Here is a 57,671-nt window from a genome sequence, read left to right on the forward strand (position 1 = left end):
GACAGGTATCGGGCTGGAGGCGTCATGGCTCAAAGCTTAGCAAGGATATACTTAGGCCTCTAGACTGATCAAGCTCAACAATTGTTATGTCGTTTAATTATAAGCCGGATGAGCTTGCTGAGAAGAGGTGAAGGCAGTAGGGCAGTTCAGCCCAATCATTGGAGAAAGCCCCTCGACAGTCATATCGCTGCTTAAAGTTTTGGTTTTGCCTCTAACACTTCTTAACTTATCGCTCACGTTTCACAGGACGCGGCGAACACAATGATTCTGCTTGATTGCACCGCTAGCCTCAAAGCACAACGTTTGGACTGTTCCTCACATCACTTGTACTTTTTTGTCAATCACCCTCTTTTAAGCTTGCAAAAACCAGCGCTGTGCCCAAGTTTCGGGCGGGCCAGACACATACGGGCGCAGGTGAACAAGTTGGTTGGGCCGCAACTGGGCCGCCAACGGCAAGTCTTCGGGATGGATGACAGCGGGCTTGTGGTAGCCCCCGATGCGCCCCCGGTCGGCCAACAGCAAAATGGGTTGCCCAGCAGGAGTGACCTGCACCGCGCCGTGCGGTGTGGCCTCGCTGATCACTTGGCCGCCCGGAACCTCTGGCCCCGACAGGCGAATGCCCATGCGGTCGCCGCTGCTGACCCGGAACGGCGCACTAGCCAAAGCCACCAGCGCGGCAAAACTGGCCTGCGGGCCGGGCAACAGGCGCAGCGTGGCTTCACTGGGCAGGGAGGGCGGTGGGGGAGAGGAGAGGGCTTCAATCCTACCGGGTGGCAGAGTTCGAACGTCGCCCACCCCGCTACCGCTCAAGCCCAGCACATCGCCCGCTTGTAGGGGCCGCCCAATTCGCCCGGTGCGGTCTACGCTACTGCTGCCCAGAAACGGCTGGGTTTCTAGGCCGCCCGCCACCGCGAGATAACTGCGTGCGCCCTGATCGGTAGGCTTAAAGTCCAGCGTTTGGCCTGCACGCAGCAAAAAGCGGGCCTGTGCTGCTGTTGCTTGCCCATTGACTCGCGGAACCATGCCGTAGCCCGCCACCGCCAACGTCACGTCTTGCAGGGCTAGAAGTTTGGGGCCGAGCAAAGTCAGTTCTAGCAGTGGCGTACCGGGCAGATTTCCGGCCAAGCGGTTGGCAAGGTCTGCAGATCGCGCATCTAGTGGGCCGCTACGGGCCAAGCCGTAGTGCGCCTGCCGGAAACGGCCTGCGTCTACCAGCACGTCCAGCAAACCGGGCTTGACGACCCTCAGAGCAGGGTGGTGGGACGCGGCAGGCCACAGGGGGCGCACTTCGGGCAGGGGCGGCGAAGCGCCGTAAGCGGGTACAAAGCGCACCGAATCGCCCGGCGAAATCAGAAACGGCTGCGGGCGGTTGGGGTCATAGATGGTGGTCAGGGCCGTGCCCAGCAGGTGCCAGCCCCCCGGCGACGGCAACACGTACACGCAACTTTGCGCGGCGGCAATGGCAACGGCATTGAAGGGCACGCCTGCACGCGGCGTACTGCGGCGGGGCAAGCGCAAGCTAGGCGTCACCTCGCCCAAAAACGGAAATCCGGGCGTAAAACCCACCGCGTATACGTGATAAGCGGGAGCCGAATGCAGCCGCACCACTTCGGCGGCGCTCAGGCCTGTGTGGGCGGCCACTTCCTCTAAATCTTCACCGTCGTAGCGCACAGGAATCTCTAGGCTGCGGCCCGGTACATCGGTGGTCAGCTCTCGCTCTGGCATGGCCTTCAGGTGATGGGTAACCCAGCCGCGTACCGTTTCCCGGTCAAGCACGGCAGCGTCGAACTCTACGTACAGATTCACGTAGCCCGGATACAAGTCGGTGATGCCCTCTATCAAATCTTGCTGCAGACGGCGGTGCAGAGCGTGTAGACGCACGTTTTGTCGTCTATCCAGTTCGGTACAGAACTGCACGTAGAAGCCTTTCAACCGCTGCATGACCGTCACTCTCCCAGTAGGCTGGTGCTCATGCCTGCGCTTCCGGCAGGGCAAACGCTTTAATCGTGATTCCTTCTTGCTCCAGCGCGGCGCGGATAGCCCCCGCGATCTGCACAGCTGCCGGGTTATCTCCGTGAATACACAGGCTGTCTGCCGTAAATTCAAAGAATCCACCGTCCAGCGCCTCTATGCGGCCTTCTGTGACCATCATCACGGCGCGGCGGGCGGCCTCCTGCGGGTCATGAATGCTCGATCCCGGCAAAGAGCGCGGCGCGAGGCGGCCATCTTGCAGATAAGCACGTTCAGGAAAGGTTTCGAGGACGACTGGCACGCCAAGGGCGCGGGCTTCGGTTTCCAGCAGGGTGGCGGGCAACACCAGCAGGGGCAGCGCGGGGTCGGTGTCGCGGGTGGCCTGTGCAATGGCGGCGGCGGTGGGAGCATGCGTCCAAGCGCGGGTGGAGAGTGCGCCGTGAGCCTTGACGTGGCGCAGAGGGACGCCCGCCGCCCGGCACATGCCGCCCAGCGCCGAAATTTGGTACAGCACATCGGCATACACCTGATCGGGCGTGGCCTCCAAGACGCGCCGCCCGAAACCCGCCAAGTCGGGATAGCCCGGATGTGCGCCGATGCCGAGCCCATACCGCCCCGCCCGCGCAACAGTTGCCTGCATGGTCAGGGGGTCTCCAGCATGAAAGCCACACGCAATATTTACGCTGCTGAGGAGGGGAAACAGCGCCTCGTCGTCGCCCATCTGCCACGCGCTGAACGACTCGCCCGCGTCGGCATTCAGGTCGATGGTGCGCTGGCTCTCAACTCGGCTTACCGGGTGGCTCATAGGGTATTCAAGATACCGCGTTGATAAATGAACGCCCGCACACTGCCCCAATACCTCAGAATTCTTCTTCTTCCCCTAAAATTTTGCACCGCTCTCGGTGGTCGTCTAGACCAATTTAGCTATTGCGGACTTGTGGAATTGGGCGTTCTTGCTATTGCGGACTTGTGGAATTGGCCGTTCTTGCTATTGCGGACTTGTGGAGTTGAGGGGGCCTACCCTATTGCGGACTTGTGGAATTGGCCAATTTAGCTGTTGCGGACTTGTGGAGTTTGGGTCATTGCCCTATTGCGGACTTGTGGAACTGCTATTGCGGACTTGTGGAGTTCTGGGCAGGGGGTATTGCGGACTTGTGGAGTTTTGGGGCGTTTGCTATTGCGGACTTGTGGAGTTGCTATTGCGGACTTGTGGAGTTGGGGTTTCAAACTGCGTCCCACACGGCGAAAAAACTGCCGCCTTGATGATTGATCATTCAATTTTTTAAACAATCTTTTAAATCTTTTATCAGTAAGAAGTAAAAAGATTGATCAACAACAAAGCGCGAAAAATCGCTCAATGAGTCTTCGGCCGGCCTCTTGGGTTCTCCAGCAGACCTGTGGGCCAAAACAACATTCAGCCGTTACCATGAGGCGTGCCACGTAAAGCCGCTTTACCAAAGCAGGCCATTCAGGAAACCGTTCTGTCCAGCTCCAGCAGTGAAGAACGCAACCTGAACAGGCTTTCTCTGGTGCTGGCCGCCTCCCGCGTTCCGGACACGCTGACCTCGTGGACACGCTCTTGGTCTTCGGCAGACCATTTGGGCATCACGGTGCATGTCAGTTGCCTCGCCAGTGCCAACGACGTTGTTCCGCACGGCATCGACAACGACATCCTGTTCGGCTTGACCAATGCCTACATCGGCGCGGGATTGCCCTCAGACAACACGTTCCGGGTCACGGCCTATCAGCTGTTGGTCTACGCAGCCTTGCCCATCGGCGGTCACAGTTACGCCGTCGTCAAGCCCAGTCTGACTCGCCTGAGAAACAGCACTTTTACCATCACAGACAGTTGGTATGACCGCAAAGAGGAGACCTACCAGTCGCTGAGCACCAGCTTGGTGCAAAACTGGAAAGTGATCGAGCGGCGGCGTGCGCCTTCCAGTTTTGGGGATGAATCCGTGAATGCCGAGGCGCTGTTTCAGGTGACGCTCGACCCTGATTTGGCCCGCAGCATCCGGCTGGGCTACATCCGGCCCGTCGACCTGAACATTTTACGGAATTTGACCCAACCGCTGACGCGTACGCTGTACCGCAAGCTCGAGGACGAGAAAAACCCAGTAGACCGACCAGAGCAACTGGCCTACCAGACGGCGCTGCTGCCTTGGGCCGAGCGCCTCGGCATCAATGGCCGTCCGGACACCATCCGGCGGGCGCTGCAAACGCCCCACCAGCAACTGATCGAATGCGGGTTTTTGGCCGACGTGGGCTACATCGGACGCGGCAAAGATCAAGATATCCAGTACGTGTTTGCACGCACGTTGCAGCCGCCTGCGCGTCCAGAAGCTGTGGCAGCCCTCACCAGCCGCCGAATCACTCAGGGGGCCGCCCTCAAATACGCTGCCGAGTACGGCCTAGAAGCCGTGATGGAGGCTGTAAAACGCTACGACGCCCTTTTGGTGGCGGGCTATCAGGCCAAAAGCCTCAGCGGGTTGTTGGTCGATATTTTGCGAAATCCACTCAAGTACCAGCTCATCGAAGATGTTCCGAATGTGACTCAGGCGCTCCCCAGCCGGGTGCAGCCCGAACCCGAGCTGGATGAGCAGGAAGAACGCTCCGTTCACACTGCCGCATTCATGCTGAAAAAAGTGACGTTGCCCGAAAACCTCAAGGATACGGTTGCTGAACTGTACCTGCACGGCTTGGTTTCGGCCCAAGAGTTGGCGGGCCTCAAGCACGAAGCCGAGCCTGCCAAAACGGTGTTGCTGTGGAGCGCACGGGGAGCGGGTCTTCTTCCAACTGTCACCACAAGCGATTAGTGCATCTGAAATTGATTTCTGCTGAAGCCTCGCCACGTCCTATCTTGAGCGTATGACCCCAATCGCCCTCCCAGACGCCGCTCCGGGTCGCTGGTCGGCGCTGACATGGCTCGCCAGCGCCGTTTTCCTCTCCATGTCACCTTGGTTTTCTGCGGCGGCTGTTTTGCCTCACTTTCGGGCGCTCTGGATGCTCACAGCCGGCGCGGCGGCGTGGCTCACGCTGGCTGTGCAGCTGGGATTTGTGGTGGGAGCTGTCCTCAGTGCGGCGTTCAATTTGGCGGATCGGATCACTCCTCAGCGGCTGATACTGATTGGGGCGCTGTTGGCTGGGGCAGCCAATTTGGGATTGTTGGTGACCGGGACGCCCACGCTCGCCATGCTGCTGCGGGCGCTGACCGGTGCGGCGCTGGCGTTGGTCTACCCTCCAGCTTTGAAGGCCATGTCGGGTTGGTTCCGCACAGGCCGGGGGTTGGCTCTGGGCGTCATGGTGGGCGCGTTGACCCTCGGCTCGGCCTTGCCCCACTTGGTCAACGGGTTGAGCGTCAATAGTGTGGGTGGAGCCAACTGGCAGGCCGTGATCGTCGCCACAAGCCTGCTGGCGGTGCTGGGTGGAGTGATCGCCTCACAAGTTCGCAGCGGCCCGTTCGCGGCTTCTGCGGCCCCCCTCCAGCCCGCGCAGGCATGGCGTCTGCTGACTGGGCCAAACCTGAGCCGGGTTACCCTCGGTTATCTAGGTCACATGTGGGAGCTGTACGCCCTGTGGGCTTGGTATGCGACGTTTTTTAGTCAACTGCTGGCAAGCCGCGATTGGCCTGATCCTCTGCGGGGTGCGGCCTTCGCTACCTTCGCCGTTGTGGGCGTTGGAGCGATTGGCTGCGGTGTGGGCGGCATTCTGGGAGACCGCTGGGGCCGCCCCCGGCTCACGGTCTTGTCAATGACGTTGTCGGGCGGTTGCGCCCTGGTACTGGCCGCACTGGTGTGGGCCGGAGCAGGAACGCCGCTGCTGTTGGCCGTCAGCTTGGTGTGGGGCTTTTGGATCATCGCCGATTCGGCGCAGTTTTCTACGTTGGCCAGTGAACTGGCCGACCCCGCCTACGTGGGCACGGCCCTCACGGCGCAACTGGCTCTTGGATTCTCCCTGACTGCCGCGAGCATTGCCCTAGTCCCGGTGTTGGTGGGTGCATGGGGCTGGCCCGCAGCCTTCATCATGTTGGCCGTAGGGCCGCTTCTGGGGGCCGTAGCCATGCGCCCACTCCTGCACCCGGCTCGGAGTCCATAGACTGTCTCCAAAGCCTGCTAAGAGGCTTACAGAAGCTTTTCCATAGCGTTGTCGCTTCAGCGCGACTTAGCTCGTCACTCCGCGTCGTGCAGGCGGTAATCAATTTCCACTTGGCCCCGGAGCGCCCGCGTGTAGGCGCAGATTTCAGCTCCCCGGTCTACCAGATGTTGAGCCTGTTCGCGGCTGAGGCCCGGCAGGGTGATGTCCAGTGCCACCGTCAAGTCGTGCGCGTCCCCGTTGGCCGAGAGCCCTACCGTCGCCATCACCTGCATCACGCCAAATTCTTCGTAGGATTCGGTGCGGGCGACTGTGCCCATCGCGCTTTCGAACGAGGCGGCCAGTGCCCCCGCAAACAACTGCTCCGGGTTGGTGCCCACGCCGCCCTTGCCGCCCAAGGCTTGAGGAACACTCAGGCGAACGTTGAGTTGCTGGTCTTCACTGTCTACGTGTCCTGCACGTCCTCCGTGGGCCGAGGCAGTCGCTTGGTACACCGAGTTGGAAGTGGTCATGGCTCACAAATTGCCTTCCACTGAGACAGGCAACGGTAGGATTGACCACTGTTGCAGGACAGTCTGAAGATCAGATCAATGAAAAGACAGGTGTTGTATCAAGGCGGAATCTGGTCGTACGTGCAATCAGTCCACCGCCAAAGTATCGGCATGCTGGGTCAGAATTGGGCATAGTAGGCGGGAGATGTTTGAGAATTCCTTCCCCTCCCGTTGCCCCTCTTGTTGCCGCAGCCATGATGCTCGGTAGGTCTTGGATTGACCTCGGCGCGAGACTTGCCTTGCCGCAGTGGGGCAAGCGTGGCTAGAGGTCTGCAACTGCCTGCGCTCGTGGAGCTTCCCCGAAATGCCCGCAACTCTATTTTGATGGAGCCGCTGTGGGCCGTGTTCGGCACCGTCGTGCTCTATTACGCGCCGCTGTACATGCGGAGTGTGGGGCTGTCCAGCACGCAAATCGGGCTACTGGGTTCCGTCACATTGGCCCTCTCGTTTTTGTTTCAATCGGTGGCCGCGCCCATTACCAACCGGGTAGGCCGCAAACGCACTACCCTGATCGGTGACCTGATTTCTTGGACGATTCCCATGTTCGTGTGGGCCACCGCGCACAGCTTTGCCGCCTTTGCTGTGGCCGCTGCCCTGAGCGCCAGTGGGCGGGTCGTGGCGGTGTCGTGGAGTCTGCTGCTGATCGAAGATGTAGAGGAACGTCAGCGGGCGCGGGTGTTTGGCATCATCAACCTGATCGTGACCGTGTGCGGGTTGCTGACTCCCCTGGTAGGGCTGGCGATCTCGCGGTACGGCGTCACCGACACTATGCGGGGCTTTTACGCTTTGGGCGGCGTCGGCATGACCATTATGTTTCTGTGGCGCAACGCCATCACCGAGGAGACCAAGAGCGGCGTAGCGGCCATGCAGCAGCACCGCGACTTGGGTCTGGTGGACAGCTTGCGGCACGCCCTGACGATGGTGAGGGGCCTGCGGGGGCATCCCGGCCTGCTCGGAATGACTGCCTTTTACCTGCTGACCGTGTTCATCGAGCAACTCAGCTTATTTCAAATCCTGTTTTTGCAAGAGACGCTGCACTTCTCGCCCAACACGCTTTCGTTCGTGCCGTTCGTCGGGGCGTTGGTAACGGTGCTGCTGTACTGGGTCGGCCTGCCGAGGTTATCGGGCCTGCCCATTGCCCGCACGCTGGTGGTGACGCGCACGCTGGGATTGGTGGGCGCGGCGCTGCTGTTGCTGGTTCCAGCGGGCAATGTGGCGGTTATGTTGGCGGTGGTGGGCCTTTTGGTCGGAAGCACATTCCTGACGCAAACGTACCGCGACGCTGCCCTGTTTGGCCGCCTGCCCAAAGACGGAACCGCTGACCTGTTTTCCGCCGTGCAAACGCTGACCTTGCTGTGTTCTATTCCGGCTGCGGCCATCGCTGGGGCTATTTTTGCCGTGTCGCCGCACAGCCTGTTCGTGCTGATTGCCGTTCTGTGCGTGCTGCTGCTCTGGCTGGCGGTCTGGTTGGCCCGGCGCGAAACTGGGGCGCAAGTGGCTGCCGGAGGCTAACGCTGGCCGTCAACGCTCGTTTTGCCATGGCTGCCTTGATTTCGAGGTCTTGGTTGGCGTGGTAAGCCTTCGCTTCTCCTTCACTCCGCCCCATCTCTTGGCTCAACCCAGTTTCTTCCTGCCCCTGTTGTTCTTGGTGGGTTTCGGTGCTGCAACAGACGATGGGAATTGGTATTTCCCGCACCCCATTTAACTTTATCCCCCTCCCTGTGAAGCCCCCCCGTTTCTCTCTAATTCATCATCCATTTGCTGCCGTGCCCGCACTCTACAGTGGCCCTGTGCCCCCCGTCCACGCGCCCTTGCAGGTGGTTTGGTTCAAAAAAGACCTGCGCGTTCACGATCATCTGCCCCTCCTTGAAGCGGCGGCGCGTGGCCCGGTGTTGCCGCTGTACATCTACGAACCCGAGCAGCTTCAGCACCCCGAATTCGGCGGCCATCACCTTCAGTACCTCAACGACTGCCTGACTGAACTTGGCGGCGCTTTGCAGGCGTTGGGAACACCTCTGGTCTGCCGCGCGGGAGAAGCAGTGGAGGTGCTGAGCGCGCTGCACGCCGAGACTGGGATTGCAGCACTCTGGGCGCATGAGGAGACCGGAAACGGCGTCAGCTACGCCCGTGATCGCCGCGTCCGTGCATGGTGCCGCGCTGGGGGCATTCCCTTCACCGAGTTGCCGCAAAACGGAGTGGTTCGCCGCCTGCACAGCCGAGACGGGTGGGCCGCGCTGTGGGAAGAACGAATGGGCGCTTCTCCTCTCAAACCCCCTGTGCAGCTTCCGGCGGTCTCCGTGCCTTCTGTTGGTTTGTTAGAGCCTGCCGACGCACGGGTGGCCCCCAATCACAAATCCTTGCCTCCCGGTGGACGGCCCGCCGCCAAGCGCACCCTCGACAGCTTTTTGGCTGTTCGCGGTGTGGACTACATGCGCGAAATGAGCAGTCCCCTGACCGCCGAGGCGAGTTGCTCGCGGCTGAGTGCACCCCTCGCGTTCGGAACGGTCAGTTTGCGCGAGGTGGTGCAGGCGACTCGGCAACGGCTGGCGGCAGTCAAGGGCGATCCAGAGGCTGACCCGAGCTGGGTGCGGTCTCTGCGCTCCTTCGAGAGCCGCCTGCATTGGCACTGTCATTTTATGCAGCGCCTAGAGACTGAACCGGACATGGAATTTCGCAACCTCAACCGGGCTTTCGATGACCTGCGTCCGCAGGGGGCTCGGGACTCGTTTGACCGCTGGGCCGCCGGACAGACCGGGTATCCTCTGCAAGACGCCTGCATGCGGATGCTGAATGAAACGGGCTGGCTGAACTTCCGGATGCGGGCCATGACCATCTCGTTTTCCAGCCAACTGCTGTGGCTGCACTGGCGCGTGCCGGGCGAATATTTGGCCCACCACTGGCTCGACAACGAACCGGGCATCCACTGGGCACAGGTACAGATGCAGAGCAGCACGGTGGGGATCAATCAGGTGCGAATTTATAACCCCACCAAGCAGGCCCGCGATCAAGACCCCACTGGGGAATTTATCCGGCGCTGGGTACCGGAACTGGCAGAAGTGCCCACTGACTTCATTCACGCGCCGTGGACGTGGAGTGGCGCGGGCCGCCTGAAGTACCCGGCCCCCATCGTAGACGCCGAGCGGGCCATGCGGGCAGCCAAAGCCAAGATCATGGCGGCGCGCCAAACGGGGTTTTTTCAGGAAGAAGCCCGGCGCGTGTACGAGTTGCACGGCAGCCGCAAAAAGGCGGTGATGCGGGCCGAACGGCGGGCAAACGGGCTGCCGGAGAAGCCAGTTCGGCGCACGCAGGCGGTGCTGGACATGGCCGGACAACCCAGCTTGTTCGGGGGGAAAACGGCCACTGCACCTCCCATCGTGCCCGCCGGTTTGCCGGAGTCTTGGCGGGAAGCCCTCGCCCCCGAGTTCGCTGCGCCCTCGTTTCACCAGCTCAAGGACTTCTTGATAGAGGAGCGCCGCACGCACCGGGTCTATCCGCCCGCCCCGGACGTGTTCAATGCCCTGCGCTGGACGCCGCTGGAACAGGTCAAGGTCTTGATTCTGGGGCAAGACCCCTATCACGGAGCCGGACAAGCGCACGGATTGTCGTTCAGCGTGCAGCCCGGAGTACGGATTCCGCCCAGCCTGCACAATATTTTTAAGGAGTTGCACACCGATGTGCCGGACGTTCTTCCGCCTCAGCACGGAGACCTGAGTGCTTGGGCGCAGCAGGGCGTCTTGCTGCTCAACGCGGTGCTGACGGTGCGGGCAGGGCAACCGAACAGCCATGCCGGAATGGGCTGGGAACCGCTCACTGACGCAGTCATCCGGGTGGTGAATGCCAAGCCGGAGCGGGTAGTATTCGTCCTGTGGGGCGCGTATGCCCGCAAAAAGGCGCGGCTGATCACCGGGCCGCAGCATGTGACTATTCAGTCCGGGCATCCCTCGCCGCTGAGCGTGGCCCACTTTACCGGCACGCGGCCCTTCTCTAGGGTGAATGCGGCGCTGGAAGAAGTGAACATTGCGCCCATAGATTGGCAGTTGCCTGCGGGCCTGTGATCTCAAAAGGGCTTCAACGAAGGTCAAAAACGTGTTCAGCTCGCCTGAGTCTCTTGAGGATGGAAGGCAGCTTCGGCTTACTTACCGATCATGCCAAACTACTGGTGCTCCGCTGACTCATAGAATGGGTGCAAGCTAGGGAATGGACACCCAACAGCTCATTCCTGAACCGTTGGAGCAGTATTGCCAGCTGTTCAACGCGGCGTTTACGCGTCCCACACAGCAGGCCACGTTTCGAACGTATCTGCAAGGTCCTCTCTTGGGAACGGAACGTCACAACACGGCGACGGGACTCGCGCATACTGAACCGGGCCAACCGGGCAGCCGACACAAAGACGCACAGCGTGTTCAGTGGTTTTTATCTGAAAGTACTTGGGATCCGGAAGGGTTCAATGACATGCGGTTAGCCATGCTGAGAACCCTTGCCAGCACTGCGCCGTGTGACGGCGCGGTGCTGGTGATTGACGAGACAGGCGACCGGAAATACGGCACGCACACCGCGCATGTGGGTCGGCAGTCTTCGGGAAGTTTGGGCAAGGTCGACTCGGGCATCGTGACCGTCCATGTGCTGTATGACACGCCAAATGCATATGTTCCCCTCAAATTTGTGCCGTATACACCAGCCCATCATGTTGAACGCAAGACGAATGATCCCGCGTTCAACACCAAGCCCCAACTGGCCATTGACCTGATTGACGCTGTCCGGGTCGATTAGCCGTATCGAGCAGTGGTTGCGGAGAGCTTCTACGGACGGAACGAGGTCTTCCAGACCCACCTGATCCGTCAACACATTCCCTTCGTGTAAGCCCTGCCCGCATCCCACACGTGGTGGCATACCGCAGACCAGCCAGGGAGTGCCCTGGAACTGGCGCTGCACGCAGCGCCAGAGGCCTGGCAACCTCTCGTGCGCACGTATGCCGATGGGCATCAAGAAATCAAATGGGTCGCTGAGCTTCAGGGCGGCCCCTTTGGGCCGCACCAGACCTTTCGGCTGATTGTGGTCACGCCGGATCCGGTGGCGTTGCCAGAAGACCGCACGGAAGACCTGATTTCTAATCTCCGTACCGATGAACAAGACACCATGGTGTGGCATGCCAAGACGCCGCCAGCGACGCTGTTGGAGATCGCTTTGCTTTATGCCCGGCGGCCTCGAATTGAGCAGGCCTACCGCGAGGTCAAGCAGCATTTGGGCTGGACACACTGTCAAGCACGCTCCGACCTGGCCCTGTGACGCCATTGGAACCTCGTCTGTGTCGCGTTCTGTCTCTTGTATTGGGAAGCGTCACAGCCGATAGATGAAGATCCCACGATAGGGCCGCACGACGATCACCCACCCTCAGTGGCGGCTGAACAGCCGCCGACTTGGAGTGCCGCTTTGCGTCGCGTCCGTTGTTATTTGGAGCCCTTCGTCTGGATTTGGCGAGCGTGGCGTGCCTTCACCACAGCTGAACCACCCAAGACACTGCTCGCGTTGCTTAGGTCTGTGGCACAGGGGCAGCCCCTCTCGCTCTATGTCACGTAGATGCCGTCCAGAAGGGCATTCTTCTTCGGAGTCAACGGACTACCAGAGCCTGATGAACGAGCCAGAGGCCGTGTCCGTCGCTGAGGTCGACCAAACCACGCCGCGAAAAACAACGTGTTTCTGGGATCACCAAGACAACTCAACGGAGTACCAATAAGTCAGAGAGGAGCAGCACGTGGTGCCCCATCTTCCCAGCAGGCCCAGATCCAAGGCCCGCAGCACCGCTTGCAGCCGATCTTGCCTCTCCAACTTGGACAGAAGACTTGACACATGATTTTTGACGGTGCCCTCTTGCAGATGCAGGGCCCGCGCCACCTGTTTATTGGAGTGTCCCCCTGCCATGAGCCGCAAGACCTCCAGTTCGCGGAGGGTTAATTCTGGCTGTGGGTTGGCTTGATCCACTGGAAGAAAATGCCTGGGCAAGGCGCTGTGGATGGTCCGGTCTCCCTTGACGGCCGCGTGGAGAGTCTCGGTCAGCACTGCAAACTCGACATCTTTGAGCAGGTAGCTGTAGGCCCCCAGCCGCAGGCCTGCCAGCGCCGTGGCCGCCTCACTGAAAGTGCTCAGCAACACGACGGCCACAGCATTGCCCTCGGCACGCAGCGCCTGAAGTACCTCCAACCCGTCTAACTGCGGCATTCGGACATCCAGCAGTAAGGGTTGTGTTGCCTTAACTGGCTCAGGGTAGGCTGACCCGCCGTGACTGATACCAAAGCCTACCGCCACCGCTTTCTCACCTTGGTCATTCAGCACGCCGTTTAGCTGTATCACCGTTCCCCCTCAGTGACCGTGACGTGCAGGAATTGCTTCACCAGCGCGGCCCAACAGGTCAGCCACAAAACACTGCGCGAATGGTGCATGAACTTCGGGCCTCTGTTCGCTGAAGAACTGCGTCAGCGGGAACCCCGCCGGGGTTCCCGCTGGCATCTGGTTGATGCCTGCACGACGGTGGATGGCGTCCGACACTGGTGATGGCGGGCAGTGGACGAGCACGGCTTGGTGCAGGGCATCTTTCTTCCGCGCCACCGAGAGATCGAGGCCGCGAACACCTTCCTGACCCGGCTGTTGGGTGAACACGATGTCCCAGAAGTCATTCACACCGGGTCAGCTGCGGAGTTGCGGTGCTGCGATCTTCGCATCTGCTGGATCCGCTGGCTCACGCCGCTCCGTCAAGGCGTCAGCACAGCTTTCTTTTTAGGGCAGCGGGTGACTAGAGTTGGATGCCACCCTGCATCACGTTTTGCTGCTCCAGCGGCGCTCAATGGCCCAGATTCTTGCGTACAAACGCCTCATAACTCGTCGGTGGGCGGCCCAGCACCCAGCCCAGGACGTTGGCGCTGCCAGTCAACCCATGCCGCGAATAGTACAGGAACATCCGCTCCAACGAATCTGAGCCGTAAGCCTCTACTGGGGTGCTCCGCGGCATCCGGGCGGTGACCGTTTCCAGGACAACCTGCTGCACCTCAATCGGTTTCCCCACAACCTTGCTGACAATCTCGGCCATCTGCCGCACACTGAGCGGTTCGCCGCCCACCAGATCGTAGCTAGCCCGCAAATGACTCTTTTCGCTCAGTACCTTGACTGCGACTTCGGCCACGTCGTCTAGAGCCACCACCGACATAGGTTGATCCGGCGAATACGGGGCAGCCATAACGCCGCTCTGAATGGCCCGCTGCGGACTTTGCATGAACATGGTCGGGTGCAAAACAGTGTACGGCACACCTGAATCCACCAAGTATTCCTGGGTCAGCAGCTTGTTCCAATGATGCCGCAAGGACGAGATAAACGGCTGAAGCACTGAGAAATACACAAACTGAGAGACGCCGTGCTCCTGAGCGAGGTCAGTCATGGCTTGGCCGATAGCCAGTTCACGGGGATGCTCCGGCGGGCCAATGTGAAAGACCTGGGTAATGCCCTGGAAGGCCGCACCGAGTGAGATGGGGTCAAGCAAGTCACCCACAACAATGTCTTGGACGCCCACAGCGTTGAGTTGCGCCTTGCCTTGTTCACTGTGGACGAAGGCGCGGACAGGCAATCCTGCCTGTATCAGCGCCGCGACGATAGCTGTACCAACATGGCCACTGGCTGAGGTAACAAGAATCATCAATCCTCCTGATCTGAAGAGGCGCAGGGGGGAGGGCCCAAGGACCTTCCCCTGTCCTCAAGCGTGCTGGAGAAGCTCGGTGTGATAGCGGGCCGCCAGCGCCATCGATTTTTCCTTGAAAGCCTGCTGCTCCGCGTCACTCATGGTCGGTGCGGGCGTGGTGCGGGTCGCCACCGGCACCCCGACTTCTCTGAACATGTCTTCTTGGCCCGCCGGGACACACAGGCACAGCAGCCGCACCAGGCCTGCACTCTTGTTCTGGAATTGGTGGGGCGCGTTGGCCGGGATATTCACTGTGGTGCCCGCCCCGGCCATCACGGTCTCACCCCGGAAGGTCAGGGTGACCTCACCTTCCAGAATGCTGAACATCTCCTCGAAGTCGTGACGGTGCGGGGGCGGTCCACCGCCCGGTGGAATCAACATGTCGATCAAAGTGTAGCGGCCATTGGTCTGCTGACCGTCCACCACAATGGTGTAGGTGTCACCGACCACCGCGAGGTGTTCCAAGCGTTGATCGGTTTCTGGACGGGCGACAGTGAGTGGTCGGCTGAGGTCGTCGGCGGGGAGTGGGGTGCCGGCTGGCTGAGTCATGGGGTACCTCCAGGAACGAAGTGAGATGACATGAGGAATTTTGCTGACTTCCTGCACTTCAAGGGCGCTGCTTGAGCATCGTCATCACCTGCCTTACGCCCTCATCGGGCTGTTTCTCGGGGATGAAATGACCACAATTGTGGTGGGCGTCAGGCCGCGAAGATCGAACGGGGCAAAGATACTGGGCATACCCACTCCTTATCCACCAACACGTGGACATGGTTTTAGAAACGGATGATATCATCCGTTTATCGTGCCGTTGAGCTTTTTTAACGAAACAGTGAATGTGCTTGAATCCGCTATGGATCAAGTGGCCCTATCTCCCCACCAGCGGGCTGACGCTCAACGCAACCGGGAATTGTTACTGATGTCTGCTGCCGCAACCTTTACGGCAGAGGGATCCCGCGTCACCATGCAGCGGATTGCCCAGAATGCAGGGGTGGGAATCGGCACCCTCTACCGCCATTTTCCAGACCGCACAGCGCTGTTTTCGGCACTCAGTCACCGCGCCTATCAGGCGGTTTTGCGGCTGGCTCAGGCGTCCCGCGCCGCTGAGGTGGATCCCTTCTTGGCGCTGCGTCATTTTTTGGTCGGCACTATTGCTCACCGCCAGTCCCTGGTGCTTCCCCTGCATGGCGCGCCGGTGACAGCGAGCAAGATTGATCTCGGGCTCCGACTGGCCATCAGTTCGGAACTCGACCAGATTCTTCAGGTGGGTCAACGGGCAGGCACGCTGCGCCAGGATGTCAACGCCACCGATATCATCGTGTTCGGGGCCCTGCTAGCCCAAGGCCTACCCAATCTTCCCGAGCCTACGTTGGCAATGGAGCGTGCGGCCCACGTCTTTATTGATGGTCTCCGGGTCACCACCTCATCATTGCCGGGACAGCCTGTAAGCCGCGCTGAGCTGGAAAGCAGCCTTAAAACCGATCAATGATGTTGATAACTTGAGCGCCCGGAACTTGAGGGTGAGTCAGTTTTTATGTCTTACGCCTGACGCCCATTCCTGATCAGAATGGGACATCAGGCCAGCCCGAACCAGTCAGCCAAGCTCAGTTTTAGGCCCCCTCAGGCCGCTACGCAGATCTGGCCGGTTCGGGCGCTCTTCTCTAACACTACACCTCTTGCGAAAGTCAGGCGGGACGTGCGCGGGTATGGTTACAGAGTGCGGCGATCAGCTGAACCCGGAGCGCCAACCGACGCCGCCGATGTCGGTATACGCCCCCCAGCACGCGAAAGATCCTCATGCGACGGATGACACGTTCAATGCCCTGCCGGGTCTGCGCCAGCAGGCGATGTTCCTGACGCTGGTCGGCAGAGAGGGGCGACGCCCGCGTCGCCTTGTGTGTGGTGATGGCGTGCCTTCGCGGAGGGTCAGTACCTCTTCCATCTCGGCAAAAGTTGCTGGGTAGACCCCGGTGCGTCGACGAAACTGCTTGCGATTCATCTTCAGCGTGCGTGTCAGACGGTCTCGCTCCACGCTGCCAGCTGAGCCCATGACTTTCGCAAGAGGTCTAATGGAGAATAACGAGTCTCATTAAGCGGAGATTGCTTGAGAGGGCCTTGCAGCGGCCCCTATTGAAACAGTGCCGTATTGGAACACTCCCCGCAGTGCTGCCCGCTGCCGTGTTTCACCATAGGGGATGTCCTCCCCGCGTCCCAAGCTGCCTGCCCACGCCTTTCGCCGCGTGGATGAGACCCGCGACGAAGCGTTTTATGCCCAGCCCCGGTTTGTGACGCACATCGATGACGGCGCGATTGCTGCCGTGACCACGCTCTACCGTCAGTATTTCCCGGCGGGCGGGGCCATTCTCGACCTGATGAGTTCTTGGGTCAGTCACTTGCCCCCAGACGTGGAGTATGGCCGGGTAGAGGGGCTGGGCATGAACCGTCAGGAACTCGCCGCCAATCCTCGCCTGACCGGGTTCACGGTTCAAAACCTGAACGAACACCCCGTCTTGCCGTATGACGACGCGACTTTCGACGGCTGCGGCATCTGCGTTTCTATCGATTACCTGACCCAGCCTGTAGAAGTGCTGCGAGAGGTGGCCCGCGTGCTGAAGCTGGGTGCGCCTACTGTCATCACCTTTTCCAACCGCTGTTTTCCCACCAAAGCGGTGCAGGTCTGGCACACACTCGACGACGCGGGCCACCTCACGTTGGTGACCGAGTTTTTGCGGCAGGCAGGCGGATTTACAGGGATCGAGATGCTGGATTGCAGCCCGCGAACCGGACGGAGGGGCGATCCGCTGTACGCAGTCGTGGCTGCAGCTACAGGTGAAGTTGGAGGCGGCTGATGGGATTGTGGAGAGGCAATACAGCAACTCCTCTCAGCTTTAATCGGGCTGAAAGGAGCAGTGGAAGGGCAACGAACGCTGCTTAGGGTGTGGCGGGTGCAGGCGTAGCGGGCGCTGTGGTGCTGGCAAGCAGGGCTTGGGCTTCCTGCAAGTGCTGAGTCACCACCGGAACCTGATCGGTGGCGAGGGCCGTCACGCCTGCGTCTTTCCCCGCCGTCTGCTGGTTTTGCAAAATGCTGAGGGCCAGTTGATGTCCCAAGACCTGCTCCTTCAAGTAGGCCTGATCCACCGGAGCTGAAGCTGGCAATTCATTGAGGGCCGTGACCTCAAGTTGCAGATCGGGTGGCAGCATGGGAGGCACAGTTACGCCACGTGGGGCCGCTACCGTGACCACTTGGGCCTGCGCCGCCGTGTGGTGGTCGATCATTCGCTGGGCGTAAGCTTTTACTGCCGCCGAGTTGGATTTGGTCAAGATGGCCTGCGAAGACTGAATCTCAAAAAGGTTGCTGCCCGTCACGGCCTGCAAAAAGAGGCCGTCAACGGTGCTGGCATCGGGGCTAGCATTCATCATCGGGCTGCCCATAGACATCATGGCAGGCGAGCAGGAAGCCAACAGCGCGGGCAGCAATGCAGGGAGAAGCAGCGGCGTCAGACGTGTAGAGCTTGGGTTTCCAAACATACAACCTCCAAAGAACCGACTCACCGTCAGGGGAGTGGTCTAGGGTGATTCGGAAGCCGTATTCTGCCCACCCCCAAGTGTCAAAATAATGGCAGACCCTTTAAGGCCGAGTTCAGATCGCTGAGTTCAGATTGGGGCGTCGCGTGGAGTCTTTTGGGTTGCACCAAACTTCAAGTTCTCCCCACGATTCGGGCGTAAGCCTCTGGGTCAGTGGCCCCCTCAGTGGAGAGCAACAACACCGTGCTGGAGGCAGTGAGGCCCAGATGGGCGCGGGCTTCTGGGGCGTGTGGCCCGGTCAGCAGATCGAGCAGGCCTGCCAGCCCAGCGGCTCCGCTTTCGCCCGATACCACGCCGTCGAGGGCCAGTAAGCGCATGGCTTCTTCGGCCCGCGCATCGGCCACCGCCACGAACGCGCCGATGCCCCGCGACACGAACGGCCACGCGACGGGCGAGGGCCGCCCACAATTGAGGCCCGCCATGACCGAATCGTGCGGCCCCGGCACATCTACCAAATGTCCTGCTTCTACCGACTGCAACACGCAGGCGGCCCGCAACGGTTCGGCCCCCACGACCTGTGTGTGCTGGCCTTCTGCACGGTAACGTTGCACCACCGCCGACGCCAACGCGCCCACGCCCATCTGAACCGATACAAGGTCAGGTTGACCCTCGCCCAGCGCACCAAGTTGGTCGTCAATTTCCTGAAAAATGGTGGCGTACCCTTCGATGACCCAAGCTGGAATCTGCTCGTAGCCCTCCCACGCGGTGTCGCTGATGACCAGATCGCGCGGGCCAGCCAACCGGGCCGCCGCTTCTACCGCTTCGTCGTAAGTGCCGTCGATGACCGTCAGCCGCGCTCCCTCCGACACGACGGCCTGCCTTCTGGCCCCCACCATATCGGCAGGAACCAGAATATGTGCGCCCAAACCGAGCCAGCGGGCCATCCGTGCCACCGCCCGGCCATGATTGCCGTCGGTGGCGGCCACCAGTGTCAGGGGCAGGTCAGCCCGCATCTGCCCAGCCAACTCGGCAATGCTGTGCCAGTGGGAGATTGACTTTAACTGTTGCCTAAAATGAGCTTGCAGGGCGCGGTAAGTGGCCCATGATGCCCCCAAGATTTTGTAGGCGGGCAGGCCCAGTCGGCTCGATTCGTCTTTGACCCACACCGAGCGCACGCCGAGCGCGGCAGCGGCAGCAGGAGCAGGCACCAGCGGGGTAGGCGCGTAACCGGGCAACCGGCGGTGAAAGGCGGCCAATTCTGGATTTTGGGGGGCGGCTGGAAACTGTTCGGGAGCCGGGTGGAAATACACGCGGGACGGTGGAGTAGGGAAGAGAGGGGGAGAGGAGAGGGGCGAAGTCATGCGCCTTCCTCCTGACCGCAAAATGCGGTTGCGACGGCCAGCAGCACCTCGGCACACTGCTTCACGCTCTCCAGATCGGCCCATTCTTCAAGCGCGTGGGCACCGCCACCGCCCGCGCCAAAGACGACGGTGGGAATGCCCGCCGCACTCAGAAAAGCGGCGTCCATCCAAGGCGTGTCTCCGTAGAGGCGGCGCGGTTGCCCGGTTTCGCGTTCGGCCTCGCGCTGCACCAGCTTCACGATTTCGGCGTCTTGGGGCACCTCGAAGGGGTCGCGCACCAAGGTCACGCGCTGCTCGGCCCGGAAACCGGAATGCGGCTCGGCTGTGCCACTTTGGTCTGTATTGGCCCGGTCTACGTTAATTTGGTTTGCGCCGCCTTGCAGGGCTGCATCCAGAATCGCTTGAATTTCCCCTACCACACCTTCCAGCGTTTCTCCCGGCACGGTGCGCCGTTCTATGCCGATGGTGCAGGACTCCGGATAACTGCTCATCTCCTGCCCGCCGCGAATCAGCGACACATGCACCGAGCCTGTGCCCAGCAGCGGATGGCCTTTGCCTGCCCGTAAGCGTTGGTCTAGCTCTGCAATGCCCGTCAACACTGCCCCAGCTTTGGCAATCGCGTCGCGCCCAAGGGTGGGGCGGCTGCCATGCGCGGCGCGGCCATACACAGTGACTTCCAGCCACACGAAGCCCTTGTGGGCCGTACAGACATCTAAGCCCGTTGGTTCGGTCACGATGGCAGCGTCGGCGTGCCAGTGGGCCAACACTGCTTGCATCCCGAGGCTGGCAACTTCTTCGTCGGCCACGCAGGTCACGATCACGTCACCGAGGAGGCCGCGTGCTTTGGCCTGTGCCGCTGCCCACAAGCAGGCCGCCAACCCGCCTTTCATATCGAATGCGCCGCGCCCATACAACTTGCCGTCCTCTCGTCGGGCCGCGTAGGGGTCGGCCATCCCCGCCACCCCCACCGTGTCCAAATGCCCGTTCAGCATCAGCGAGCGCCCACCGCCACTGCCCCGCGCCACCACCACGCTTGGCCGCCCGGCAACCGGTTCGATCCAGTGCGACTCTAGGCCGTGCAGATGCGCCCATTCGGCGATGTGTTGGGCCATCTGCACCTCACCTTCTCCGCCCGGTACAAGGTCTGGATTCACAGACGGAATACGGACAAGCTCGGTCAGCAGGCTTGACCAGTCGGGGGCTGAATCTGCAGCGAGAGTCATAGTGATATATTACATATCACCGCACGAATTGATAGTCTGATTGTCTATGCCCCTCCCCGAAAGCCCCAAAGTGCCCCGCCTGCTGGCACGCGACGAGGTGTATGCGCGGCTGCGAGACTGGATCGTGTTGGGCACGCTCTCGCCGGGGGAAGTGCTGCGCGACCAAGACATCGCCGCGCAACTCGGCCTGAGCCGGACGCCGGTTCGGGAAGCCCTGCGCCGTCTGGAAGACGAGGGATTTGTAGAAACGGCCATGAACCGCTGGACTCGCGTCGCGCCGCTGGACATTTCGCGTGCCGCCGAGTTGTATCCCGTGATTGAAAGTTTGGAACTGCTGGCGCTTGACCGGGCCGCACCGCATTTGGGGCCGGAAGCGGTCAGGCACTTGGAACAGGCCAATGCCACGTTGTCGGCGGCACTGGCGGCTCGCGACGCTGCGGGGGCGCTGGCCGCCGATGACGCCTTTCACGGCGTGTGGATAGAACTGGCGGGCAACCGTGCCCTAGCCGACACGTTGGCCCAACTGAAAGTCAAACTACGCCGAGTGGAACTGGCCTACTTTGACCATGAGGCACGTTCGGAACGGTCATTGGCCGAACACGCCCTGCTGGTGGAGGCGGTGCGCGGAAACCAGTGGAAGGCGGCCCGCACCCTCCTCAAACGGAATTGGCGCGGCAGCTTGGAGCGGTTGCTGGCGCAGGAATCAGGAGCGCAGGAATCACTCGGCAGGCAGGAGGAGCAAGCACTCCCCGCCTCCCAAAGCCGCGAGCCGCACTCCTGATCTGTGAGAACCTCCCTCTGCTACAGAGCCTCCCAACCTTCAATATCAAACCTTCATTTTATTTTTCACCCCATTTCTCAAATGTTTCAGCCTCTACACTGACTCGACTCGATGATGATGACCTCATCCACGCCGCTGCTTCCACCTGATCTGGTCACCCTGAGTGACGCTCTGCCAACGCCCTTGATCTTGCTGAACCGGGCGGGACTGCTGCTGCACGCCAACCTGCCAGCGGCCCATGCGCTGCGATATTCTGCCGAATCGCTGGTAGGGCGCTGGCTGTGGGACGTTGTTTCTGGGCCAGTGAGCAGTGTTCAGACGAATACGGTGCAGCCGGGGCCGCTGCTGTGGCTGGACGCAGGCACCGGCGAACCTGTCCGGGCCAGCGTGGTGGCGGTGGGCGATCTGCTGACCCTGACTTGGACAGATGAGCAAGCGGCGGGACTGGTCGCCGCACGTCGGCAGGCTTTATCCGAAGTGAGTTCCGCACTGGTGGCTATCGTCGATTCTGCCGATGTGGTGCGCGTGGTGATGCAGGCGGGGCGGCAGGCGGTGGGGGCGTATGGAGCCGTGGTGTACGTGCTGGACACGGCAGGCCAGCGCCTTCATCAATTGGGGGCCAGCGGGTACGGCGAGATGCTGCCCAAGTGGACAGACCTTGACCTTCAGTTGGCGCTGCCGCTGACCGAGAGTGCCCGCAACGCCGCCCCGCTGTTTTTGGATCAGCAGACCTACCGGAAGTTCTACCCGGATTTGCCCCGTCAGAGCGCCACCCGCAGCACGGCGGTCTTGCCCCTGATCGCGGGCCAGCGCACGTTGGGCGTCTTGGGCCTGAGTTTTGACCATGACCACGCTTTTTTAGACGAAGAACGGGCTTTTTTGGAAACCCTCGCCAACCAGTGCGCCATTGCTCTAGAGCGGGCACAGGCCGTAGAGGCCGCGCAGCAAGCGGCCAAACGCAGCGGTCTGTTGGCCCAAGCCAGCGAACAGTTGACGACTGCCCTAAGTCCCAGCGCCGTGCTCGACCGGCTGACTTCATTGGTGGTGCCCACCTTAGCCGATTGGTGCAGCGTCGCGCTCGACGATGGGCAAGGGATGCTGGCGCTGACAGCCGTCGCCCACCACGATCCAGAGTTGGCCGAGCAAGTGCGGAACCTTCGTCGGCAAGTGCCTGTACGCATCGACGGGACTGGTTTGGTGGCGCAGGTCTTCCGCAGCGCAGAAGCCAGACTTTTTTCTGTGCTGGATGACGTTTCGGCCCTGCTTCCCGCCCAAGCTGACAACGCCGCTGTGCAGAAAATGATGCAAGCCGCCCCCATCCGCTCGCTGATGCTGCTGCCGCTGAAGGTGCGGGGCCAAACACTGGGCATCTTGAGTTTGATGTCCAGTACGCCGGGCTACTTTGGGCCAGACGACCTCCAGTTTGCACAGGAACTGGCGCGGCGGGCGGCGTTGGCCCTCGACAATGCGGCGCTGCTTCAGGCGGCACAGGCCAGCGAAGCCCGCTACCGCGCCCTGACCGAAGCCACCGATCAGTATGTGTGGACAAACTCTGCTGAGGGCGAAATGATCGGAGAACAGCCCGGTTGGGCCGCCCTGACCGGCCAAACGCCTGCGGAATACCGGGGCTACGGTTGGTCGGTGCGCCTGCACGAAGAAGACCGCGCCCATGCGGTAGAGGCGTGGCACGACGCCCTGCGCCTGCGGAGCAAATACGAGGTCGAGCAGCGCGTACAGGTCAAAGACGGCACCTACCGTCACTTTTTGGTGCGGGCCGTGCCGCTGCTGGACGACGGAGGCCAGATCAAGGAATGGGTGGGGCTGCACAGCGACGTGACCGACTTGCGGCAGGCCGAACTCCGGTTGCGGGCTTGGAATGAGGAACTGGAGCGGCGGGTGGCCCAGAATACCGAGGAACTGAGGGCCGCCAACGCCGAACTCGACGCCTTCAATCACAGCGTTTCGCACGATCTCCGCGCCCCGGTCAGGCATGTGTTGGGCTTTGCCGGACTGCTGCGCCGGGGGGCCGAAGAAAAGCTGGGGGCGCGTGAGCAGCGGCTACTAACCCAAGTAGAAACGTCGGCGCAGCACATGAATACCCTGATCGACGAACTGCTGGCCTTTGCCCGCCTTTCGCGGGAGCCGCTGCGGGCCACCGCCGTGAACCTCAGCGCCCTGATCGGTGAAATACAGGTGGTGCTGGAACCCGAAGTGGGCACGCGCCAGATCGAGTGGCACATCGGCACGCTTCCAGTGGTGTCGGGCGATCCACAATTGCTCAAATTCGCCCTGATCAACCTTCTGTCCAACGCCGTCAAATACACGTCTACCCGGCCAGTGGCGCACATTGAGGTCAGCGGCGAACAGCGCGGAAACGAAGTGGTGGTGTGGGTGCGGGACAACGGCGTGGGCTTTGATCCGAAGTATGCGGGCAAGCTGTTCGGGGTGTTTCAACGCCTGCACAGCCAACAAGAATTCGAGGGCGTCGGCATCGGCTTAGCCAACGTGGGACGCATCGTGGCCCGTCACGGCGGGCGGGTCTGGGCCGAGGGCGAGGTAGGCGTCGGCGCAACCTTCTTCGTCAGTTTGCCCCTGAATGCCGTGTCGCCGCGCCCGGAATTGTTGGGCTGAGCCGGAGCAGACAAGCACAGCTTCCGTGGTGCGGAGCCGTAAACGGTGAGTTCGAAGTTGTAGCGGATGAAGCTGAGTCCGCATGAGCCGCCTTGCCGCTTCAAGGGGTACAGGGAAAAGATGAACTTGAGTCACCGTAGCCCCCCGAGATTAAAGGGGGTGGGGGTGTGAATTCCTCTGAGAATGTGCTTCACTCAATGGACACGAGTTCATTGCTGTATTTGAGGGCAACAACGCCTATTTTATCTGATCTATCTGCGTGGCTGCTGTGCTGCGGCAGGGTCAGTCGGCTGCGTGCCCTAGGAAGGAGGCGCGTGCTCCAGAAGTCGGGCGAGTAGCACCATACGAATAGAGCCACCACGCTGCACTCTCTTTGTCAGCACACCAGTCTACTTTCAGGAGGAACGTTTTATGGGGTTGTCGCATAAGTGCCGTGTTTTTCCGTTTGCTTTCAGTGCGCTCCTTTGTTTGATGTTGACCTTGCCTTGTTCCGCCGAGGCCGCTGATTTGGCCCGCATTCGGAGCAGTGGCACGCTTAAACTTGGTTTCTCTACCAATACTCCCGGCTTGTTGACCCAAGAGGGCCAGAAAATCAACGGTTTCGCTGTGGAGCTCATGGGACTGATCGCCAAAGAGATGAAAGTGAAAACCGTCAGTTGGAAGAAGGTGGCGACCCAAGAGGGCTTGCTCAAAGACCTTGGCGCGGGAACATTCGATGCTGTATTCGATGCCCGCTTGCCTCAAGTACTGAGTGACGTGGATCAAAGCGCCCCACTGGGTTGCACGGGAGGCGTTCTCTTTGCTCGCCCCGGTGGGCCTAGTACCCAAGCAGGCCTCAAGGGAGCCAAAATTGCGATGACCACCAACGATCCGTATTTCAATTACATCCGCAATCTGCCTTTCGAAAAGAATGTCAACGTATTTCCTACGTCAGACAAAGGCTTGCTGGCGTTTTTGTTGGGTTCGGTGGATGTCTTGCTCCTTGACCGCTTCGACGCCTTGAAGATGTACAAAAAGGTGGGGCCAGAAAAGCTTCAGGTCAGTCCGCTGCTGTGGAGTCAGCCGATGTATATGGTTGTCAAGAGTGGACCTGACAAAGAAGTTACGGCAGCCATCAATGCAGCCCTCAAGAAAATTCAGGCCAATGGAACATACGCGGCCCTGAGCAAAAAATACTTTACTCAGGATGTGCGCTGTACAGAATAGAGAACCGCTAGAAAGCAAAATTATTCAAAGACATGCATTTACAAAGACACGCTTTTACAAAGGTGTGGACGCTGTGGGATACGGATGTGGGCAGAGTGGCACAGCCCGCGCCGCACAATGACCGCACCCTAGCTACAAGAACCCTGTCTACAAGAATAGGACGGCTCCAGTCGCATAAAATTGGCCTTTCAGTTTATCTGGGCAGACTTTTTGGCATGGGTTGATCTGAGGCAGGTGTGCTGCCCAGTGGCCCCCACCGTCTCAGAGTACTCACCCTCCGCACTCGGCTCAGGCTCATCACTCCGCTTCGGCCCATACTTCTGGTCATGACTTCTGCCCCGTTTTCTACTTTGCCCCTCAGCGCCCCGGTGCTGGCTAACCTTGCCACGCTGGGCTACCACCAAATGACGCCTATTCAGGCCCAGAGCTTGCCGCCCGTGCTGGAAGGCCGTGACCTGATTGCACAGGCCGAAACGGGCAGCGGCAAAACGGCGGCCTTTGGGCTGGGCCTGCTGCACCGCCTTGATTCGGCGTGGCTGGCGGTGCAGGGTTTGGTGCTGTGTCCGACTCGGGAGTTGGCCGATCAGGTTGCCAACGAACTGCGGCGTCTGGCACGCGGCGAAGGCAACATCAAAGTGCTGACGCTCACTGGCGGCGTGTCGTCGCGCCCGCAGGCTGCCTCGCTGGAACACGGGGCGCATATCGTGGTGGGCACGCCGGGCCGCATCCGCGATCATTTGCGGCGCGGCTCCCTTGATCTGGCGCACGTCAAAACATTGGTGCTGGACGAAGCCGACCGCATGACCGACATGGGCTTTTACGACGAAATTGCGGCCATCGTGGGTGCCTGTCCCCAGCCCCGCCAAACCCTGCTGTTCTCGGCCACTTACCCCGACGATATTCGCCGGGCCACCGCCGCTTTTCTCAATCAACCTGTAGAAGTGACCGTGAAGGCGCAGCAGACCACCGATCAAATCGAGCAGCGGTTTTATGAAGTGGAATTTGGCGAGCGGGACGCCGCCGTGGGCCACCTGCTGAAACAGTTTCGGCCCGTGTCTGCGCTGGTGTTTTGCAATACCAAAGTCCATTGCCGCGAACTGGCCGAAGAACTACGTGCCCAAGGTTGTTCGGCGCTGGCCCTGCACGGCGACCTAGAGCAGCGCGAACGCGACGAAATTCTGGTGTTGTTTTCTAACCGCAGTTGCTCGGTACTCGTAGCCACCGATGTGGCCGCACGCGGGCTGGATATTGCCGGGCTGGGGGCCGTGATCATTGCCGACGTGTCTAGAGATACCGAGGTGCATGTTCACCGTGTGGGCCGCACAGGACGCGCAGGCGAATCGGGCTTGGCCCTGACCTTGTGTGCGCCCAACGAAAAGAAGTGGGTAAGCTTGATCGAAACCTACCAAGGTGCCCCAGTGCAGTGGTATCCGCTAGAAGAACTGGACACCGACCACGCGGAGGCTTCGCCCGCCCCGATGGTGACGCTGTGCATTCGGGGCGGCAAGAAAGACAAATTGCGCCCCGGCGACGTGTTGGGCGCACTGACCGGAGACGGTGGCCTCAGCAAAGAGCAGGTGGGCAAGATCAACGTGTTCGAGTTCATGACCTATGTGGCGATTGACCGCCAAGTGGCCGACCAAGCCTTCGAGCGCCTGAACGGGGGCAAAATCAAAGGCCGCAGCTTCAGCATGCGCTTCGTAGAGGCGTGACTGGGGCACTTTGAGAGAAGGCCCATTTGCACAGCGTTTTTTGATTCCTGTGCGGCTGAGTAACTCCAAACGGGGCAAGCATCGACCGTCGATGCTTCCGGGCGAACCCCCCAGTCTGCTTGGCAGCCAGCCCCCCTTAAAGGGGAGCGCAACAGCACTTGTCCTCCCCTTTAAGGGGGGGCGTTGCGCGAGCAACGGGGGGGTTCACCTTCCAGCTCCATGTTCCCAAGATGTTGCCAACCTAAGCAAGAATCAATAAGCTGCACGGCGTTCAGTCAAACGCCATCCGATCAATCCGTTGATCGAATCTCGTCCAGCGTTCTGTAGGAGTCGGGGAGCGGCGAGTGGGCCGTGCAAAGCGTAGAGCATGTTTCCTTGTGCAGCTCTTCTCTTGCTGGGCAACAGAGCATCAGCCAACGCGCCCGCGATAATGCACCTGAGCCATGACCGTCGCCACCGACCTCCGAACCTTTTGCCGCCAGTATCAATTTCGTGCGCTGTGGGCCGACATCGACTTTTTGGAGAGGGTGGTGTATCCGCAGGCTTACGCCATCGACCCTAGCCTGCCCCGGCCCTCCATGCTGCGGGGGCGGCCCGGCGAAACGGGGCAGTGGCCGCTGCTGTTTTGGCAAATTGTGGAGCGCCGAATGGGTGAATATGAAGCGGCCCAAGACTGGAGCAAAGGCCTCAGCGCCCAACAAGTGTTGCTGAATTGGGTGGCAGACGTGAATCGGCGCGGCCAACAGCTCCTCACCGCTTGGCAGGCTCAAGAGGTTTTAGAGCGCAAAGTGTGGGGCGCTCCTGATGCTGAGCTGTACACAGGTTTGCACGCCGAACTCACCCGCAGCCTTCAGCGGGCCACGCTGTTCGGAGCCGCCGTCCAGCGGGGCGAATTTCAGGCCCGACACGCCCGCTACGTCGTGTGGCTTGCCCACCAGCAGGCCCGCGCCCAAGTGTCTCCGGCTCAGCCTGCCCAGCAAGTGCAGCTCTTTTCAAGCGAAGTCGCTCATGTTGTGTCTAGGGTCGGCGGGCCTTAACCTGCTTAAGCGTCAGCCCTGTTGCCTTACACGCAAGTGGAGTGGGTGCCGTCTTTCCCCTCCCGTGTGCTTTCAATACTGGTGGATCAGTGGCCGGGCGGGAAGGCTGGCCTGCTGTGGATACAGATTCGCCAGCAGCTCATAGGCGCGTTTGCGGTCTGCTAAGCGGTGCATCAGGCTGCCTACCATCAGTTCTTGCGCTCCCGTAACCTGCAACACATGATCTAGCCGCGCCTTAACGGTGTCTGGGCCGCCCGCCACCACGCGCCCACTTCGCTGCATCGCCCCCAACTGTGCGCGTTCGGCGGCGCTGTAGGGGTAGGCTTCCGCTTCTTCCACACTGGCAAAGGGGGCACCCTCCCCGCGCATCAGCCGCAAGAACATCAGGACCAGTGGCAGAGCCAGCCGCGCGGCTTCTTCGTCAGTGTCGGCCAAGATGACTGATTGAGCCACGATCACCTGCGGCTGTGCAAAGGTGGCCGAAGGCTGGAAGGCGGCGCGGTAATGCGCGATAGACTGCGCGGCCAACGGCAGATCGGGGTTGATGTGGGTCGCAAACGCCAAGCCCGCCCCCAGTTCTGCGGCCACCGCCGCGCCGTGCCCGGAGCTGCTGAGCATCCACAGCGGCGGCAGCGGTTGATCGTAGGGAGCGGCCACGATGCCCCGGAAGGGGTGGTCTGCCGGAAAATGTGGACGGGCGGCAGACGAGCTAGGAGGAGTCTGATCCGAGAAGGCCAGCAATTCGGCCAATTGGGCCTCGAAGTCGTCGGCCTGCACCGCCCCGCGAGATCTTCGGAGGGCCAGCGCCGTAGTCAGATCGGTGCCGGGAGCGCGGCCTAGTCCGAGGTCGATGCGGTCTGGGGCCAACGCCTCCAGCAGCCGGAAAGTTTCGGCCACCTTCAGCGGCGCGTGGTTGGGCAACATGATGCCGCCCGAACCCAGCCGCAGCGTCGTCGTGCGCTGGCTGAGGGCCGCGATCAAGAGTTCTGGGGCGCTGCTGACCAACGACTGCATATTGTGGTGTTCGGCCAGCCAATATCGCCGGTATCCCAGCGCCTCGACATGCTGGGCAAGGTCAATGGTGTCCAGAACAGCCTGCGTGCTGCTGCTGCCGGAAGCCAGCGGCACCAGATCCAGCACAGACAGGATGGGAGAAGTGGCAAGAAACGTCATAGCCGCAGTCTGAACCATTTGCCACCTTCAGACCGTTCTGGGCGTCCTTTCTGGCAGCGCTCCAGACTGGGTGAACCTGAGGGCGAGGAAGCTGACACGAATTTTATTCCCACACGCCCGGAACCGAGTCGGCTGCGCGTCCATAACGCGGCGTCCGTACACCTCCCACGCCCTCTGCCCGAATCGAAAGCCGAAGTGTGCGGCCCTCAACCGGAACTGGTTCACTTATCGGGTTATCATCTTGCCGGAACAAAGCGCGGCCCAGTGCTGCCGCGCAAGATCAGTTGCGGCTGAAACACGACGTGGCGGCTGTGGGCGTTCGGTTGCTCGATCAGGCGCAGGAGTTCGTCTAGGCTTTTGCGTCCCAGCAGGCCAAAATCTTGCACGACGGTGGTCAGGGGCGGATCGTAGTAGGCGGCTTCGGGGGTATCGTCGAAACCCACCACCGACATCTGTGTGGGTACATTCAGCCCCGCACCCTTGAGGGCCGTCAGCACGCCCAGCGCCATCTGATCGTTGCCCGCCAGCACCGCCGTGAACGATATTCCGGCGTCCAGCGCCCGCCGTGTGGCCGCAAAGCCGCTCCCCGGACTCCAATCGCCCTCGGCGCGGGGCAGCACAGTCAGCCCGTGCCGCTCCAGCGTTTGCACATAGCCCTGATGCCGCAACTCGGCGTCGCTCCATTCACGCGGGCCGCTGATGTGCAGAATGTCGCGGTGGCCAAGGCTGATCAGGTGTTCGGTGGCAATGACCGCCCCCTCTACTTGATCGATGCTGACGGTGGTGCCGTCCACATCGGCAGTGGCGTCTACCAAAATAAACGGCGTCTGACTGCCGAGGCCCCGCACGATGTCGTGGGCGTCGTAGGGGGCCAGCAACACTACACCGTCTACACCAAATTGTTGCAGCCGCCCAACTGCGCTCAGCATCTCGGCTTCCTTAAACTCGCGTAGCGTGACCAAAATCACCTCGTAGCCGTGTTTGCGGGCGCAGCGTTCCACATTCTGAACCACTTGCGACGGCCCGTATTGCTCGGTGCCGTAGGCCACCACGCCCAGCAGTCCCGAACGCTTGCTGACCAAACTTTTGGCGAGCAGGCTGGGGCGGTAATTCAGCTCCTGAATGGCCTTCAGCACACGTTCGCGGGTGGTGGCCGCCACACTGACATGGTTGTTGACGACCCGCGACACCGTTTGATACGACACCCCAGAATGGCGGGCGACATCATGAATGGTCACGGCGGTGGAACTGGTTTTAGACATGATTGCCTTGTGAATACAGTGCAAGCGAAACAAGGTGGAGCGCGGCAGCCATACGCGGCAATCTATCAGAGGCCGCCTAGAAAAGAGATCGGAATGTTAGGCAGCTATTCTGAAAAGGAGAGTCCGGTGCGCTGTATCTGGCACAGTGTTCCAGCGTAGAGCAGAACAGATATAAAACGGCTGTGAACGATTGGTCAACTCGGCAGTCATTTAAATTGGCGGCTGATCTTCATGCACCCCCTCAGGTCACACCGTCACCATGACCTTGATCACGCCGGGTTCGTACTGCGCGTGCCGTTGGAAGGCCCGTTCCACCTCGGCCAGTGGGTACACGTCGCTGACCAATTGGTCGACGTCCAGCAGGCCGCCCGCCACCAGCGCAATCGCCGCCGGGTAGGTGTGGGCCATACGCCGCGCAAAGATCAGAGACAACCCTTTGCGGCGGGCCAACGAATGCTGCACCGTCATCCGGTCATCGCCGGGGATGCCCACCAGCACCACCCGCGCACCGGGCCGGGCCAGCAAGGCGGCGTCCTGCACCGAGGCGTCGGCCCACGCTGCTTCAAAGACCACGTCATAGAGGCTGTCGTGCGGCGCAGAGAATCCGGCGTCGGTGCTGGTTGCGCCCATCTGTGCGGCCAACTCGCGCCGCCACGCCAGCGGTTCGGTCACGTGCAGCGCCGTTACCCCGTTCAGGCGCAGGAGGGCCACCAACAGCAGGCCAATCGGCCCGGCCCCCACCACCGCCGCCCGGTCGCCTACTCGCACATGCCCCAGCCTCAGCGCGTGCAGGGCCACGCCCAACGGTTCCAGCATCGCGCCGCCCACATCGGTGATCTGATCGGGCAGGGCAAAAGTGTTGTGGGCAGGCACGTTCAGCAGGGTTTGCAGCGCCCCGTCACGCGGAAACACGCCCATAAACGTGTGATTGGGGCAGAGGTTGGGGTGTCCCTCCAAGCAAGAGCGGCAGTGCCCGCAGGCCACATGGGGTTCCACCGCCACGCGCATTCCGGGGTGCACAGGCCGCCCCTCACCGTCCGTGCAGCCTTCCGGCGCAGTCACGATTTCGCCCATAAACTCGTGCCCCAGCACCAGCGGCGACAGAATTTCGGTGGTGCCGATCCGCCCGTCTTGGTACATGTGAATGTCGGAGCCGCACACGCCCACCGCCCAAATTCTCACGGTCACTTCTCCGGGGGCTGGCGCGGCAAGCTCGCGCTGCACGAAGGCAAAGGTGCCGGGGGCGGTCAGGACAGCGGCGGTGTGGGTTCTTGCGACTGTTTCGGTCAGGTGGATCATGGCGTGGCCTCTGGCGGTACGGCGGGCAGCGTGGGCCAGCCGTCTGCGCCCCACACGATGGGCGAGGTTTGCAGCAGCGGTGTGCCGCCGCCTTCGCCGTCATAAAAGTGATAGGCCAACATGTCGCCCGCTGGGGTCCGGAACACTTCTTGACCCCCCGGCCCGATGTAGCGGCCCTTGCTGGCCTGTAGTTCTGTGCCGCCGCCGTCTAGCAGGGAGCGTCCAGCGCGGTCTAAGTACGGCCCGGTCACGCTGCGCGAGCGGCCCACCATGATCCGGTAAGTGCTGCTGAGGCCCGCGCAACAGCGGTCAAACGACACGAACAGGTAGGTGTAGCCGCCGTGCTGCACCAAACTGGGGGCTTCTATCGCCCGGCCTCCGCGAGAAGCCAGCCGCACTTCGGACGTACCGGATTTGGTGAGGCCGCTCACCGGGTCGAGTTCGCGCAGGCGAATGCCGTCCCACCACGAGCCGTAGGTCAGCCACGCCCGCCCATCGGCGGTATCGAGGCGGGCCGGATCGATGGCATTGAAGGAGTCTCCCGCCTTGCTGGACAGCACCAAGCCCCGGTCTACCCAACCTCTGCCGGGGCGCTTGGGGTCGAGTTTGGGATTGGTCATCAGGCCGATACCGCTGGTATTTTTGCCGAAAGTCGAGGCGGAATAATACAAATAAGTGACGCTGCCCCGCTGAAACAGACTGGGTGCCCAGAGGTTGGGCGGCGTTTCTCCGAGCAATTTGGCAACCCACGCGGGCTGAGCGTTGCCCAAGTGTCCGGCGTCGGCCCACGTCACGCCGTCTGCCGAAGTTTTCAGGCGCAGCGTACCCGCGTCAATGCCCTCGTAGCCGGTACCCATTGCCACGTCACCGCCCGCCAAGTGCAGCACCGTAGGATCGTGAAGATTCAGGTCGCCGCGCAGGGTGGGTTGCGGCTTGGCAAGGCTGCCGCCGAGGGCCAAAGCTCCGCCGAAGAGGACTGCACCGCCTAGGAAAGTAAGCTTTTTCATGCGCACCCCTTTCATGCCCTCAATCCCTGTGCCAGCACGTAATACAAGTCGTTCAGGCGCAAGTTCTGGCGGAAGTCGCGCAGTCCCGTCGATTCATCGATCACCGCCAGTTCGATGCCCGCAATAGCCGCAAAATCTTCGATGTGTTCGGTGGTCACGGCAGTGCTGTAGCCCGTGTGGTGCGCTCCGCCCGCATAGATCCACGCGGCGCAGGCGGTCTTGAAATCGGGTTTGCACTCCCACACGGCCCGCGCCACAGGCAACTGGGGCACATCGGGATGCTCCACCGATTCCACCTCGTTCACGATCACCCGGAAGCGGTTGCCGAGGTCGATCAGCGACACGTTGATGGCCGCGCCCAATGCGGCGTCGAACACCAAGCGCACCGGGTCGTCTTTGCCGCCGATGCCCAGCGGATGCACTTCCAGCCGGGGCCGCGCCGCCGCTATGCTGGGGCAGATTTCCAGCATATGCGAACCCAAGACTTGATGCTGACCGGGGGCGAGGTGGTAGGTGTAATCTTCCATAAATGACGTGCCACCCGGCAATTCGTGGGCCATCACCTTCATCGCCCGCACCAGCGCCGCCGTTTTCCAATCGCCCTCACCGCCAAAGCCATAGCCCTCGGCCATCAGGCGTTGGGTGGCGAGGCCCGGTAATTGGTTCAGGCCGTGCAGGTCTTCAAACGTGTCGGTGAAGCCCCGGTAGCCGCCCTCCTCCAGAAAAGCCCGCATGCCCGCTTCGATGCCTGCGCCGTCGCGCAGGGAACTGTGCCGCTCGCCGCCGGGTTGTAACTCGGGGGCCACGTCATATTCGGCTAAATAGGTTTGAATCAGAGTGTCGATTTCTCCGTCGGTCACGGCGTTCACGCGCTGCACGAGGTCGCCTACCGCATGGGTATTCACGCTGAAACCGAAGCGCAGTTCGGCACTGACCTTGTCGCCCTCGGTCACGGCCACCTGGCGCATGTTGTCGCCAAAGCGCACGAATTTCGCGCCCTGCCAGTCGCTCCACGCCCACGCCGCCCGCGCCCACACGCCCAAGCGGGCCTGCACTTCGGGGTCGCTCCAGTGGCCTACTACGACTTTGCGTTCCAGCCGCATGCGGGTATGCAGGAATCCGGCCTCGCGGTCACCGTGCGCCGACTGGTTCAGGTTCATGTAGTCCATGTCGATGCTGTCCCACGGCAGATCGCGCCCAAATTGGGTATGCAGATGAACGAACGGCTTGCTGAGGCTGCTAAGGCCACCGATCCACATTTTGGCGGGGCTGAAGGTGTGCATCCACAGCACCAAGCCCGCGCAGGAGGGGTCGGCGTTGGCCTGCAAGCACAGGGCGCGAATCTCGTCGGGCGTGGTCAGCACGCCTTTGGAAATGATCGGCAGCGGCAGAGCGGGCGCGGCGTCTAGCGCCTCAGCGATGGTATGGGCATGAGCCGCCACTTGCTCAATCACTTCGGGGCCGTACAAATGCTGCGAGCCGCAGACGAACCAGAGCTTGGGGGTGTCGAGCTGTTTCAAGGCGTAGGTTCTCCGGGTTGGGCGGCCCGCTGACCATAGACGGTGGTATAGCGGGTGTAGAGGCGGTCGATGTCGGCGGGGGCGAGGGGCACGGGTTGTCCCAATTGCACGGCAAGAAAGGCAGTGCGGGCCACGTCTTCGCACATCACAGCGGCTTTCAGGGCGGCCTGCGGCGTGTTGCCCACCGTAAACACCCCGTGATTTTGCAAAATGATGGCGGGCGAACGGTGGCCGCGCAGCACCCGCACCACTTCCGCGCCTATTTCCTCGCCGCCGATGGGGGCAAACCCGCCGCAGGGAATCGGCCCACCAAATTCGTCGGCCATAGCGGTGAGGAAGCACGGAATCTCGCGGGCGTTGGCGGCCCACGCGGTGGCATATGGGCTGTGGGTATGCACGATGCCACCCACGTCGGGCAAGTGGCGATAAATGTACGCGTGGGTGGCGGTATCGCTGCTGGGGCTGAGGCTGCCGCCGTGTCCAGTGTGGTCTAACACTGTGGCGTGCAGGTCGGTCAGCACCATCTTTTCGGGAGTGAGATCTTTAAAGGTGACGCCGCTGGGTTTGATCAGCATTCCGCCCGCCACCCGCGCACTGATATTGCCGCTCGTCCACGTTACGAGGCCGTTTTTAGGCAATTCCAGATGCAGCCGGGTCAGGTCTTCGCGCACGCTTTGAAGCGAATCAGGCCGCGTCACCGGGCCACCTCTAGTGGGGGTGCGGAGATAGGGTCAGAGACCGCAGGAGCAGCCGTAACCGCTTCCCCTGACAACCGTTTCAGGCGCTTCATCACGTCGTTCAGGCCGCGCCCGAAGTAGTCGTGCAGGGTCAGGTATTCGGCATACAGTTGGTTGTATACCGCGACGTTGCTGGGGTTGGGCGTGTACACGCCGCGCTGCACTTGGCCCATCTTCTCTGCCGCCGCCCCAATATCGGGGTAGACCCCCGCTGCCACTGCTGCGTGCATGGCGCTGCCCAACGCTGGGCCTTGTTCCACGTCCAGCACGCTCAGGGGGCGGTTCGTCACGTCGGCGTAAATCTGCATCAGCATGCGGTTTTTCTTCAGCCCGCCTGCGATCACCAGTTCATGTACAGGGACGCCACTGGTCTCGAAGTTCTCGATGATGACGCGTGTGCCGTAGGCAGTGGCTTCGATCAGGGCGCGGTACAGGTCGGGGGCGCGGGTGGCGAGCGTCAGGCCCACCACGACGCCGCTGAGGTTGGCATCCACCAGCACGCTGCGGTTGCCGTTCCACCAGTCCAGCGCCATCAGGCCGTGCTCGCCGGGGCGTTGGCGGGCGGCTTCCCGTTCCAGCACAGCATGAATAGTCAGCTGCTCCCGCTCTGCCTGTGCGAAATACTCGGCAGGCACAGCGTTTTTCACCAGCCACGCGAAAATATCGCCTACTCCGCTTTGGCCTGCTTCGTAGCCGTAAGCGCCGGGCACGATGCCGCCGTCGACGACGCCGCACATGCCCGGAACTTCAGCCCGCTTTTCTGCGATCAGCACATGACAAGTGCTGGTGCCCATAATTGCCACGAGTTGCCCCGGCCCAGTGACTCCTGCGGCGGGCGCGGTCACGTGGGCGTCTACATTCGCCACCGCAACGGCTGTGCCGGGCAAGAGGCCCGTCCACTGCGCGGCCTGCGTGGTCAGGCGTCCGGCCAGAGCGCCCAACGGACTGAGTTCGCGGCCCAGTTTTTCATCCACCACATTGGCGAACGCTGGATTCAGCGCGGCGAAATAGTCGGTGGGAGGGTAGTTGCCGCCCTGCACCATCGCCTTGTATCCGGCGGTGCAGGCGTTGCGGGTTTCCACACCCGTCAGTTGCCACACCACCCAGTCGGCAGCCTCGATAAACCGTCCCGCGTGGGTGTACACGTCGGGGTCTTCTTCCAGAATTTGTAGAGCTTTGGCAAACAGCCACTCGCTGCTGATTTTGCCGCCGTAGCGGGCCAACCAAGGCTCGCCGCGTTCTTCGGCCAGCGCATTGATGCGGTCTGCTTGTGGCTGCGCGGCGTGATGTTTCCAGAGCTTGACCCAAGCGTGCGGGCGGCCCGCGTATTCGGGGAGGAAGCACAGCGGGGTGCCGTCATGCCAGGTTGGAAGTACCGTGCAGGCTGTGAAATCTATTCCGATGCCCACAATCTGATCTGGCGCAATTCCGGAAGCGGCCAGTGCTGCGGGCACGGCTTGCTGAAGTACGTCCAGATAATCTTGCGGATGTTGCAGCGCCCATTCGCGGCCCAGTGGGGTGCCGTCGGGGAGGCGGCGATCCATGACCCCGTGCGCGTAGGGCGTGACCGCTTCGGCCAGTGCGAAGCCGTCGCTGGTGCGGATGACTACGGCCCGGCCAGATTCGGTGCCGTAGTCGATGCCGATGGTGTAGAGGGGAGGTGCGGCCATCACGGGACTCCTTGAGGGACAGAGAGGGAACAGGGTGTGAACGTTCACTGATGATTGGCGCGGCTTAGAGAATCACTGCTGCCGCTTCAGCCTTTGAGCCCTGCCGTCGCCATCACGCCTTCGGTTACGCGGCGCTGGAAGATGAGGTAGGCGAAGATGGTGGGCACGGCTGCTGTCACTGCCGTCGCCATCGTTTTGGCGTAGGCGACTCCGTAGGCCGACTGAACCTGCGTGATGCCCACCGGAATGGTCAGCTTGGCGGTGTCGTTCATGACGATAAACGGCCATAAGAAGTTGTTCCAAGCGGCGATGAAGGTGACGATAGCCAGCGAAAACGTGATGCTCCAGTTCAGGGGCAAGAAGATGCTGAACAGCACCCGCGCTTCACTGGCTCCGTCGATGCGGGCGGCGTCTCCGAGTTCGCTGGGGATTTGATCGAAAAACTGTTTGTAGATCACCACCGCGACTGGCGCGGCGAGTTGGGGCAAAATCAGCCCCATCACGTCGTTCACCAGTCCCAGCTTGTTCACCAGAATAAAGAGAGGAATCAGGCTGGCCTGAAACGGAATCATGAAGCCCGCCAGAATCAGCCAGTAGAGCCAGCGCCGCCCCCGAAAGTTGATTTGTGACAGGGCGTAGGCGCACAGCATGGACAGCAGCAGCACCAGCACCGTAATGACCAACGAACTGACGACGCTGTTGAGGTACCAGCGCACCACCGGGCTGTTCTGAAAAATATAGGTGTAGGCGCTGAAATCTATGGTTTCGGGCCAGAGCTTGGGGGGCAAGGCCACCGTATCGTTTTCGGGCTTGAGGGAGGTGATGAAGGCCCAGTACAGCGGAAAGACCCACGCCCCGGCCAGCAACACCGTGAGGAACGTGACCACCGCACCCGGCAACCGCGACAGGCGGCGGCGCAGGGTGAGGGGCGGACGGGTGGCGGCCACCGCCGGGGCAAGGGGAGGGCTGCTGGTCATGAGCGTTCACCTCGGTTGAGTAGGCGGAACTGGATGGCCGACACCAGCAAGATCACGGCCATCAGCACAACGCCGATGGTGGAGGAATAGCCCCCGTGCTGTTGCTGAAAGCCTTCGCGGTAAGCGTAGAGCAGCAGCACCAACGTTTTATCGAAGGGGCCGCCCTGTGTCAGCAGATAAATCTGATCAAAAATCTTGAATTGGGCGATCAGTTGCAGCAGCAAAATCAGGCTGGTGACGGGCCACAGGTTGGGCCACGTAATAGACCAGAACAGCCGCCAGCCCGCCGCGCCGTCCAGCGCCGCCGCCTCGTAAATTTCGGGCGAAATGTTCCGCAGACCGGCAATAAAAAGCAGGATGTTAAATCCAACCGTCCACCAGATCGTGACGAACGCCACCGAGGGCAGCGCCCACACCGGGTCTTGAAACCAAGTGACGGTGCTGCCCGTGAGGAAATTGAACAGGCCGAAGTTGGAATCCAGCACCCAGTTCCAGACATTCGTGACGACGCTGACGGGCAGCACATACGGTAAGAAAAAGGCCGCCAGCACCAGATTCTTTAGCCGGTTCAGCCGCAAAATCAGCAGCGCCAGCCCCAGCCCGATCAGGGTATTGGGCACCGCCGTCAGCAGAATAAACAGCAGGGTGTTAAGCAGCGCCGTCCAGAAAGTGGGTTCTCCAAAGAGCCGGGTGTAATTTTGCACGCCCACGTAAGCACCGTTGCCCGACAGGTCGGCGTTGGTAAAACTGAGTTGCAGCACGCGCAGGGTGGGATAGATCAAAAACAACAAGTACAGCGCCACGAAGGGCAGCACCAACAGCGCCGCCGTCAGATATTTCTGACGAACTTGGCTGGCGCGGCCCGGCGGGGGAGGTACAGGGGCGGCGGGTGGGCGAGCAGGAGGACTGATCATAGGCGCTCAACCTCTTCTGAAACTGGTCTGTGGTTTGGTGGGAAGGGGAGAGGGAACACCACGCCCCGCCGTGCAGAGGCAGGCGGGGCGGTGGGCCGTTCTCCTCAGGTTTTAGTCGAAGATTCCTAATCAGGAATTCCTCAACTGGCCCGCTTACTTCACGAAGCTTTGCAGGGCCGTTTTCAGTTTGGCGATGCCCTGATCGGCAGTGGCTTGCCCCAGCAACACGGGCGTAAAGTTCACGCCGATGGCGTCGTACACGGGGCCACCCACGCCGAAGATCGGAGCGGTGGGTTCCAACCGGGCGTCTTTGGCCGAGGTCGCGGAGTACTGGGTATTGGGCTGCATACCCTTATACGCGGCGCTGGCCTGCGTGGGCAAGTAGGCCGGAATATGGCCGCCGCCCGCCCAAGTGTTGCCGCCCTGCTTGTTCACGTAGCCGATAAAGGTCATGACGGCCTTCAGCTTTTCGGGGCTGAGGGGAGTCTTGGCGTTGCTGGGAATCGCCAGCATATGCGAGTCGGCCCAAGTGCTGCCATTGTTGCCGTACAGCGCGGGGAAGCTCATGATGCCGTAGTCGAACTTCAGTTGGCTCTTGGCTTTGGCGTCTACCATCGTGGGCACTTCCCAGTTGCCGTTGAGCATCATGGCGGCGCGGCCTGCCGTAAAGAGTGCCACGCCCGCCGGGTAGGTCACGTTTTTGGTAATCAGGCCCGCCTTGCTCCAATCGGCCATGATTTGCAGTGCGGCGCGGCCTTTGGTGTCTAGGTCGGTCAGAGACAGTTTGCCGTCTTTGACCAAGCTGCCGCCCTGCTGCAAAAACAGGCTGTACCACAGCCGCCACACTGAGGCCGAATCCTGATTGCTGCTGAGGGCAATGGGCGTCACGCCCGTTTTGGTCTTGATGGCTTGCAGCGTCTTGGTGAGGTCGGCCACGCTCTTCATCGGCATCAATTTGCCGTCTGCACCCAGCACGCCCGCTTTTTTCAGCACGTCTTTGTTGTAGTACACCACGAAGGTGTGGGTATCGAGGGGAATGCCGAACAGACCGTTGGTTCCGGCATTCTTGGCATCGGTGGTCAGGGTCGCCACCAGATTCGACTGGAAGTCGCTGGACTTCAGGCCGCCCAGCGCCAAATCTGCCGTACTGAAGGCCCGCAAATCTTTTCTCTGAAGTCCAGCGGGTGTGGCCGAGAGGTGATAGGTCATCACGTCGGGCGTCTGGCCGGAAATCACGGCGGTATGCACCTTAGTATAAAAGGGGTTACCCCACGTCTGGGTGGTGCGCTCTACCTTGATGGCCGTCTGGGACGCGTTGAATTGATCGACGATCTGCTTCATGCGTGCGCCGTCGCCGCCGCCGAAGAAGTCCCAAAAGACCACAGTGGTCTGGGCGTGGGCTGCGCTGGTAAGGGCCAAACCGAGGGCGAGCAGTGGGGATAGACGCATATAACTTTCCTCCAGAAGGGGGTGTGCCGTACAAGGCACGCAGGATGAGAGCGAAGCCGCACCGCAGCGGCCAGAACGTCGCGGCCAGAACAGCGTATCCAACGGCGTATTTAACTTTGTGAACGATCACATCTTACGGACAGCCGGTGCGGGATGTCAAGCCCCATGCCGCACCTTCGCCGCGTGCCGCTAAGGCTGAGGGTGCTGAGACAGCAGGGTCGTAAAGGAGAGCGGCGGCAGCAGCAAGGTGGCCTGCGAGCCGTGCACCACGGGTGCAGAGATAGGCTGAGCGGTCACGGCGTCGGGTGCCTCGAAGGAGTTGCCGGCCATCGGATCAACGTCGCTCATTTGCCATGCCTGCGTGATGGCCTGCGGTGCGCCGTTTTCCCACGTCACGGTCACTTGGAGCGGCTGGGTTTGAGAGCGGTTCACCAAAAAGGTCGCGCCCTGTCCGGTCGTTTCATCGAAGCTGGCCGATACGTCCAACTGGGAAACGCCGCCATACCGCTTGGTGTCGTGCATGGGCGCACGCACCAGCGCGGCAAGGGCGTGCCCAGCGGCATGGTTGCTGAACAAGGTCAGCGGATAAAAGATCGTTTGGCGGAACATAGCGTCCCGGCGCGTCATGATCGGCGCGATCACGTTCACGATTTGGGCGATGCAGGCGATCTTGACCACATCGGCTTTGTTGAGGAAGGTATTGAGCCACGTCGCCACCACCAGCGCGTCTTCGAGGTTGTACTCCTCCTCCAAAATGTGCGGCGCTTCGCTCCAGTCGCCGTCGCCGCCTTTGGCGCGGTACCACACGTTCCATTCGTCCCAGCACAGGTGCACGTCACGCTTGGAGCGGTTTTTGGCCTTCGCCACCCGGATCGCGGCGGCCAGCGTATCGGCATGTTCGGCAAAATGGATACTGCTGGCAAGGTAGGAATCGGTATCCAGCGGCAGACGCTCGGTATTGGAGATGGTGGGATATGGGTTGGCCGCGTAGTGGTGCATGGAAAAATAGTCGATCTGGTCGTAGGCGTGATTCAGCACGGTCATGTCCCAATCCGGGTAGCCGGGCATAGACGTGGCCGACGAACCGCAGGCGATGGTTTTGATGCTGGGATCCATCCAGCGCATGAGTTTGGCGGCCTGCACCGCTTTTTCAGCGTAGGTGGCGGCGTCCATCTGCCCGATCTGCCAAGGGCCGTCCATCTCGTTGCCGAGGCACCAGTATTTGACGCCGTAGGGGTCTTGCTGCCCGTTGGCCGCCCGCAGGTCGCTGTACAGCGTGCCAGTGGGCAGATTCATGTATTCCACAAGGTCAGCGGCGTCCTGAATGCTGCCCGTGCCCAAGTTCACCGCCCACATGGGTTCGGTACCCAGTTCGCGGGCAAATTCCATAAATTCGTGCGGCCCGAACTGGTTGGTCTCTATGGAGCGCCACGCCAGCGCACGGCGGCGGGGGCGGTTTGCTTTGGGGCCAATTCCGTCTGTCCAGCGGTAGCCCGACACGAAGTTGCCGCCCGGATAGCGCATGATTCGGTAGTTGGTTTCGCGCAGGGCGGCCAATACGTCGAGGCGCAGGCCGCGTTCATCGGACAGCGGCGATTCGGGATCGTAAATGCCTTCATAGATGCAGCGCCCCATATGCTCGGCAAATCCGCCAAAAATCAGGGGTGAGATTTCTCCGATGGTGCGCCCGGTATGCAGGGCGACGCTGGCCTGCGCGGGAGTGGCTGGAGTGGGAGTGGCCTGTGAGCCGGACTGAACTTGGGTCAAGAGGATCGAATCCTTTCCGGGCCGTACAAGAGCGGGTTCCCGGCATGAGGGCACTGTGCCTGCATACGGGCAGGACAGAGAAGAACACCCGCCCCACAGTGGGCGGAGAGAGCAGCAACAGACCCCTTCAGCATACATTGTGATCGTTCACAGTCAAGAGGGGCCGCACGAGAGCTGCTGCGGGATGGGGCGTCCGTGTGTCCCTCTGGTGTGCAACCCGGTGAGACTGTGCCCAACCCTGTGCTTGTGTGCGTGCTGCCGCCACCAATTCCCAAGCTGTCAAGAGTGCGGAGGCGGAGGCTTCTGCACCGTCTGCTTGGCCCGCCGCCGTACACTATGAGCATCACCCATTGGCCCGCTTCCGTCCCGTACCGGAGAATCCATGTATGCCTGACCTGACCTTGCCACTCGAAACGTTCCGCCGCAATGCCCGTGTCAATGCCGTCCTGCTAGCCGCCCTGACCCCCGCCGACTACGAGTTCAGCGATGGCCGGGGCGGCTGGACGGTCGCAAAGCATTTGACCCATATGGCTGGATTCCGCGCCGATTGGCTCTCCAATATTTCTCCGGCGCATGTGGAACCGCTCTTTGTGTTGGTAGACGGCAAGTATGTGTGGCGCTGGGAAGGCCGCGCTCCCGCCGAACTGCGCGAGGCCTTCACGGTCAGTGACGAGGCGGCGTTGCAGGCCGTACACAACGCCATCCAGAACAACCAGCCTTTTGCAGACCCTTGGAACGAGGGCACGTATCAGTCGAATCCGGTGCATTTTTTGATGCATACGGTGGTTCACGACAGCCACCACCGGGGCCAAATCATGAGCGTGCTGCGCTTGGGAGGCCATTCCCCAGAACAGATGGACGCTTTAGAAAACCATTGGGCCATCTGGCGCGAATAGAGCGGCTTTGCACGGAACCCAAGTGTTTGTATCATCAATGGTTCGGACGGTTTTTGGTTCCAAAACACGGATCATGTAAAAATGTTGTCTGGGACGCCTTGCCTGTTCCCCCCTCTGCTTTGCAGCTCTGCGAGGCCCAATCTCCCCCGCAAGGGTAGAGGAGCCAAAACACTGCGTTTGTCGCCAGCGCTACCAGGACTTGGGCAACTGGCCGAACCATTGCTCGTACGGACTTGAATTGTGTCCTTGACATAGAGTAGGGACGCCGCTCGCACGCCCCCTCACCCCGCTGCTGACGCAGTGTCCCCTTTACTCGTGGGAGAGGGGAGAAAACATATCCGAGAAGCTTTCTAGTCCCGTATGAGGTAGGTTTTTATTCCGTTTGTTCGCGCCCCTCTTGGCTCTGGCTGTTGAGGAAGGCCACAGTCGAAAACGCTTGAAACGCCGTGTTGATCGCGGCGTTTCAAGCGTTTTTACACTTGTATAAGGGCTAAAGTTTATTCCGCCCCATCACTTTCCAGTGAAGACTTACAAAACGGTTTGATCAGTCGCCGCTTCTGCCCACAACTGGCCTGTTGTCTTGGCCTGTGATGATGTAGACCAACGCCAGTCCCAGCACCAAAAACGTGGCAAACAAGATCAGGATGCTGAGGACGGTGGTGTCGGTGGCAAACAAGTTGGTCTGCAAAGTGGCAGACGCCGCGCTGAACTTGATGGCCGCCATGCCAGTGTAGTGCATACCCACGATGGCCGCGCCCATGACCAAACCTGCTCCAATTTTTAGCCTCAACAGCGTTCCACGGGCCATTTGGAGGGCACGCTTGGTGTTCACCTGTGCGAACAAGAACAAGGCGATAGTAGCTGCCGCAATTGCGATGATGACCGAGAGAATGAACGGCACAGCAAGGTACGTGGTCGGTGCGCCCGTTTGCAGGGCCATCATTCCGGTGTAGTGCATGACGCTGATGCCGAAACCTGCCACCACGCCTCCCGCCAGAAAGCGTCCCAGATTGGGCGTACCGCCGTTGACGATAAAGAGCGCCGCCGTTACGAACCCAACCGCAGCCAAGCCAGATGCCACCGTTGTCACGAGGTTGTACTGAACCAGTGCATCCAGATCGAAGGCCAACATGCCGACGAAATGCATGGCCCAGATGCCGTAGCCGAGCAGCGCTCCTTGGGCCAGCAGGCGGCGTTTGCGGCCCGCTTGGTCGGTGCCCATGCGGCTGGCCAGTTCCAGTGAAATATAGGCGGCGAACGCGGCAATAACGTAGGAGAGGGCGACGTACCCCCAGTTCCAAGTGTGGGCGAGATGTTGCGTGTGATCCATAACGGCTCCTTTGGGTTGGCCGGACTGCGGTGGGCAGCCAGCAGAGAGAGAACTTGGAAACGGCAAAGCCTAAAGTTGTTAGACATAGGGCAGATGGCCCGAAGTCTTAAAGTCTTGGGGAAGCAGGTGCTTGCCGTTCAGGGCGGGCAGTTGAGTTGTGTGTGGACGTTGGCGGCGCTTCCGTCTCGGGGTTACCCGCAACAATGCCCCATGATCGGCCACTCACCGTCATCTCTTTGGGGCAACGTCATTTAAATCTGGTCTACGGTTGCTACAAGTAAAGCGCTCTTGCTTGGTGAAAACAGACGCCTGATATGAATCATGAATGAAGTGAGGTCAACATGAGTCTTGATTAGTGTGATCACCCAAGCTCATAGACTCTGTGGGGTCTCATACGAATCGTGGGGTGTTAATGGGGGTATTGGGGGCGGTTGATGACTTAAGGGTTGATTGAGTAGGACGCCGCTTTTTGGTCTCAATGTTCCTCGATCACAATGCTCACGCTGCACGCTAGAGCTTGTTGCAAGCCCTATAAATGCCCTCGTAGCTCTACAGTCCCTTCCCCATCAAAGTTGTTAATGACCATCGCTTCATTCGTGCAAATGTCGCATTAGTTGTATCTTTGGACCTGACGCTACGGAGTTAATTAACAGACCGTCATTACAAAACGGGTCTCCAAATGCAGCCCACATCATCACCTTTAGCGGAAGGCATTTGGAGACCTGTCGATCTGTTGATTCCTGTCCGGCTGAGCAATGTTCAGACTTGACGATTCTGGGCGAACCCCCAGTCTGCTGTGCAGCCAGCCCCCCTCAAGGGGAGCGCAGCAGCCCTTGTCCTCCCCTCTAAGGGGGGCGTTGCGTGAGCAACGGGGGGGTTTACCTTCCATCTCAACAGTTCAAAGTGTTGCCTAACAAGGCAGGAATCAATAAATTCGTTCGCTCTGCTCAGGCATCTGTTGCCACATATGCCAGAGCGACGCGCCTGAGCAGCTTTCGCGGCTAGAGACTCACGCACAGTGCGGGTGTGAGGCAACCTCCGCGATCCCTCTGTCTTGCCTCTTAGGGTTGGGTCGCGGCCTGCATGGGGTGCAAATTCAGGGTGTAGCCGAGAAGTTCGCGGCCCAACAAGACCGTTCGCAGGTAGCCGTCAAGGCTGACCTGCCCGTTTTGCTCGCGCCGAACAAGGTACACATTGGCGCGGTGGCTGCCGTTCTCGTACAGATTCAGCGTCAGCTCTGTGCCGTCTTGCAGGCGTTTAAAGCTGCCGCTGCCTGCATAGGTCTTGCGGCTCTCCAGATTCACCAAAGTGCCGCTGGCACGTCCGTCGCGTTCTACGAGACTGACGGTCAGGCGGTACGGTACGCGCCCTGTGGGGCCGACGCCGACACCTTCGTACATGCCATTAACTTGCCGTTCCAGCGCCGTGCTGGGCGGCAGATAAGCGCCCCACGCACAGCCTCCCAACAGCGGGGCCAACAGTAAGGCAGGATGGGGCAATCGCAGGGGCAGGCGGCGCATGGAGCGCAGCTTACGCACACCTCATGAATTGGGCCTGATGCTGAAGAAAAATTAGCGATTCAATTGACGGAATTCCACTTTGCCCCTTAAGAGCCTGTCTGGAAAGCGTGCTGGTTGGGGAATGGCCCGTAGGATACTCTTTTTTTAATGACGCGGCGACCCACTTACCCCAGCGACACTAGCGACGAAGAGTGGGCCATTCTTGGCCCACTGATCCCTGCCCCCCGACTTGGCGGGCGTCCTGCTCACGTCGTTCGCCGTGACATCGTCGATGCCATCTTTTACGTCAAACGCGGTGGGGTGTCCTGGCGCATGTTGCCCGCTGACTTCCCACACTGGAAAACGGTCTACGATTATTTCCGACAGTGGAACAAGAGCGGTCTGTGGGCGCGCGTCAATGACGCGCTCCGCGTCCGGACGCGGGAAGGTCTGGGACGCAATGCGGTGCCCACAGCAGGAATCGTCGATTCGAGGAGCGTGAAGACCTCGCAACAAGGGGGGTTCGAGGCTACGACGGTGGTAAGAAAGTCAACGGACGAAAGCATCATCTGATCGTTGACACCCAGGGCTTGTTGCTGGGGGTCAAGGTCTTGCCCGCGAACATTACCGATCGGGAGGGGAGTCAGCAACTCCTTCAGGAGTTGCGCCAGAACCAGCCCCAGATGAAACTCCATCTCTTCGCAGACGGTGGATATAAGGGCAAATGGGAGGGCTGGGTCAAAACGACCCTGGGCTACTCCGTGGAAATCGTGCAGCGCTCCGACGCCAATACCCGAGGGTATTGGCTCCCACAGGGGCAGGAACTGACCGAGGAGCAGATCAAAACGTTTCGGGGTCACCGAGGCTTTGTGGTGATCAAAAAGCGCTGGGTCGTGGAGCGCAGCTTCGCCTGGTTGTCCTTCGACCGTCGACTCAACCGTGAATATGACCTGCTACCCCAGACCACCGAAGCGTTTATCTTCCTCGCGTTCATTCGCTGTATGATTCGCAGACTCGCTGCTTTTGCCCAGCCAACCGCAGTTTCTCCTTGATTCCTGCCTTTCCAGACAGTCTCTAATCATCACCAGAGAAGCGGGAGTGGGAAGAAGACGGATGCTGCACTTTGGACATGTTGATCGCTGAGTGTGGTCATGGCGTAAAGCACTGCGTCTGTTCATGACGAATACGCCTGTATTTATCTCCGCAGTACAGGAAATTTGCCCCTCAGCTCGGTCATTCAGAGAGGCTGTTCCGTCACCTGCCCTATTCCCGGTTGGGGCGTGGGCCGACAGGGGCTAGGGCGATCAGGTAGCAAGCGCGAACGGCCCGCCCTGTGCCTGTAGGATGCTTGCTGTGGCCTACACGGAGACTTTGAATACGCTGTCAGACTCGCTGTGCCCTGCTGGATTCTGCGTGTCGGAGCCTGGCGTGTAAAAGCTTTTGCCTAGCCCAAACCTTTGCCTACACTTTTTTCTGACCTGCCTGAAGCTGTGAGGAGCAAGAATCATGACCCCAAATGAAGCTGATCTTAGGCCCACCCAACCACCCATTCTCCACGCCACGCTCGCAGAATTGGTTGCGCGGGCGCAGGCCCTCCAAGTGCCCGGAGAACGGGGCATTCTCGGCATTACGGGTGCGCCGGGTGCCGGAAAATCTACCCTCTGTGCGGCCTTACTGGAGCAACTGGGCCAAGCGGCGGCAGTGGTGCCGATGGACGGCTTTCATCTGGCCAATCAGGAGTTGGCCCGTCTTGGACGCCGCGAGCGCAAAGGCGCACCCGATACCTTTGACGCCGAAGGCTACGCCGCCCTGCTAGAGCGGTTGCGGCAGCCAAAAGGCCACACCATCTATGCCCCAGTGTTTGACCGGAGCCTCGAAGAATCGATTGGCAGCGCCTTGCCGGTCTTGGCCGAAACGCCGCTGATCGTCACGGAGGGCAATTACCTGTTGCTGAACGAGGGAGGCTGGCCGCGTGTCCGGGCCGCCATTGACGCGGTGTGGTATTTGGAGGTGCCGGACAACCTGCGCCTAGAGCGGTTGGTACGCCGCCATGAGGTATTTGGCCGCTCGCCCGAGGAGGCTGGCCGCTGGGTAGAACAGGTAGATCAGCGGAATGCCGAAGTCATCGGTGATACCCGTGACCGAGCCGACCTGATTATTCAGCTTGTGGCAGAGGTTTGAAACCGGAGTGACCAGAGCCGCTTGATGTTGGCTGCCGACACGGAATGAAGACGGTCTTTAATGCCTTCTCAGCCCGTCGCCTAGTGTCAGCCTCGCAGCACTGCAAAGCAGAATGAACTACCGGAAAAGTCGAACATCCAAAACTTAAGAATTGTTGGAACGGTGTGCAACTGACTTGAAAGCCCTAAATTGTGGGCGTTCAAGTCAGTTACGTCTGGACTGTCAATATCCCTGCCGATATCAGTAACCGAAAAGTGTGCCTCTACTTATCTTGGCACGTTAAACACGGGCGTATTAGCTTGTTGGCTTGACTCACTCAACTTCTACAAAGTGTTTTGGAGGAGCAGTTCGTCTATAAAGTTGTGACTTTTATCACATCGCCTCTGAACTTTGGAGGGCGAATGATACGGCTCTCATGCGATCTCAATCTTCCCACTATGTTTCCTTGCGAAAACCGTTACCTTACGCTTATGTCTTTCCCGTCCAGCTCGGAGGCCTCTGCGCGCGTCTCCCTGAGTCAGCGCCTCCAGACCGTCACCGAGGCACTTGCCGCCGCTCAAACCCAAGCCGACGTACTGGAAATCGTGTTGACGCCTGCCCTCAATGCGCTGGACGCGATTGCTGGGGCTGTGTTGTTGGTCGATTCCTCAGGCCAGCGCTTGGAGCGGATGGCGATTCGGGGCTATACGGGAGAAGCGCAGACGCTTTGGCAAGATGGCCCGCTGGAAACCGATGTTCCGGCAGGCGACGCCCTGAAACGCCGCGAGGGGCTGTTTTTCGAGCGTCAAGGCGCTTTGGTGGAGGCGTACCCAGAGTTGGAAGCGCGGACGGGCGGGGTAGCGGCAGTGGCTACCGCCGTGTTGCCGATGTTTTTGGATGACCGACCCCTCGGGGTGTTGATTCTGGATTTCAAAGAACCTCACCACTTTACGGAGGACGAAATCCGTTTTTTGCGGACTTTGGCAGCCCAGTGCGCGGTGGCGTTGGGCCGTGCCGCGTTGCAGCAAAACTTGGAAGCGCGTGTGGCGGCCCGCACCGCCGAACTGGAGGGCGAACGCGCCGCCCTCGACGCCTTTGTGCGCTTCACCGAGGCGTCCGCCCGCACCACCGATCCCCTGAGCTTGGCCCGCGAAGCCCGCGACGTGTTGCAGACGGCCCTCGGCGTGCAGGTCGGCTACTCCGAACTGGAAGACGGGTGCTGGAAGGGCCGAATTTTTTCTGACGATACGCCCCCAGAGGTGATCGTTCAGTCGAGGGCGGGCTTTTCTGCCGAGTTGCCCAGTTTTGCCCGCCCCTTTGAGCAGGGGGACGTGGTCTTTGTCGACGGCTGGAATGCCCAGCAAGAAGGGGCCAAGCACACTGAAACCTACGGGGCCGCCGCCTTGTACCCCTATGTGGAGGACGGGCAGCCACACGGCCTGCTGACGATGGGGATACCCGAAGCGCGGCCTTGGACGGAACGGGAGCGGCAGGTGTTTCAGGCTGTAGGGCGCAGCTTGGCCCTCGCCATAGAGCGAACCGAGCAGGCCCAGCGCCTTGTGGTTCAGAACGCGGAACTCGACGCCCGCACCCGCGCTCTAGAAGGGTTTGCCCTCCTGACCCAAGACTTGGCTACCCAAAGCGATCCCCATGAATTTGTGCGCCGGGCGCAGGAGTTTACCTTGTCGCTTCTTACTCCGGGCTACGCGCTGTATTACGAGCGCGACACCCGGCAGTGGCGCAGCCGGGTACAGGTCGGAGACGTAGGGAACGCCGATTTGCAAGCCTTCATCGACGCGGGGCCGCTGGTGGGCCAAACCCCCAGCATAGACGTGCCCTGGACTACCCAGCAGCCGTACTACCAAGAGGATTATGTGCGCGGCAGCGATACCCCGCCCGAAATGGTGCAGCATGTCACGACGGTGGCCTCCCTGCCTGTGCTGCGGCATGGCGTGTTGGTGGGCGTGTTCGTCACGGTGTTGTTCGACTCTCGGTGCTGGACTCCTACCGATAAAGTCGTGCTGGAAACGGTGGTGGGCAGCCTTGGGTTGGCGCTGGAGCGGGCCGAGCAAGCGGGCGAATTGCAGCGCCGAACCGCTCAACTGGAGCGCAGCAACGCAGAACTCGAACAGTTCGCCTACATCGCCTCGCACGACCTACAAGCCCCGATTCGGGCCGTGACCAGCTTTGCCGGAATGATCGAGCGCCGTTACGGAGACGTGCTGGACGAGCGGGGCCGCCTGTACCTGCGGCAAATCGTGGGTGGGGGCGAACATATGAAGCGCCTCGTGGACGACCTGCTGACCTTCTCGCGGGTTCATACCGAACAGCGCGAGTTTATGCCCGTGAAAGTGGCAGCTGTGTTCGACACCGTTGCCCAGCGTCTGCGTGCCCAAAGTCCCGAATCTCAGATCACTTGCACGCCGCTTCCTGTCGTGTTGGCCGACGCGCCGCAGCTCGATCAGTTGTTTCAAAACCTGATCTCGAACGGCCTGAAATACCGCCGGGATGGAGTCGTTCCACGTGTGAAGGTGTCTGCCCAGCGCAACGGCGAAATGTGGCGTTTCGCGGTGGCTGACAACGGCATCGGCATAGAACCCCAGTATTTCGAGCGAATTTTTGAAATCTTTCAGCGCCTACATGGGCGGGATACCTACGAAGGCACTGGCATCGGCCTAGCCGTGTGCAAAAAAATTGTGGAGCGGCACGGCGGGCGACTGTGGTTGGAAAGCACCCCCGGCGAGGGCAGCACGTTTTTCTTCACCCTGCCGGGTTTGGAGGACTGATCTCAGCTGCGAAACAGTCTGTCATCAATACACGCCGATGAGGACGCTTGACTGCTGCGACACAGCGCTGGATGAACAGGCGGTGATTCTGCTGAGAGGAGAAGGCCGATTGGATGGGAATTACAAGAATCTGCATCACCCATCTGGAACTAAATTGCTCCTCTCCTTCCTATTGGGTGCAACAGCGTCTGCTCAGCCCTGTTGCGCTGCTGTGCAGAACCCGTTCCAATCCCGGCTCACCTGGCCCCCTGCAACAGCAGTGGCCGTCTCAATCTCAAACGGCCACTGCTGTTGCAGGGTTAGCCCCGCCTACAGCCCATTCAGCGGGCGAGGAAATTCAGCAGCACTGTATTGAACGCCTCGGCGTGCGTGGCATTCAGGCCGTGTGGCGCGTCTTTCATAACGTGCAGTTCGGCGTTCGGCTGATATTGCGCCACGCGCTGCCCGCTGGCTTCTAGCGGCACGATCCGGTCGCTGTCGCCGTGAACGACCAGCAGCGGCACCGTCAACTTGGGCAGGTCGGCGCGGAAGTCGGTCATTCCGAACGCCCGCACGCATTCCTGCGTGGCAACGGGAGACGCTTGGAAATACAGGGACGCCGTGAAATCAAGGAATTCATCGCCAAGTTTTTGGGCCGTGTCGCCGTGATCCCAGTTCAGGAAGTTTTTCGTGAATCCGGCCAAGAACTGCGGGCGGTTCTGGGCGACGTGCTGCACCATGCCCTCTACGTCACCTTCGGTCAGCCCACCATCGGGGTTGTCGGCGGTTTTCAGCAGGTAGGGGGCAATCGAGGAAATCAGCGCCGCGCTGCGGAGGTACTGCGTGCCGAACAGTCCGGCGTAGCGGCTGACTTCTCCGCCGCCCATCGAGAAGCCCACGACCGTCACGTCGTTCAGGCCCAGACCCTCGATTAGGTCGTGCAGATCGGCGGCGAACACGTCGTAGGTGTAGCCAGTCGCGGTCTTGCCCGACTGCCCGAAGCCGCGTCGGTCATAGGCGATAACCTGATACCCAGCGTGACGCAGCGCGTCGATTTGGGGTTCCCACATGCGGCCCGAGAGGGGCCAGCCGTGAATCAGAATCACGGGGCGGCCCTGCCCGTAGCTTTCGTAATATAGCTCGGTCTGGGGGCCGTGGGCGTGCTTGGTCTGGATGGTGGGCATGGTGAAACCTCCTAGGGGAAAAGGGCGAAAGGCCGAGTCTACCTTCAGTTCAGTGCGCGGGTTGTGGCGGGAAGAGTGCCGCCTTGCAACAGTCCCACCGCAGCGTCTTGCAGGGCGGTCAGGGCCACACGCTGGGTAAACGGGCCAGTCGAGAGCCGCGCCACCCCCAACGCTTGCAGCTCACGGGCAGGAAGACTGGCACCAGGAACGCTGATCAGCGTGAGCTTCCGCGCTCCGAGGGCGTCACTGACCTCCTGAATTTCTTCGCGCACCAGCAGGCCGGGCACAAAGACGACGGGGGCACCGGCTTCCAAAAACGCCCGGCCCCGCAGGATCACTTCGGCAATCACTTCAGAGCGCCTTTGGTCTGGCTTGGCCCGCACCACGGCGTCGGTGCGGGCGTTCAGCACGAAGTCTAGGCCCGCTTCACGCCCCGCCGCCATCACGGCTTCCACGGCAGCCACCGCCTCCCCGAGGGGCTTCATCTGATCTTCCAAGTTGCCGCCGACGACCCCGACCTCGATAGCCCGGCGGGCCGTGTCTCCGGCATTGCCGTAGCCTGCCTCAAAATCCATAGAAACGGGGAGTGACACGGCGCCCACGATGCGGCGCACCATATCGAGATGCAGCTCTAGGGGAATGTTCTCTCCGTCCGGGTAGCCGAAGGTAGAGGCGATGGAATGACTGGCAGTGGCGAGGGCCTGCACCCCCGGCGTGGCTGCGACGACTTGGGCAGAAACCACGTCCCAAACGTTGGGCAGAATCAGGATATCGGGGGCCGTGTGAAGGTCGAGAAGATGGCGGGCAAGGTCGGCGCGGGTGGTGGGGGTCATGCGGTTCTCCTAGAGGGCGACAAACTCTTCACCAGACATCCATCAACGAATGGTCTTGGCCCAGTTGATGATCGCCGCGTTGGCCGCCGCCGCTTTCTCAAAAATGGCGGCGTGGGCAGCGCCGGGAATAATGACCAGCGTAGAGCCGGGGATATTCTGCTGCATTTTCAGACTGAACTCTGGGGGATAGACCGTGTCTTCTCGGCCTTCCAAAATGAGGGTCGGCACCGTAATGGTCTTGAGGGTGGGCAGAGAGTCGGGGCGGGTGGCGAGTACGGTGGCTCCGGCCACATCGCCTGCCACGCTGGCCTGTTTCACGATGCCCGTCAGGAACGCGGCGTCGGCGGGGCGGGTGGCCCGCGTCTGGCCGGTCAGCATGTCCTTCAGCAGTTCGGGGGCCAAGGACTGCGGCCCAAACGTCGCGGCTTTTTGGGCCATGCCCTTCCAGATGTTCTGCTCGACAATGCCTGCCGGGTTGGCGAGGGTATTGATCAAGATCAGCCCCAAAAAGCGTTCGGGGGCGCTGCGGTACATCTCGAAGGCGATGGGGCCGCCCATCGACATGCCGCCGATGATGGCTTTGGGAACGTTGAGTTGATCCATGACGGCCAAGGCGTCTTGGGCGTAGGTTTGAAGGCTGCCGGGATCGCTGGCAGGCGCGGTGCTTTGGCCGTAGCCCCGGTGATCGATGGTGATGACCCGGTATCCGGCGGCGGCAAGGGGAGCGCGGTTGCGGGCAAACAATTCGCCGGACAGGGGATAGCCGTGCAGCAACAACATGGGCGTGCCGCTTCCCTCCGAAACGTAATGAATTTGTGCGCCGTTAACGCTGAGCATGCCTTCCTGACGGCTTTCAGTTCCACCAGCCAGAGCGGAGGTCGCCAGCAAGGCCGAGGTCAACACCACAATTTTGGACGTCATCATAAGGCTCCTTTGGAGATCCATCCCAACTGCATCCCAATGTCAGTTGGATTTCTGACTTATACTAAGGGCGGCGCGACAGACGAACGTGCGCCTGCACTTCATGGCATCTTGTGATCTTGGCAAGCGGAGGGAAGATGCGCAGCAAACGAACCCAAATCATTACCGCCGCGCTCAGGCGGTTCCGTACCTTTGGGGTGTGCGGCACAACTTTGCAGGATGTGGCAGAGGCCTCTCAGGTGCCGCTGGGAAACTTGTACTACTACTTCAAGACTCGGGATGACCTTGTGCTGGCGGTGCTGGAGGAGTGTGAACGGGAGTTGACCTTGTTGTTGACCCGGCTCGCCCCGCTACCACCAACAGCGTGGCTCGCCGGATACTTCGAGTGGCTGCTGGCCGATCCTGAAGTGGCGGTCCAGTTGGGATGTCCGTTCGGAGCGCTGGCCACCGAGCTACGTGCGTTGGGCCACCCCGCCGCTCCACGCGCCGCAGACATCGTGCATACCTATCTGAGGGCGGTCAGGACGCACGCCGAGAGTCTGAATCTGCCCGCTGGAACCGGCGATGATGTCTTTCTCACCGTGCAGGGGGCGTATGTGGTGTCGCGGGTGTCTGGAGACGCCGCGCTGTTCCGGGCCAGCATCGAGCGCCTACGGATTCGGACTTTGGGGGCTTGAGGACGGTGAAAAAGACTGCCTCGACAGGAAGTGCTTTGTGACCAATGGTGCGGAGAGGTTCTACAGTTCTGTGGCCGCCCGCCATGAACACAAGATTTTAGCTCCTCACCCTTGTCTGGTACAGCCCGAAGGGAGGGGCTGAGCGGGCAAAGCGTTGTAGACGACGTTTTTCTCTGACTTATTTTTCGAAACTACAACGGTCCGAACCATTGACTAGACCGTCTTTGTCCACCGATAGGTCTGGGCCTGCGCTGCGACTTGCGGTGGGGCAAAAAAGTACCCTTGTCCAAGCTGGCATCCCAAGTGGCCTACGGTGTCCATGTGGTGCTGCGTTTCTATGCCTTCAATGATGACCAAGATGTTCAGACTTTGGGCCAGCGTGACCATCGCCTGAATGAAAGCGTGCCCCCGGCTGTCCACCTGCTTGATAAAAGAGCGGTCTATTTTGAGTACATCTACGGGGAGTTCTTGCAGGGCGCTGAGGCTGGAGTAGCCCGTGCCGAAATCGTCGAGGGCGATGCGAATGCCGAGCCGACGAAGCGCCCGGAGTTGGGCGGCTGAACTGGTGACGGCGCTGATGAGGCTGCGTTCGGTCAGTTCCAGTTCCAAGGCCGATCCGGGAAGTTGCCGCTTGGTCAGCAGTTCCGCTACATCCGACGCAAAATGCTCGTCCTCGAACTGCGACGCGGCCACATTGACCGACACATACAGTTGCGGCCACTGCGACTCGCGCCACCGCGCCACTTGGTCGGCGGCCTGTGCCAGCACCCAGCGCCCGATGGCAGCAATCATGCCGCGTTCCTCGGCCATCGGAATAAACGTGCAGGGCGGCACCCAGCCCAGTTGCGGCGAATTCCAGCGCAGCAGGGCCTCGAAGCCCATCAAGGCACCGTCGTCGAGGCGCACCAACGGCTGATAATGCAGCACGAATTCGCCCCGAGCGAGTGCGCCGCGCAGCAGGGTTTCCATTTGCAAATCGGCTTGCAGCCGCTCGTTCAGGCTTTCGTCGGTATAGCGCCAAGTGCCTTTGCCCACGTTTTTGGCCCGGTACATGGCGGCGTCTGCCCCAGCAATGGCTTCTGTGGGGGTGGTGGCGTCTGCGGGGCACAGCGCCACCCCGATGCTGAGGGACACGCTCAGTTGCTCGCTGCCCACCCGAATCGGCTGATTGACCTCGGACAGCAGGCGCTCGGTCAGGCGTTCTAGTTCTGGCCCGGCGTCTAGGTCAGGCAGCATCAGCACGAACTCATCTCCGCCGAAGCGGGCCAACGTTCCCCGCTCGGCCACCACCGCCGAAAGCCGCGCGGCCACTTCACGCAGCACCGTGTCCCCGGCAGGATGGCCGTAGGTATCGTTGATGAGCTTGAGCCGGTCTAAATCCATAAACAGCAGGGCCGCAGTACTACGGTGCTGCACCGCATGTTCGATGGCGTCTTGTAAGCGGCCTTCCAGTTGCACCCGGTTCAGCAGTCCGGTCAGAAAATCACGTTCGGCTTGCTGGGTCAGGAGCCGCGTGAGCCGCTGGGTGTCCAGTAGTCCCAACGCTTGGCGCAGCAAAAACAGCGGGCCTAACACCAGAGGCATCCAAAACGTGCCGGGCACCGCGTCCCACCAAATGGCATAGACGGCCAACACCGCGCTGCCCGTCAGTTGCGGCAACAAGGCGATGGCACGCGCCCGGCTGGGTTGCAGGCGTCGGGCAGTGGAGCGCGGTTGCTGCCCCCATGAGGCGGCCAGCCCTAAAGACAAAGCGAAGCCGTTCCACGCGATGTCCATCCATGTGCCGGTGTGGTAAGTGTCCTGTGCCACCTGATAGGCGTAGACCAGATCGGCCCCCAAGTACGACACGCCCCCCAGCATTAGCGCCGTGAGTTGAGCCACCGACAATTCGCGGGGTCGCCACAGCAGTAGCATCACCAGCAGGCCGCTGAGCAGCAGATCCATCAGGGGATAGCCCAGTGCAATGGCCCCGGCCAACGGCTGAGTCGCGTAACTGGCCGCCACCTCGCGCAAATACAGTTGCCAGAGGGTATCGCCGAGGGTCAGCACCACCAGCAGGACATCCAGCACAAAGCTGGCGGTTTGCAGCGGCCCCTGTGCGTCTCGCCGCAGCAGCAACACGCCCACGGCAATGAAGGGAATGACCAACAGATAGGCTGCGTCTGCCACCGAGGGAAACACCGGGAGCTTAAGGAGTGCCAGCAAGGTGTACAGCACTTGGGCGGCAAACCAAGCCAGCGCCCCGCTGCCGATCCAGCGCCACACCGAGGCCAAGCGCGGCCCATACCGTCCACTGGCCCGGAAACACAGCAGCGCGGCCACTCCCCATACAGGCAGTGAATTTAGATTGCCCAACGCTGGCAGTTTGTCCAGCAGCGGCGTCCCCGCCACAATCCACAGCGCATGGGCCACAAACACGCCTGCCAGTACCCACAGCAGCTGCTTTTCGGTCAGAAACCTCAGCATAGGGAGTGGCAGACCAAGTTAAGGAAATAGACCGGCCTGAAGTGACAAGCCCCAAAGTGACCCAGCATTGGCCTGAGCCTAAGGCCGTTCATCTGTCACGCACCTGACAGGGGGACGTCTGAAGGAAGAGCTGCACAGCGCCGAACGGACAAACCGTGCACGAACCGCAGCCCACGGACTACTCTGTCCGAGAAAACGAAAAAGCGACCCGCAGGCCGCCTTTGATTCCTCTACTGTAGCCCGGTATGCACGCCATGCACAGGAGATGCATCACATTTGACCGAATAAGGGCGGAGTGGTGTGTGGGACGGTATTTTTTGTCTGATCGCCAACTGCAAGATAGGCCGTTCAACCCGTCGGGCGAAGAGGGTCTGCTCAGCGGAGCGGCGTAAACGATACGGAATTAAAATGTATCCCTTGCCTTGGGCGGGGACGCCGCTGAACTGCCCCCTCACCCCTGCGTAACTCCATGAGTCCCGCAAGTGGAGAGGGCGGCAACACAGATGCACAACTCTTTGTCATCCCGTATGACACCTGCGGCTGACACGCTAGAAACACGCTTATACCAATTTCTGGTCAGTCGCCATTGAATCGCAGAACTGGGTTGAAGGTGACCCATTCGCTGCCCGGTAGGCCAAATCCGGAGGCCATCTCAAGAGAGCGTCGATTTCTTTCATGCCCTGCCCGCTTTGGGTGAGGTCAACTGAGGTCGTCCGGTGGCCATGCTTGTTGGCCCCTCGTCTTCCTCTTCGCCCAACTGTCTCAGGAGGTTTGCCTATGCTCGACTCTGCCCTCAACCGTTTGCCCGATGCTCTGTGGCGTTCGGCGGGCGTGTGGCTGGGCCTGGGCTTGGGCGGCTTTTTTGACGGCATTGTGCTGCACCAGATTCTTCAGTGGCATCACTTGGTCAGTGCAGTCTATCCGCCCACCACGCTTCAACATCTGAAACTCAATACGCTGGCCGATGGCGCATTCCACGCCGCCACATGGGTTTTTACGCTGATCGGACTGGCGCTGTTGTGGCGCAGCACACGCAACACACAGGCCCCGCGCAGCACCAAGGCGTTTGTGGGCGCGTTGCTGCTGGGCTGGGGCCTGTTCAACGTGGGCGAAGGCCTCGTGTCTCACCAACTGCTGCAAATTCACCATGTTCGTCCCGGCCCGAACCAATTGGCCTATGACCTCGGCTTTTTATTGTGGGGTGCAGTGATGCTCGTGTTGGGCTGGCGTTGGACGCGCAGGCGCTGATTTTGCTGCTTGGCCCATGCCCGCTAAACGAAAAAGCGACCCGCGGGTCGCCTTTGATTCCTCTACTGTAGCCCGGTATGCACGCCATGCACAGGAGATGCATCACA

Annotated in this window: 47 protein-coding genes and 1 pseudogene; 21 read left to right on the plus strand and 27 right to left on the minus strand. The window is 60.9% G+C overall.

Annotation, left to right across the window (positions count from 1 at the left end; all coding sequences use genetic code 11):
• Positions 1 to 351: 351 nt before the first annotated feature.
• Both pxpB and E7T06_RS10535 read right to left on the minus strand, forming a co-directional pair.
• Complete coding sequence (gene pxpB / locus E7T06_RS10530) at positions 352 to 1,941, minus strand: 5-oxoprolinase subunit PxpB (RefSeq protein ID WP_136365756.1); 1,590 nt, start codon at positions 1,939 to 1,941, stop codon at positions 352 to 354.
• Positions 1,942 to 1,969: 28 nt separating this feature from the next.
• Positions 1,970 to 2,776 (minus strand): 5-oxoprolinase subunit PxpA, encoded by an 807-nt coding sequence (locus E7T06_RS10535; protein WP_136365757.1) that lies wholly within the window; start codon positions 2,774 to 2,776, stop codon positions 1,970 to 1,972.
• A 628-nt stretch (positions 2,777 to 3,404) separates the two neighbouring features.
• Here E7T06_RS10535 and E7T06_RS10540 point away from each other — a divergent pair.
• Together E7T06_RS10540 and E7T06_RS10545 are read left to right on the plus strand one after the other, a co-directional pair.
• The gene (locus E7T06_RS10540; RefSeq protein WP_136365758.1) at positions 3,405 to 4,787 is read left to right on the plus strand and encodes a replication initiator protein A; all 1,383 of its coding nucleotides are present in this window, start codon (positions 3,405 to 3,407) and stop codon (positions 4,785 to 4,787) included.
• 52 nt (positions 4,788 to 4,839) lie between these two features.
• Complete coding sequence (locus E7T06_RS10545; RefSeq protein ID WP_136365759.1) at positions 4,840 to 6,066, plus strand: MFS transporter; 1,227 nt, start codon at positions 4,840 to 4,842, stop codon at positions 6,064 to 6,066.
• Between the two features lie 74 nt (positions 6,067 to 6,140).
• Here the strand turns inward: E7T06_RS10545 and E7T06_RS10550 are convergent, their stop codons facing one another.
• Complete coding sequence (locus E7T06_RS10550) at positions 6,141 to 6,575, minus strand: Ohr family peroxiredoxin (RefSeq protein ID WP_136365760.1); 435 nt, start codon at positions 6,573 to 6,575, stop codon at positions 6,141 to 6,143.
• Between the two features lie 297 nt (positions 6,576 to 6,872).
• Here E7T06_RS10550 and E7T06_RS10555 point away from each other — a divergent pair, with 297 nt between their 5' ends.
• The 4 genes from E7T06_RS10555 to E7T06_RS10570 all read left to right on the plus strand — a co-directional run bounded on the left by E7T06_RS10555 (position 6,873) and on the right by E7T06_RS10570 (position 11,900).
• On the plus strand, positions 6,873 to 8,126 hold the full coding sequence (locus E7T06_RS10555) for an MFS transporter (RefSeq protein ID WP_240740965.1): 1,254 nt from the start codon (positions 6,873 to 6,875) through the stop codon (positions 8,124 to 8,126).
• Between the two features lie 278 nt (positions 8,127 to 8,404).
• Positions 8,405 to 10,669, plus strand: a complete 2,265-nt coding sequence (locus tag E7T06_RS10560; RefSeq protein WP_136365761.1) for a uracil-DNA glycosylase — start codon at positions 8,405 to 8,407, stop codon at positions 10,667 to 10,669.
• Positions 10,670 to 10,811: 142 nt separating this feature from the next.
• Positions 10,812 to 11,384: a transposase gene (locus tag E7T06_RS10565; RefSeq protein WP_136365762.1), complete on the plus strand. Its 573-nt coding sequence runs from the start codon at positions 10,812 to 10,814 to the stop codon at positions 11,382 to 11,384.
• Positions 11,385 to 11,573: 189 nt separating this feature from the next.
• Positions 11,574 to 11,900 carry a transposase gene (locus tag E7T06_RS10570; protein ID WP_136365763.1) on the plus strand — a complete coding sequence of 109 codons (327 nt, stop codon included), beginning with the start codon at positions 11,574 to 11,576 and terminating at the stop codon, positions 11,898 to 11,900.
• A gap of 417 nt (positions 11,901 to 12,317) precedes the next feature.
• On the opposite strand, the gene E7T06_RS10575 is transcribed toward E7T06_RS10570, so the two are convergent.
• Positions 12,318 to 12,944, minus strand: a complete 627-nt coding sequence (locus tag E7T06_RS10575) for a response regulator transcription factor (protein WP_346763199.1) — start codon at positions 12,942 to 12,944, stop codon at positions 12,318 to 12,320.
• On the opposite strand from E7T06_RS10575, the pseudogene E7T06_RS21755 reads away from it, so the two are divergent.
• Positions 12,891 to 13,292 (plus strand): annotated as a pseudogene (locus tag E7T06_RS21755) (DDE-type integrase/transposase/recombinase); the annotation flags it as partial. The gene E7T06_RS10575 and the pseudogene E7T06_RS21755 overlap by 54 nt on opposite strands.
• A gap of 157 nt (positions 13,293 to 13,449) precedes the next feature.
• On the opposite strand, the gene E7T06_RS10585 reads toward E7T06_RS21755, so the two are convergent.
• Positions 13,450 to 14,295 carry an NmrA family NAD(P)-binding protein gene (locus tag E7T06_RS10585; RefSeq protein ID WP_136365766.1) on the minus strand — a complete coding sequence of 282 codons (846 nt, stop codon included), beginning with the start codon at positions 14,293 to 14,295 and terminating at the stop codon, positions 13,450 to 13,452.
• Positions 14,296 to 14,352: 57 nt separating this feature from the next.
• Complete coding sequence (locus E7T06_RS10590; RefSeq protein WP_136365767.1) at positions 14,353 to 14,886, minus strand: cupin domain-containing protein; 534 nt, start codon at positions 14,884 to 14,886, stop codon at positions 14,353 to 14,355.
• A 367-nt stretch (positions 14,887 to 15,253) separates the two neighbouring features.
• On the opposite strand from E7T06_RS10590, the gene E7T06_RS10595 reads away from it, so the two are divergent.
• Positions 15,254 to 15,823: a TetR/AcrR family transcriptional regulator gene (locus E7T06_RS10595; protein ID WP_168733476.1), complete on the plus strand. Its 570-nt coding sequence runs from the start codon at positions 15,254 to 15,256 to the stop codon at positions 15,821 to 15,823.
• 196 nt (positions 15,824 to 16,019) lie between these two features.
• Here E7T06_RS10595 and E7T06_RS10600 read toward each other — a convergent pair whose 3' ends face one another.
• A complete protein-coding gene (locus tag E7T06_RS10600; RefSeq protein WP_240740968.1) occupies positions 16,020 to 16,241 on the minus strand; it encodes a transposase family protein in 222 nt (73 codons plus the stop codon).
• A 288-nt stretch (positions 16,242 to 16,529) separates the two neighbouring features.
• Between E7T06_RS10600 and E7T06_RS10610 the strand changes: the two genes are divergently transcribed.
• Positions 16,530 to 17,183 carry a methyltransferase domain-containing protein gene (locus E7T06_RS10610; protein WP_136365769.1) on the plus strand — a complete coding sequence of 218 codons (654 nt, stop codon included), beginning with the start codon at positions 16,530 to 16,532 and terminating at the stop codon, positions 17,181 to 17,183.
• A gap of 82 nt (positions 17,184 to 17,265) precedes the next feature.
• Here the strand turns inward: E7T06_RS10610 and E7T06_RS10615 are convergent, their stop codons facing one another.
• The 3 genes from E7T06_RS10615 to E7T06_RS10625 form a co-directional block, all read right to left on the minus strand.
• The gene (locus tag E7T06_RS10615) at positions 17,266 to 17,862 is read right to left on the minus strand and encodes a DUF4142 domain-containing protein (protein WP_240740967.1); all 597 of its coding nucleotides are present in this window, start codon (positions 17,860 to 17,862) and stop codon (positions 17,266 to 17,268) included.
• Positions 17,863 to 18,032: 170 nt separating this feature from the next.
• Positions 18,033 to 19,220 carry a diaminopropionate ammonia-lyase gene (locus E7T06_RS10620; RefSeq protein ID WP_136365770.1) on the minus strand — a complete coding sequence of 396 codons (1,188 nt, stop codon included), beginning with the start codon at positions 19,218 to 19,220 and terminating at the stop codon, positions 18,033 to 18,035.
• Positions 19,217 to 20,443, minus strand: coding sequence for an ArgE/DapE family deacylase (locus tag E7T06_RS10625; RefSeq protein ID WP_136365771.1), 1,227 nt, complete (start codon positions 20,441 to 20,443; stop codon positions 19,217 to 19,219). The genes E7T06_RS10620 and E7T06_RS10625 overlap by 4 nt, the downstream gene beginning before the upstream one ends.
• 46 nt (positions 20,444 to 20,489) lie before the next feature.
• On the opposite strand from E7T06_RS10625, the gene E7T06_RS10630 reads away from it, so the two are divergent.
• The 5 genes from E7T06_RS10630 to E7T06_RS10650 all read left to right on the plus strand — a co-directional run bounded on the left by E7T06_RS10630 (position 20,490) and on the right by E7T06_RS10650 (position 27,810).
• Positions 20,490 to 21,224, plus strand: a complete 735-nt coding sequence (locus E7T06_RS10630; protein ID WP_136365772.1) for a GntR family transcriptional regulator — start codon at positions 20,490 to 20,492, stop codon at positions 21,222 to 21,224.
• Positions 21,225 to 21,338: 114 nt separating this feature from the next.
• The gene (locus E7T06_RS10635; protein ID WP_168733477.1) at positions 21,339 to 23,855 is read left to right on the plus strand and encodes a GAF domain-containing protein; all 2,517 of its coding nucleotides are present in this window, start codon (positions 21,339 to 21,341) and stop codon (positions 23,853 to 23,855) included.
• A gap of 471 nt (positions 23,856 to 24,326) precedes the next feature.
• Complete coding sequence (locus tag E7T06_RS10640) at positions 24,327 to 25,061, plus strand: ABC transporter substrate-binding protein (protein WP_168733478.1); 735 nt, start codon at positions 24,327 to 24,329, stop codon at positions 25,059 to 25,061.
• 326 nt (positions 25,062 to 25,387) lie between these two features.
• Positions 25,388 to 26,773, plus strand: a complete 1,386-nt coding sequence (dbpA, locus tag E7T06_RS10645) for an ATP-dependent RNA helicase DbpA (RefSeq protein ID WP_136365775.1) — start codon at positions 25,388 to 25,390, stop codon at positions 26,771 to 26,773.
• Positions 26,774 to 27,216: 443 nt separating this feature from the next.
• Positions 27,217 to 27,810 carry a hypothetical protein gene (locus tag E7T06_RS10650; protein WP_136365776.1) on the plus strand — a complete coding sequence of 198 codons (594 nt, stop codon included), beginning with the start codon at positions 27,217 to 27,219 and terminating at the stop codon, positions 27,808 to 27,810.
• A 72-nt stretch (positions 27,811 to 27,882) separates the two neighbouring features.
• Here E7T06_RS10650 and E7T06_RS10655 read toward each other — a convergent pair whose 3' ends face one another.
• From E7T06_RS10655 to E7T06_RS10705, 11 genes are all read right to left on the minus strand, one after another.
• Complete coding sequence (locus tag E7T06_RS10655; RefSeq protein ID WP_136365777.1) at positions 27,883 to 28,983, minus strand: LLM class flavin-dependent oxidoreductase; 1,101 nt, start codon at positions 28,981 to 28,983, stop codon at positions 27,883 to 27,885.
• A 236-nt stretch (positions 28,984 to 29,219) separates the two neighbouring features.
• Positions 29,220 to 30,245, minus strand: coding sequence for a LacI family DNA-binding transcriptional regulator (locus E7T06_RS10660; RefSeq protein ID WP_136365778.1), 1,026 nt, complete (start codon positions 30,243 to 30,245; stop codon positions 29,220 to 29,222).
• A gap of 246 nt (positions 30,246 to 30,491) precedes the next feature.
• A complete protein-coding gene (locus E7T06_RS10665; protein ID WP_136365779.1) occupies positions 30,492 to 31,544 on the minus strand; it encodes an alcohol dehydrogenase catalytic domain-containing protein in 1,053 nt (350 codons plus the stop codon).
• Complete coding sequence (locus E7T06_RS10670; RefSeq protein ID WP_136365780.1) at positions 31,541 to 32,551, minus strand: arabinan endo-1,5-alpha-L-arabinosidase; 1,011 nt, start codon at positions 32,549 to 32,551, stop codon at positions 31,541 to 31,543. Before E7T06_RS10670 ends, E7T06_RS10665 begins: the two co-directional genes overlap by 4 nt.
• Before the next feature lie 11 nt (positions 32,552 to 32,562).
• Positions 32,563 to 34,071 carry an L-arabinose isomerase gene (gene araA, locus E7T06_RS10675; RefSeq protein WP_136365781.1) on the minus strand — a complete coding sequence of 503 codons (1,509 nt, stop codon included), beginning with the start codon at positions 34,069 to 34,071 and terminating at the stop codon, positions 32,563 to 32,565.
• Positions 34,068 to 34,769, minus strand: a complete 702-nt coding sequence (locus tag E7T06_RS10680) for an L-ribulose-5-phosphate 4-epimerase (RefSeq protein ID WP_136365782.1) — start codon at positions 34,767 to 34,769, stop codon at positions 34,068 to 34,070. The genes araA and E7T06_RS10680 overlap by 4 nt, the downstream gene beginning before the upstream one ends.
• Positions 34,766 to 36,478 carry a ribulokinase gene (gene araB, locus E7T06_RS10685; RefSeq protein ID WP_136365783.1) on the minus strand — a complete coding sequence of 571 codons (1,713 nt, stop codon included), beginning with the start codon at positions 36,476 to 36,478 and terminating at the stop codon, positions 34,766 to 34,768. The genes E7T06_RS10680 and araB overlap by 4 nt, the downstream gene beginning before the upstream one ends.
• 86 nt (positions 36,479 to 36,564) lie before the next feature.
• Entirely contained in the window at positions 36,565 to 37,455 is an 891-nt protein-coding gene (locus E7T06_RS10690; RefSeq protein ID WP_136365784.1) for a carbohydrate ABC transporter permease, read from the minus strand.
• Positions 37,452 to 38,369: a sugar ABC transporter permease gene (locus E7T06_RS10695; RefSeq protein WP_136365785.1), complete on the minus strand. Its 918-nt coding sequence runs from the start codon at positions 38,367 to 38,369 to the stop codon at positions 37,452 to 37,454. The genes E7T06_RS10690 and E7T06_RS10695 overlap by 4 nt, the downstream gene beginning before the upstream one ends.
• 153 nt (positions 38,370 to 38,522) lie before the next feature.
• A complete protein-coding gene (locus tag E7T06_RS10700) occupies positions 38,523 to 39,818 on the minus strand; it encodes an extracellular solute-binding protein (RefSeq protein WP_136365786.1) in 1,296 nt (431 codons plus the stop codon).
• Between the two features lie 189 nt (positions 39,819 to 40,007).
• The gene (locus E7T06_RS10705; RefSeq protein WP_136365787.1) at positions 40,008 to 41,585 is read right to left on the minus strand and encodes an alpha-L-arabinofuranosidase C-terminal domain-containing protein; all 1,578 of its coding nucleotides are present in this window, start codon (positions 41,583 to 41,585) and stop codon (positions 40,008 to 40,010) included.
• 248 nt (positions 41,586 to 41,833) lie between these two features.
• Here E7T06_RS10705 and E7T06_RS10710 point away from each other — a divergent pair, with 248 nt between their 5' ends.
• Positions 41,834 to 42,481, plus strand: a complete 648-nt coding sequence (locus tag E7T06_RS10710) for a DinB family protein (protein ID WP_346763200.1) — start codon at positions 41,834 to 41,836, stop codon at positions 42,479 to 42,481.
• A gap of 544 nt (positions 42,482 to 43,025) precedes the next feature.
• On the opposite strand, the gene E7T06_RS10715 is transcribed toward E7T06_RS10710, so the two are convergent.
• Both E7T06_RS10715 and E7T06_RS10720 read right to left on the minus strand, forming a co-directional pair.
• Complete coding sequence (locus tag E7T06_RS10715) at positions 43,026 to 43,811, minus strand: MHYT domain-containing protein (protein WP_136365788.1); 786 nt, start codon at positions 43,809 to 43,811, stop codon at positions 43,026 to 43,028.
• Between the two features lie 1,061 nt (positions 43,812 to 44,872).
• A complete protein-coding gene (locus E7T06_RS10720; protein WP_136365789.1) occupies positions 44,873 to 45,331 on the minus strand; it encodes a hypothetical protein in 459 nt (152 codons plus the stop codon).
• A gap of 147 nt (positions 45,332 to 45,478) precedes the next feature.
• Here E7T06_RS10720 and E7T06_RS21485 point away from each other — a divergent pair, with 147 nt between their 5' ends.
• The 4 genes from E7T06_RS21485 (at position 45,479) to E7T06_RS10735 (ending at position 50,256) form a co-directional block, all read left to right on the plus strand.
• Positions 45,479 to 45,883 (plus strand): transposase, encoded by a 405-nt coding sequence (locus E7T06_RS21485; RefSeq protein ID WP_205750889.1) that lies wholly within the window; start codon positions 45,479 to 45,481, stop codon positions 45,881 to 45,883.
• A complete protein-coding gene (locus E7T06_RS21490; RefSeq protein ID WP_240740969.1) occupies positions 45,883 to 46,362 on the plus strand; it encodes a transposase in 480 nt (159 codons plus the stop codon). The genes E7T06_RS21485 and E7T06_RS21490 overlap by 1 nt, the downstream gene beginning before the upstream one ends.
• A gap of 454 nt (positions 46,363 to 46,816) precedes the next feature.
• Complete coding sequence (locus tag E7T06_RS10730) at positions 46,817 to 47,491, plus strand: nucleoside/nucleotide kinase family protein (protein ID WP_136365791.1); 675 nt, start codon at positions 46,817 to 46,819, stop codon at positions 47,489 to 47,491.
• Positions 47,492 to 47,961: 470 nt separating this feature from the next.
• Positions 47,962 to 50,256: a GAF domain-containing protein gene (locus E7T06_RS10735; RefSeq protein WP_136365792.1), complete on the plus strand. Its 2,295-nt coding sequence runs from the start codon at positions 47,962 to 47,964 to the stop codon at positions 50,254 to 50,256.
• A gap of 320 nt (positions 50,257 to 50,576) precedes the next feature.
• Here E7T06_RS10735 and E7T06_RS10740 read toward each other — a convergent pair whose 3' ends face one another.
• The 3 genes from E7T06_RS10740 to E7T06_RS10750 are packed head-to-tail and all read right to left on the minus strand — an operon-like array spanning position 50,577 to position 53,173.
• Positions 50,577 to 51,419, minus strand: coding sequence for an alpha/beta hydrolase (locus tag E7T06_RS10740; RefSeq protein WP_136365793.1), 843 nt, complete (start codon positions 51,417 to 51,419; stop codon positions 50,577 to 50,579).
• A 44-nt stretch (positions 51,420 to 51,463) separates the two neighbouring features.
• A complete protein-coding gene (locus tag E7T06_RS10745) occupies positions 51,464 to 52,252 on the minus strand; it encodes an isocitrate lyase/phosphoenolpyruvate mutase family protein (protein ID WP_136365794.1) in 789 nt (262 codons plus the stop codon).
• 42 nt (positions 52,253 to 52,294) lie between these two features.
• On the minus strand, positions 52,295 to 53,173 hold the full coding sequence (locus E7T06_RS10750; protein ID WP_346763201.1) for an alpha/beta hydrolase: 879 nt from the start codon (positions 53,171 to 53,173) through the stop codon (positions 52,295 to 52,297).
• Between the two features lie 137 nt (positions 53,174 to 53,310).
• Between E7T06_RS10750 and E7T06_RS10755 the strand changes: the two genes are divergently transcribed.
• Positions 53,311 to 53,850 carry a TetR/AcrR family transcriptional regulator gene (locus E7T06_RS10755; RefSeq protein ID WP_136365796.1) on the plus strand — a complete coding sequence of 180 codons (540 nt, stop codon included), beginning with the start codon at positions 53,311 to 53,313 and terminating at the stop codon, positions 53,848 to 53,850.
• A 213-nt stretch (positions 53,851 to 54,063) separates the two neighbouring features.
• Here the strand turns inward: E7T06_RS10755 and E7T06_RS10760 are convergent, their stop codons facing one another.
• Positions 54,064 to 56,316, minus strand: a complete 2,253-nt coding sequence (locus E7T06_RS10760; protein ID WP_136365797.1) for an EAL domain-containing protein — start codon at positions 56,314 to 56,316, stop codon at positions 54,064 to 54,066.
• 777 nt (positions 56,317 to 57,093) lie between these two features.
• On the opposite strand from E7T06_RS10760, the gene E7T06_RS10765 reads away from it, so the two are divergent.
• On the plus strand, positions 57,094 to 57,564 hold the full coding sequence (locus E7T06_RS10765) for a DUF2243 domain-containing protein (protein WP_136365798.1): 471 nt from the start codon (positions 57,094 to 57,096) through the stop codon (positions 57,562 to 57,564).
• The last annotated feature ends 107 nt before the right edge of the window (positions 57,565 to 57,671 follow it).

This window comes from Deinococcus sp. Arct2-2 (genome assembly GCF_004801315.1).
In the GTDB taxonomy this organism is placed as follows: Bacteria; Deinococcota; Deinococci; order Deinococcales; family Deinococcaceae; genus Deinococcus.

Bases quoted from the DNA above. Each gene is read 5' to 3' on its own strand.
- pxpB (WP_136365756.1), bottom strand. From the start codon at position 1,941: ATGCAGCGGTTGAAAGGCTTCTACGTGCAGTTCTGTACCGAACTGGAT.
- E7T06_RS10535 (WP_136365757.1), bottom strand. From the start codon at position 2,776: ATGAGCCACCCGGTAAGCCGAGTTGAGAGCCAGCGCACCATCGACCTG.
- E7T06_RS10545 (WP_136365759.1), top strand. From the start codon at position 4,840: ATGACCCCAATCGCCCTCCCAGACGCCGCTCCGGGTCGCTGGTCGGCG.
- E7T06_RS10550 (WP_136365760.1), bottom strand. From the start codon at position 6,575: ATGACCACTTCCAACTCGGTGTACCAAGCGACTGCCTCGGCCCACGGA.
- E7T06_RS10565 (WP_136365762.1), top strand. From the start codon at position 10,812: ATGGACACCCAACAGCTCATTCCTGAACCGTTGGAGCAGTATTGCCAG.
- E7T06_RS10585 (WP_136365766.1), bottom strand. From the start codon at position 14,295: ATGATTCTTGTTACCTCAGCCAGTGGCCATGTTGGTACAGCTATCGTC.
- E7T06_RS10590 (WP_136365767.1), bottom strand. From the start codon at position 14,886: ATGACTCAGCCAGCCGGCACCCCACTCCCCGCCGACGACCTCAGCCGA.
- E7T06_RS10595 (WP_168733476.1), top strand. From the start codon at position 15,254: ATGTCTGCTGCCGCAACCTTTACGGCAGAGGGATCCCGCGTCACCATG.
- E7T06_RS10610 (WP_136365769.1), top strand. From the start codon at position 16,530: ATGTCCTCCCCGCGTCCCAAGCTGCCTGCCCACGCCTTTCGCCGCGTG.
- E7T06_RS10615 (WP_240740967.1), bottom strand. From the start codon at position 17,862: ATGTTTGGAAACCCAAGCTCTACACGTCTGACGCCGCTGCTTCTCCCT.
- E7T06_RS10620 (WP_136365770.1), bottom strand. From the start codon at position 19,220: ATGACTTCGCCCCTCTCCTCTCCCCCTCTCTTCCCTACTCCACCGTCC.
- E7T06_RS10625 (WP_136365771.1), bottom strand. From the start codon at position 20,443: ATGACTCTCGCTGCAGATTCAGCCCCCGACTGGTCAAGCCTGCTGACC.
- E7T06_RS10630 (WP_136365772.1), top strand. From the start codon at position 20,490: ATGCCCCTCCCCGAAAGCCCCAAAGTGCCCCGCCTGCTGGCACGCGAC.
- E7T06_RS10635 (WP_168733477.1), top strand. From the start codon at position 21,339: ATGATGACCTCATCCACGCCGCTGCTTCCACCTGATCTGGTCACCCTG.
- E7T06_RS10640 (WP_168733478.1), top strand. From the start codon at position 24,327: ATGTTGACCTTGCCTTGTTCCGCCGAGGCCGCTGATTTGGCCCGCATT.
- dbpA (WP_136365775.1), top strand. From the start codon at position 25,388: ATGACTTCTGCCCCGTTTTCTACTTTGCCCCTCAGCGCCCCGGTGCTG.
- E7T06_RS10650 (WP_136365776.1), top strand. From the start codon at position 27,217: ATGACCGTCGCCACCGACCTCCGAACCTTTTGCCGCCAGTATCAATTT.
- E7T06_RS10655 (WP_136365777.1), bottom strand. From the start codon at position 28,983: ATGACGTTTCTTGCCACTTCTCCCATCCTGTCTGTGCTGGATCTGGTG.
- E7T06_RS10660 (WP_136365778.1), bottom strand. From the start codon at position 30,245: ATGTCTAAAACCAGTTCCACCGCCGTGACCATTCATGATGTCGCCCGC.
- E7T06_RS10665 (WP_136365779.1), bottom strand. From the start codon at position 31,544: ATGATCCACCTGACCGAAACAGTCGCAAGAACCCACACCGCCGCTGTC.
- E7T06_RS10670 (WP_136365780.1), bottom strand. From the start codon at position 32,551: ATGAAAAAGCTTACTTTCCTAGGCGGTGCAGTCCTCTTCGGCGGAGCT.
- araB (WP_136365783.1), bottom strand. From the start codon at position 36,478: ATGGCCGCACCTCCCCTCTACACCATCGGCATCGACTACGGCACCGAA.
- E7T06_RS10690 (WP_136365784.1), bottom strand. From the start codon at position 37,455: ATGACCAGCAGCCCTCCCCTTGCCCCGGCGGTGGCCGCCACCCGTCCG.
- E7T06_RS10695 (WP_136365785.1), bottom strand. From the start codon at position 38,369: ATGATCAGTCCTCCTGCTCGCCCACCCGCCGCCCCTGTACCTCCCCCG.
- E7T06_RS10700 (WP_136365786.1), bottom strand. From the start codon at position 39,818: ATGCGTCTATCCCCACTGCTCGCCCTCGGTTTGGCCCTTACCAGCGCA.
- E7T06_RS10715 (WP_136365788.1), bottom strand. From the start codon at position 43,811: ATGGATCACACGCAACATCTCGCCCACACTTGGAACTGGGGGTACGTC.
- E7T06_RS10720 (WP_136365789.1), bottom strand. From the start codon at position 45,331: ATGCGCCGCCTGCCCCTGCGATTGCCCCATCCTGCCTTACTGTTGGCC.
- E7T06_RS21485 (WP_205750889.1), top strand. From the start codon at position 45,479: ATGACGCGGCGACCCACTTACCCCAGCGACACTAGCGACGAAGAGTGG.
- E7T06_RS10730 (WP_136365791.1), top strand. From the start codon at position 46,817: ATGACCCCAAATGAAGCTGATCTTAGGCCCACCCAACCACCCATTCTC.
- E7T06_RS10735 (WP_136365792.1), top strand. From the start codon at position 47,962: ATGTCTTTCCCGTCCAGCTCGGAGGCCTCTGCGCGCGTCTCCCTGAGT.
- E7T06_RS10740 (WP_136365793.1), bottom strand. From the start codon at position 51,419: ATGCCCACCATCCAGACCAAGCACGCCCACGGCCCCCAGACCGAGCTA.
- E7T06_RS10745 (WP_136365794.1), bottom strand. From the start codon at position 52,252: ATGACCCCCACCACCCGCGCCGACCTTGCCCGCCATCTTCTCGACCTT.
- E7T06_RS10750 (WP_346763201.1), bottom strand. From the start codon at position 53,173: ATGACGTCCAAAATTGTGGTGTTGACCTCGGCCTTGCTGGCGACCTCC.
- E7T06_RS10755 (WP_136365796.1), top strand. From the start codon at position 53,311: ATGCGCAGCAAACGAACCCAAATCATTACCGCCGCGCTCAGGCGGTTC.
- E7T06_RS10760 (WP_136365797.1), bottom strand. From the start codon at position 56,316: ATGCTGAGGTTTCTGACCGAAAAGCAGCTGCTGTGGGTACTGGCAGGC.
- E7T06_RS10765 (WP_136365798.1), top strand. From the start codon at position 57,094: ATGCTCGACTCTGCCCTCAACCGTTTGCCCGATGCTCTGTGGCGTTCG.